At 63.5% G+C, this 55700-nt stretch carries 58 protein-coding genes, 1 other RNA gene and 2 pseudogenes (1 of these 61 running past the window's edge); 23 read left to right on the top strand and 38 right to left on the bottom strand.

Translation table 11 applies throughout. From position 1 onward, the window contains the following. Window positions 1-296, top strand: partial view of a dihydrofolate reductase gene (locus J3489_RS15795; RefSeq protein WP_206999529.1) — the 3' portion only. The gene continues 208 nt to the left of window position 1, outside the view; only the last 296 of its 504 coding nucleotides appear in the window; the start codon falls outside the window, past its left edge; the stop codon is at window positions 294-296. Between the two features lie 146 nt (window positions 297-442). On the opposite strand, the gene pmbA is transcribed toward J3489_RS15795, so the two are convergent. Next, on the bottom strand, window positions 443-1813 hold the full coding sequence (gene pmbA, locus J3489_RS15790; protein WP_206999527.1) for a metalloprotease PmbA: 1371 nt from the start codon (window positions 1811-1813) through the stop codon (window positions 443-445). A 277-nt stretch (window positions 1814-2090) separates the two neighbouring features. On the opposite strand from pmbA, the gene yjgA reads away from it, so the two are divergent. Together yjgA and mog are read left to right on the top strand one after the other, a co-directional pair. Further along, on the top strand, window positions 2091-2720 hold the full coding sequence (gene yjgA / locus J3489_RS15785; RefSeq protein ID WP_206999525.1) for a ribosome biogenesis factor YjgA: 630 nt from the start codon (window positions 2091-2093) through the stop codon (window positions 2718-2720). Further along, on the top strand, window positions 2692-3312 hold the full coding sequence (gene mog, locus J3489_RS15780; protein WP_206999523.1) for a molybdopterin adenylyltransferase: 621 nt from the start codon (window positions 2692-2694) through the stop codon (window positions 3310-3312). Before yjgA ends, mog begins: the two co-directional genes overlap by 29 nt. 58 nt (window positions 3313-3370) lie before the next feature. Here mog and orn read toward each other — a convergent pair whose 3' ends face one another. Beyond that, the gene (gene orn, locus J3489_RS15775; RefSeq protein WP_206999521.1) at window positions 3371-3988 is read right to left on the bottom strand and encodes an oligoribonuclease; all 618 of its coding nucleotides are present in this window, start codon (window positions 3986-3988) and stop codon (window positions 3371-3373) included. A gap of 165 nt (window positions 3989-4153) precedes the next feature. Here orn and J3489_RS15770 point away from each other — a divergent pair, with 165 nt between their 5' ends. The 3 genes from J3489_RS15770 to J3489_RS15760 all read left to right on the top strand — a co-directional run bounded on the left by J3489_RS15770 (window position 4154) and on the right by J3489_RS15760 (window position 6733). After that, window positions 4154-5413: a M48 family metallopeptidase gene (locus J3489_RS15770; protein WP_206999519.1), complete on the top strand. Its 1260-nt coding sequence runs from the start codon at window positions 4154-4156 to the stop codon at window positions 5411-5413. Then, a complete protein-coding gene (gene rsgA / locus J3489_RS15765; RefSeq protein WP_206999517.1) occupies window positions 5410-6348 on the top strand; it encodes a ribosome small subunit-dependent GTPase A in 939 nt (312 codons plus the stop codon). The genes J3489_RS15770 and rsgA overlap by 4 nt, the downstream gene beginning before the upstream one ends. A 61-nt stretch (window positions 6349-6409) precedes the next feature. Beyond that, a complete protein-coding gene (locus J3489_RS15760; protein WP_206999515.1) occupies window positions 6410-6733 on the top strand; it encodes a putative signal transducing protein in 324 nt (107 codons plus the stop codon). Window positions 6734-6790: 57 nt separating this feature from the next. Here J3489_RS15760 and J3489_RS15755 read toward each other — a convergent pair whose 3' ends face one another. The 6 genes from J3489_RS15755 to rpsP all read right to left on the bottom strand — a co-directional run bounded on the left by J3489_RS15755 (window position 6791) and on the right by rpsP (window position 11069). Further along, window positions 6791-7729, bottom strand: coding sequence for a CobD/CbiB family protein (locus J3489_RS15755; RefSeq protein WP_206999513.1), 939 nt, complete (start codon window positions 7727-7729; stop codon window positions 6791-6793). A gap of 117 nt (window positions 7730-7846) precedes the next feature. Then, the gene (locus tag J3489_RS15750; RefSeq protein WP_206999795.1) at window positions 7847-8533 is read right to left on the bottom strand and encodes a CoA pyrophosphatase; all 687 of its coding nucleotides are present in this window, start codon (window positions 8531-8533) and stop codon (window positions 7847-7849) included. A gap of 99 nt (window positions 8534-8632) precedes the next feature. Next, window positions 8633-9013: a 50S ribosomal protein L19 gene (gene rplS, locus J3489_RS15745; RefSeq protein WP_206999510.1), complete on the bottom strand. Its 381-nt coding sequence runs from the start codon at window positions 9011-9013 to the stop codon at window positions 8633-8635. A gap of 155 nt (window positions 9014-9168) precedes the next feature. Continuing rightward, entirely contained in the window at window positions 9169-9960 is a 792-nt protein-coding gene (trmD, locus tag J3489_RS15740) for a tRNA (guanosine(37)-N1)-methyltransferase TrmD (RefSeq protein WP_206999508.1), read from the bottom strand. Between the two features lie 2 nt (window positions 9961-9962). Further along, window positions 9963-10670, bottom strand: a complete 708-nt coding sequence (gene rimM, locus J3489_RS15735; RefSeq protein WP_206999506.1) for a ribosome maturation factor RimM — start codon at window positions 10668-10670, stop codon at window positions 9963-9965. A 144-nt stretch (window positions 10671-10814) separates the two neighbouring features. Next, window positions 10815-11069, bottom strand: a complete 255-nt coding sequence (gene rpsP, locus J3489_RS15730; RefSeq protein WP_206999504.1) for a 30S ribosomal protein S16 — start codon at window positions 11067-11069, stop codon at window positions 10815-10817. A 412-nt stretch (window positions 11070-11481) separates the two neighbouring features. Here rpsP and J3489_RS15725 point away from each other — a divergent pair, with 412 nt between their 5' ends. Next, a complete protein-coding gene (locus J3489_RS15725; RefSeq protein WP_206999502.1) occupies window positions 11482-11952 on the top strand; it encodes an NINE protein in 471 nt (156 codons plus the stop codon). A 33-nt stretch (window positions 11953-11985) separates the two neighbouring features. Here J3489_RS15725 and J3489_RS15720 read toward each other — a convergent pair whose 3' ends face one another. Both J3489_RS15720 and J3489_RS15715 read right to left on the bottom strand, forming a co-directional pair. Beyond that, window positions 11986-13116, bottom strand: a complete 1131-nt coding sequence (locus tag J3489_RS15720; RefSeq protein ID WP_206999500.1) for a PA0069 family radical SAM protein — start codon at window positions 13114-13116, stop codon at window positions 11986-11988. Between the two features lie 115 nt (window positions 13117-13231). Then, the gene (locus J3489_RS15715; protein ID WP_206999499.1) at window positions 13232-13720 is read right to left on the bottom strand and encodes an Lrp/AsnC ligand binding domain-containing protein; all 489 of its coding nucleotides are present in this window, start codon (window positions 13718-13720) and stop codon (window positions 13232-13234) included. A gap of 144 nt (window positions 13721-13864) precedes the next feature. Between J3489_RS15715 and J3489_RS15710 the strand changes: the two genes are divergently transcribed. Next, the gene (locus J3489_RS15710; protein WP_206999498.1) at window positions 13865-15151 is read left to right on the top strand and encodes a D-amino acid dehydrogenase; all 1287 of its coding nucleotides are present in this window, start codon (window positions 13865-13867) and stop codon (window positions 15149-15151) included. 126 nt (window positions 15152-15277) lie between these two features. Here the strand turns inward: J3489_RS15710 and J3489_RS15705 are convergent, their stop codons facing one another. The 5 genes from J3489_RS15705 to J3489_RS15685 all read right to left on the bottom strand — a co-directional run bounded on the left by J3489_RS15705 (window position 15278) and on the right by J3489_RS15685 (window position 20903). Further along, window positions 15278-17068: an acyl-CoA dehydrogenase gene (locus tag J3489_RS15705; RefSeq protein ID WP_206999497.1), complete on the bottom strand. Its 1791-nt coding sequence runs from the start codon at window positions 17066-17068 to the stop codon at window positions 15278-15280. Window positions 17069-17168: 100 nt separating this feature from the next. Then, window positions 17169-18104 carry an electron transfer flavoprotein subunit alpha/FixB family protein gene (locus J3489_RS15700; protein ID WP_206999496.1) on the bottom strand — a complete coding sequence of 312 codons (936 nt, stop codon included), beginning with the start codon at window positions 18102-18104 and terminating at the stop codon, window positions 17169-17171. Window positions 18105-18126: 22 nt separating this feature from the next. Beyond that, window positions 18127-18876: an electron transfer flavoprotein subunit beta/FixA family protein gene (locus J3489_RS15695; RefSeq protein ID WP_206999495.1), complete on the bottom strand. Its 750-nt coding sequence runs from the start codon at window positions 18874-18876 to the stop codon at window positions 18127-18129. 349 nt (window positions 18877-19225) lie between these two features. Further along, window positions 19226-19879 (bottom strand): methionine ABC transporter permease, encoded by a 654-nt coding sequence (locus J3489_RS15690; protein WP_206999494.1) that lies wholly within the window; start codon window positions 19877-19879, stop codon window positions 19226-19228. Beyond that, window positions 19869-20903 carry a methionine ABC transporter ATP-binding protein gene (locus tag J3489_RS15685; protein ID WP_206999492.1) on the bottom strand — a complete coding sequence of 345 codons (1035 nt, stop codon included), beginning with the start codon at window positions 20901-20903 and terminating at the stop codon, window positions 19869-19871. The genes J3489_RS15690 and J3489_RS15685 overlap by 11 nt, the downstream gene beginning before the upstream one ends. Window positions 20904-21098: 195 nt before the next feature. On the opposite strand from J3489_RS15685, the gene J3489_RS15680 reads away from it, so the two are divergent. Beyond that, window positions 21099-22037 carry an alpha/beta hydrolase gene (locus J3489_RS15680; RefSeq protein ID WP_242540055.1) on the top strand — a complete coding sequence of 313 codons (939 nt, stop codon included), beginning with the start codon at window positions 21099-21101 and terminating at the stop codon, window positions 22035-22037. 63 nt (window positions 22038-22100) lie between these two features. Here J3489_RS15680 and J3489_RS15675 read toward each other — a convergent pair whose 3' ends face one another. Then, window positions 22101-22919, bottom strand: a complete 819-nt coding sequence (locus J3489_RS15675; RefSeq protein ID WP_206999490.1) for an enoyl-CoA hydratase — start codon at window positions 22917-22919, stop codon at window positions 22101-22103. A gap of 25 nt (window positions 22920-22944) precedes the next feature. Further along, window positions 22945-23868 carry a histone deacetylase family protein gene (locus J3489_RS15670; protein WP_206999488.1) on the bottom strand — a complete coding sequence of 308 codons (924 nt, stop codon included), beginning with the start codon at window positions 23866-23868 and terminating at the stop codon, window positions 22945-22947. Window positions 23869-24108: 240 nt separating this feature from the next. On the opposite strand from J3489_RS15670, the gene mltB reads away from it, so the two are divergent. Next, a complete protein-coding gene (gene mltB, locus J3489_RS15665) occupies window positions 24109-25386 on the top strand; it encodes a lytic murein transglycosylase B (RefSeq protein WP_206999486.1) in 1278 nt (425 codons plus the stop codon). A gap of 97 nt (window positions 25387-25483) precedes the next feature. Here mltB and cysM read toward each other — a convergent pair whose 3' ends face one another. The 17 genes from cysM to gyrA all read right to left on the bottom strand — a co-directional run bounded on the left by cysM (window position 25484) and on the right by gyrA (window position 44865). Next, complete coding sequence (cysM, locus tag J3489_RS15660) at window positions 25484-26386, bottom strand: cysteine synthase CysM (protein WP_206999484.1); 903 nt, start codon at window positions 26384-26386, stop codon at window positions 25484-25486. Window positions 26387-26706: 320 nt separating this feature from the next. Next, the gene (locus J3489_RS15655; protein ID WP_206999482.1) at window positions 26707-27057 is read right to left on the bottom strand and encodes a ComEA family DNA-binding protein; all 351 of its coding nucleotides are present in this window, start codon (window positions 27055-27057) and stop codon (window positions 26707-26709) included. Window positions 27058-27131: 74 nt separating this feature from the next. Beyond that, window positions 27132-28124: an ADP-glyceromanno-heptose 6-epimerase gene (gene rfaD / locus J3489_RS15650; RefSeq protein ID WP_206999480.1), complete on the bottom strand. Its 993-nt coding sequence runs from the start codon at window positions 28122-28124 to the stop codon at window positions 27132-27134. Window positions 28125-28224: 100 nt separating this feature from the next. Continuing rightward, window positions 28225-29199 (bottom strand): D-glycero-beta-D-manno-heptose-7-phosphate kinase, encoded by a 975-nt coding sequence (rfaE1, locus tag J3489_RS15645; protein ID WP_206999478.1) that lies wholly within the window; start codon window positions 29197-29199, stop codon window positions 28225-28227. After that, a complete protein-coding gene (locus J3489_RS15640; RefSeq protein ID WP_206999475.1) occupies window positions 29186-30592 on the bottom strand; it encodes a UDP-glucose dehydrogenase family protein in 1407 nt (468 codons plus the stop codon). Before J3489_RS15640 ends, rfaE1 begins: the two co-directional genes overlap by 14 nt. A gap of 135 nt (window positions 30593-30727) precedes the next feature. Next, on the bottom strand, window positions 30728-31903 hold the full coding sequence (gene lapB, locus J3489_RS15635) for a lipopolysaccharide assembly protein LapB (protein WP_206999473.1): 1176 nt from the start codon (window positions 31901-31903) through the stop codon (window positions 30728-30730). A gap of 64 nt (window positions 31904-31967) precedes the next feature. Continuing rightward, window positions 31968-32261, bottom strand: coding sequence for a LapA family protein (locus J3489_RS15630; protein ID WP_206999471.1), 294 nt, complete (start codon window positions 32259-32261; stop codon window positions 31968-31970). 270 nt (window positions 32262-32531) lie between these two features. Next, the gene (locus J3489_RS15625; protein WP_137333375.1) at window positions 32532-32855 is read right to left on the bottom strand and encodes an integration host factor subunit beta; all 324 of its coding nucleotides are present in this window, start codon (window positions 32853-32855) and stop codon (window positions 32532-32534) included. 128 nt (window positions 32856-32983) lie between these two features. Further along, complete coding sequence (gene rpsA, locus J3489_RS15620) at window positions 32984-34714, bottom strand: 30S ribosomal protein S1 (protein WP_206999469.1); 1731 nt, start codon at window positions 34712-34714, stop codon at window positions 32984-32986. A gap of 142 nt (window positions 34715-34856) precedes the next feature. Then, window positions 34857-35543 (bottom strand): (d)CMP kinase, encoded by a 687-nt coding sequence (gene cmk, locus J3489_RS15615; RefSeq protein ID WP_206999467.1) that lies wholly within the window; start codon window positions 35541-35543, stop codon window positions 34857-34859. Window positions 35544-35558: 15 nt separating this feature from the next. Next, window positions 35559-36863, bottom strand: a complete 1305-nt coding sequence (gene aroA / locus J3489_RS15610) for a 3-phosphoshikimate 1-carboxyvinyltransferase (protein ID WP_206999464.1) — start codon at window positions 36861-36863, stop codon at window positions 35559-35561. Between the two features lie 11 nt (window positions 36864-36874). Next, window positions 36875-37807: a prephenate dehydrogenase gene (locus J3489_RS15605; protein WP_206999463.1), complete on the bottom strand. Its 933-nt coding sequence runs from the start codon at window positions 37805-37807 to the stop codon at window positions 36875-36877. Between the two features lie 77 nt (window positions 37808-37884). After that, a complete protein-coding gene (hisC, locus tag J3489_RS15600; RefSeq protein WP_206999461.1) occupies window positions 37885-39024 on the bottom strand; it encodes a histidinol-phosphate transaminase in 1140 nt (379 codons plus the stop codon). Between the two features lie 52 nt (window positions 39025-39076). Beyond that, window positions 39077-40159 carry a prephenate dehydratase gene (gene pheA / locus J3489_RS15595; protein WP_206999459.1) on the bottom strand — a complete coding sequence of 361 codons (1083 nt, stop codon included), beginning with the start codon at window positions 40157-40159 and terminating at the stop codon, window positions 39077-39079. A 51-nt stretch (window positions 40160-40210) separates the two neighbouring features. After that, complete coding sequence (serC, locus tag J3489_RS15590; protein WP_206999457.1) at window positions 40211-41293, bottom strand: 3-phosphoserine/phosphohydroxythreonine transaminase; 1083 nt, start codon at window positions 41291-41293, stop codon at window positions 40211-40213. Window positions 41294-41500: 207 nt separating this feature from the next. Continuing rightward, on the bottom strand, window positions 41501-42112 hold the full coding sequence (locus tag J3489_RS15585) for a DUF2059 domain-containing protein (protein ID WP_206999455.1): 612 nt from the start codon (window positions 42110-42112) through the stop codon (window positions 41501-41503). A 140-nt stretch (window positions 42113-42252) separates the two neighbouring features. Beyond that, window positions 42253-44865 carry a DNA gyrase subunit A gene (gene gyrA / locus J3489_RS15580; RefSeq protein WP_206999453.1) on the bottom strand — a complete coding sequence of 871 codons (2613 nt, stop codon included), beginning with the start codon at window positions 44863-44865 and terminating at the stop codon, window positions 42253-42255. 497 nt (window positions 44866-45362) lie between these two features. On the opposite strand from gyrA, the gene ompA reads away from it, so the two are divergent. The 9 genes and pseudogenes from ompA to J3489_RS15540 all read left to right on the top strand — a co-directional run bounded on the left by ompA (window position 45363) and on the right by J3489_RS15540 (window position 50253). Beyond that, the gene (gene ompA / locus J3489_RS15575) at window positions 45363-46013 is read left to right on the top strand and encodes an outer membrane protein OmpA (RefSeq protein ID WP_206999450.1); all 651 of its coding nucleotides are present in this window, start codon (window positions 45363-45365) and stop codon (window positions 46011-46013) included. Between the two features lie 175 nt (window positions 46014-46188). Next, a complete protein-coding gene (gene ubiG / locus J3489_RS15570; RefSeq protein ID WP_206999448.1) occupies window positions 46189-46887 on the top strand; it encodes a bifunctional 2-polyprenyl-6-hydroxyphenol methylase/3-demethylubiquinol 3-O-methyltransferase UbiG in 699 nt (232 codons plus the stop codon). Between the two features lie 42 nt (window positions 46888-46929). Further along, window positions 46930-47643: an HAD family hydrolase gene (locus J3489_RS15565; RefSeq protein ID WP_206999446.1), complete on the top strand. Its 714-nt coding sequence runs from the start codon at window positions 46930-46932 to the stop codon at window positions 47641-47643. A gap of 122 nt (window positions 47644-47765) precedes the next feature. After that, window positions 47766-48122, top strand: a transfer-messenger RNA (tmRNA) gene (gene ssrA / locus J3489_RS15560). Between the two features lie 203 nt (window positions 48123-48325). Continuing rightward, the gene (locus J3489_RS38570) at window positions 48326-48769 is read left to right on the top strand and encodes a tyrosine-type recombinase/integrase (RefSeq protein WP_309491377.1); all 444 of its coding nucleotides are present in this window, start codon (window positions 48326-48328) and stop codon (window positions 48767-48769) included. Next, the gene (locus tag J3489_RS15555) at window positions 48655-49287 is read left to right on the top strand and encodes a tyrosine-type recombinase/integrase (protein ID WP_309491380.1); all 633 of its coding nucleotides are present in this window, start codon (window positions 48655-48657) and stop codon (window positions 49285-49287) included. The genes J3489_RS38570 and J3489_RS15555 overlap by 115 nt, the downstream gene beginning before the upstream one ends. A gap of 218 nt (window positions 49288-49505) precedes the next feature. Next, window positions 49506-49724 (top strand): annotated as a pseudogene (locus J3489_RS38830) (type II toxin-antitoxin system RelE/ParE family toxin); the annotation flags it as partial. Then, the gene (locus J3489_RS15545) at window positions 49717-50037 is read left to right on the top strand and encodes a helix-turn-helix domain-containing protein (RefSeq protein ID WP_206999792.1); all 321 of its coding nucleotides are present in this window, start codon (window positions 49717-49719) and stop codon (window positions 50035-50037) included. The pseudogene J3489_RS38830 and the gene J3489_RS15545, both read left to right, overlap by 8 nt. A 39-nt stretch (window positions 50038-50076) precedes the next feature. Beyond that, window positions 50077-50253, top strand: a complete 177-nt coding sequence (locus J3489_RS15540; protein WP_309491376.1) for a hypothetical protein — start codon at window positions 50077-50079, stop codon at window positions 50251-50253. Between the two features lie 82 nt (window positions 50254-50335). Here the strand turns inward: J3489_RS15540 and J3489_RS15535 are convergent, their stop codons facing one another. Then, entirely contained in the window at window positions 50336-50920 is a 585-nt protein-coding gene (locus tag J3489_RS15535) for an SOS response-associated peptidase (RefSeq protein ID WP_309491375.1), read from the bottom strand. A 299-nt stretch (window positions 50921-51219) separates the two neighbouring features. Here J3489_RS15535 and J3489_RS15530 point away from each other — a divergent pair, with 299 nt between their 5' ends. Next, on the top strand, window positions 51220-51450 hold the full coding sequence (locus J3489_RS15530) for a hypothetical protein (RefSeq protein ID WP_206999442.1): 231 nt from the start codon (window positions 51220-51222) through the stop codon (window positions 51448-51450). A 290-nt stretch (window positions 51451-51740) separates the two neighbouring features. Here J3489_RS15530 and J3489_RS37670 read toward each other — a convergent pair whose 3' ends face one another. Beyond that, window positions 51741-52154 (bottom strand): hypothetical protein, encoded by a 414-nt coding sequence (locus J3489_RS37670; RefSeq protein ID WP_242540076.1) that lies wholly within the window; start codon window positions 52152-52154, stop codon window positions 51741-51743. On the opposite strand from J3489_RS37670, the gene J3489_RS39075 reads away from it, so the two are divergent. Then, window positions 52141-52749 (top strand): hypothetical protein, encoded by a 609-nt coding sequence (locus J3489_RS39075; RefSeq protein ID WP_445267839.1) that lies wholly within the window; start codon window positions 52141-52143, stop codon window positions 52747-52749. The genes J3489_RS37670 and J3489_RS39075 overlap by 14 nt on opposite strands. Window positions 52750-53456: 707 nt before the next feature. Further along, complete coding sequence (locus J3489_RS15520; protein ID WP_206999441.1) at window positions 53457-53810, top strand: hypothetical protein; 354 nt, start codon at window positions 53457-53459, stop codon at window positions 53808-53810. A 98-nt stretch (window positions 53811-53908) separates the two neighbouring features. On the opposite strand, the gene J3489_RS15515 is transcribed toward J3489_RS15520, so the two are convergent. Beyond that, window positions 53909-54175, bottom strand: coding sequence for a hypothetical protein (locus J3489_RS15515; protein WP_206999438.1), 267 nt, complete (start codon window positions 54173-54175; stop codon window positions 53909-53911). 146 nt (window positions 54176-54321) lie between these two features. Next, the gene (locus J3489_RS15510) at window positions 54322-55416 is read right to left on the bottom strand and encodes a substrate-binding domain-containing protein (protein ID WP_206999436.1); all 1095 of its coding nucleotides are present in this window, start codon (window positions 55414-55416) and stop codon (window positions 54322-54324) included. Between the two features lie 130 nt (window positions 55417-55546). Here J3489_RS15510 and J3489_RS37655 point away from each other — a divergent pair. Next, window positions 55547-55700 (top strand): annotated as a pseudogene (locus tag J3489_RS37655) (formate dehydrogenase); the annotation flags it as partial.

Genomic DNA, 55700 nt, shown 5'->3' with positions numbered 1-55700 from the left:
GGCGCTTCAACGGTTGCGATACGGTCACCGATTTGCCGGCGGCGCTCGCGCTCGCGGCCGGGGACCAGGCGCCCGAAGCGTTCCTGATCGGCGGCGCGCAGCTTTACGCCGAAGGCATGGCCTTGGCGGACAAGATGGTCGTCACCGAGATCATGGCGGACTTCGACGGCGACGCGACATTTCCGGAGCTGGACCGGAACGAGTGGGAAGAAGTGTCGCGCGAGGCGCATCACGCCAATGCGCCGAATGACTTCGATTACGCGTTCGTGGTCTATCAGCGTAAGAACAGCGCATAGCGTTGCATGGGACCCGAGTAAGCGCTGAAGCGCAAACTCGGGTCGACCGCTCTGCATGGGACCCGAGTAAGCGCTGAAGCGCAAACTCGGGTCGACAAAAAAAGACGGCTCGCAGCGAGCCGTCTTTGGCTTTCAGTGTGCCGCGCTTACTGCCCCGCCACGGTCATCCGCTCGATCAGCACCGACCCCGTCCGCTTGGTGCCGCGCACGATCGTATCGGCGCCGATCGCGACGATATGCCGGAACATCTCCTGCAGCGTGCTCGCGACCGTGATCTCCTCGACCGGATACTGGATCTTGCCGTTCTCGACCCAGAATCCCGACGCGCCGCGCGAATAGTCGCCCGTCACGTAGTTGACGCCCTGCCCCATCAGCTCGGTCAGCAACAGACCCGTGCCGAGCTTCTTGAGCATCGCTTCGAAATCGTCTTGGGGACGCGTTTGCGAGCTCGTCAGTGAAAGATTGTGCGAGCCGCCGGCGTTGCCCGTCGTCTGCATGCCGAGCTTGCGCGCCGAGTACGTCGACAGGAAATAGCCTTCGACCACCCCGTCCTTCACCACCGCGCGCTCTTTCGTGCGCACGCCTTCTTCGTCGAACGGCGCGCTGCCCATCGCGCGCGGCACATGCGGGTCTTCGATGACCTGCACGTGCGGCGCAAACACCGGCTTGCCGAGGCTGTCGACGAGAAACGACGTCTTGCGGTAGAGCGCGCCGCCGCTCGTCGCCTGCACGAACGCGCCGAGCAGCCCGGCCGCGAGCGGCGCCTCGAACAGCACCGGCACCTTGCGCGTATCGAGGCCCTTCGCGCCCATGCGAGCGAGCGCGCGCTCGGCCGCATAGCGCCCCACGGCCTCGGGCGCCGCGAGTTCGGCGGCGCTGCGCTTGGACGAGTACCAATCGTCGCGCTGCATGTTGCGCCCGCTGCCCGCAATCGGCGCACACGCCACGTAGTGACGCGAGTACGGATAGCCGTGCAGGAAACCGCGCGTCGTCGCGAGCACGAACTGCGAATGCTGCGCGGAGACGCTTGCGCCTTCCGAGTTGCGGATCTGCGGATCGGTTGCGAATGCGGCGTCTTCGGCGCGGCGGGCCAGCTCGACGGCGTCATCGGCGGACAAATGCCACGGATGATACAAATCGAGATCGCGCGGCGCCGTCTCCAACAGCTCGGTTTCGGCGAGCCCGGCGCAGTTGTCCTCGGCGGTGAAGCGCGCGATGTTGTAGGCCGCCGCGACCGTGTCGCGCAGCGCTTCCGGCGAAAAATCCGAAGTGCTCGCGTTGCCGCGCTTCGCGCCGATGAAGACGGTCACGCCGACCATCTTGTCGCGGTTGTGCTCGATCGTCTCGACCTCGCCCCGCCGCACCGACACCGACAAACCGTCGCCTTCGGAGATTTCGGTCGCGGCGTCCGTCGCGCCGAGCGACTTTGCGTGGCCGAGAATGTCTGACGCGATCGCTTTCAGTTCGTCCTGCGTGTGCGGAAAAAATCGCTGCTTGGCGTCCATGTCTGCTGCCATTTGTGTAGCCGTCCGGTATTGAGCTGCTTATTGAGCTATTGCTGGGCCGTGCGCCGGGCCCCATGGGGGGGCCGCTGCTGCGCCCATCGGTGCTGCGTTGTGCTGTACGTCACGCATCCCGCGATCATAGCAAGGTCCGGGCCGGTTCACTCGCGATTCCACAGCGCGGTAAACCCGGTTCGCTGCAGCGGGCACGGTCTCGGCCGAATCGCCAAAGCGGCGCTCCGCCCGCGTGCCGCCCGGCAAAAGACGTCTCGCGGCACGCTACAATGCGGGGATGACACGCAAAACCCGCATTCAACCCATGCAGTCCGGCGACGCCGACGCCGACGTCGCGGACGACAACGGCTACGACCGCCCCAGCAAATCCCAGCTCAAGCGCGACATGCACGCGCTACAGGAACTGGGCGTCGCGCTCGTCGAGCTGCCGAAAGACGCGCTCAAGCGCATGCCAATGCCCGAAGGCCTCGCCGACGCCGTGCTCGAAGCGCGCCGCATCACCGATCACGAAGGCAAGCGCCGGCAGATCCAGTACGTCGGCCGCGTCATGCGCGCGCTGACCGCAGACGAAACGGCCGCCTTGCGCCAGGCGCTCGATACCTACAACGGCGTCAACAAGGCCGAAACGGCAAAGCTGCACTGGATCGAGCGCACGCGCGACGCGCTCATCGAAAGCGACGAGGCCCTCACCGCGTTCCTGCGCCGGCACCCGGCCGCCGACGCCCAGGAAGGCCGCACGCTGATCCGCAACGCTCGCAAGGAAGCTCAGCAAGGCAAGCCGCCGCGCTATTTCCGCGAACTGTTCCAGTGGATCAAGACGGTCAGCGCCGCCGATGCCGCAGACGAAGACCTCGACGACGCCCCCACCGAAGACGACGATGACGATTCCGATGCGCAATCATCCTGACGAAATCCTGATCGGCCTCGTATCGATCAGCGACCGCGCGTCGAGCGGGGTCTACGAGGACAAGGGCATTCCGTCGCTGCAGGCGTGGCTGGGCACTGCGCTCAAGTCGCCGTGGCGCGCGGAAACGCGCCTGATCCAGGACGATGCCGCGACGATCACCGCCACCCTGATCGAACTCGTCGACGAGAAGGGGTGCGACCTCGTGCTCACGACGGGCGGCACCGGCCCCGCACGGCGCGACGTCACGCCGGAGGCCACCCTTGCAGCAGGTACGAAGGAAATGCCCGGCTTCGGCGAGCAGATGCGGCAGATCAGCCTCAATTTCGTGCCGACGGCGATCCTCTCGCGGCAAGTCGCGGTGATTCGCGAAACGCCCGCTCATGCGGCGCTCATCGTGAACCTGCCGGGTCAACCGAAATCGATTCAGGAAACGCTGGAAGGCTTGCGCGACACGTCGGGCGCGGTGAAAGTGCCGGGCATCTTCGCCGCGGTGCCGTATTGCGTCGATTTGATCGGCGGCCCGTATATCGAAACGAATGACGAGATCGTGGCCGCGTTCCGGCCGAAAAGCGCGCGGCGCGAAGCGAAGTGACGAGCGAGCCTCTGCTCCTTATCGAGAGCCGCCCGCCCTCTCAATCGAATGCTCCCGCTTACGCCCCTTCTGCCGGCGCGCTCGGCACGCTCGCTGCCGGGATCAGGAAGTGCTCGCGGTAATACTTGAGTTCGTCGATCGACTCGTGGATATCAGCGAGCGCCGTATGCATCGCACGTTTCTGGAAGCCCTTGTAAATCGCCGGCTGCCAGCGGCGGCACAGCTCCTTGAGCGTGCTCACGTCGAGATTGCGGTAGTGAAAGAAGCGCTCGAGTTCCGGCATCCAGCGCGCCATGAAGCGGCGGTCCTGGCAAATCGAGTTGCCGCACATCGGCGACTTGCCGGGTGGCACGTACGGGCCGAGAAACGCGCGGATCTGCTCGGCCGCATCGTCTTCGGTCACGGTGGACGCGCGCACGCGCTCGATCAGCCCCGAGCGGCCATGCGTGTTCTTGTTCCACTCGTCCATCTTGTCGAGCGTTTCGTCGCTCTGGTGAATGGCGAGCACCGGGCCTTCGACGGCCACCTCGAGCGTCGAATTGGTCACGACCACGGCGATCTCGATGATGCGGTCGGTGTCGGGCTCGAGACCCGTCATTTCCATGTCGAGCCAGACGAGGTTCATCTCGCTGCGCGCGAGCGTCGGCTCGCCGACGGATTCGAGAATGTCAGTCATGAATTGCAACCTTGGTTGATGAAGCGCTGTCGCGGCGACGGGTCAACGCGTGACCGGCGCCGGCCGATGTCCGCGAACCGCGGGCCTGCCGCGATTCGGGTGCAAAAGCGCTCGCCGGAACGGCAAGCCCCTATAATTCTCGCATAGATACAACAGGTTCCCTCGATGTCCACTCTTACCTTCACCGTCCTGTTCGCGGCCGCCGTGCTGGCAATGGTCGGCACGAAGCTCTGGCTTGCGTCGCGCCAGATCCGCTTCGTCGCGGCGCACCGCGGCCGGGTCCCCGAGCAATTTGCCGGCACGGTCGCACTTGCCGCGCACCAGCGCGCGGCCGACTACACGATCGAGCGCACGCGGCTCACGATGCTCGAAGTGATCGTCAGCGCCGCCGTGCTGATCGGGCTCACGCTGCTCGGCGGCGTCGAGGCGATCAACGGCCTGATTTCGAATTGGCTCGCCAACGGTTTCCTGGGGCAGATCGCGCTCGTCGCCGTCGTCGTGGCGATTACGAGCGCGATCGACCTGCCGTTCGACTACTACCGCCAGTTCGTCGTCGAGGAGCGCTTCGGCTTCAATCGGATGACAAAGCGCATTTTCTTCACCGATCTCGTCAAAGGCATCCTGCTGGGCGCCGCGCTCGGCCTGCCGCTCCTGTTCGTCGTGCTGTGGCTCATGAATCAGGCCGGCAGCCTGTGGTGGCTGTGGGCCTGGGTCGTGCTCGTCGCGTTCCAGATGCTCGTGCTCGTGCTGTATCCGACCTTCATCGCGCCGCTCTTCAACAAGTTCGAGCCGCTGACCGACGACGCTCTGAAAAGCCGCATCGAGGCGCTGATGAAGCGCTGCGGCTTCGCCGCGAAGGGGCTCTTCGTGATGGACGGAAGCCGCCGCTCGGCGCACGGCAACGCCTACTTCACCGGTTTTGGCGCGGCCAAGCGGATCGTCTTCTTCGATACGCTGCTCGCGCGCCTGTCGGGCAGCGAGATCGAAGCGGTGCTCGCGCACGAGCTTGGTCACTTCAAGCGCCGCCATGTCATCAAGCGCATGATCGTCACGTTTGCGATCAGCCTCGTGATGCTTGCGCTGCTCGGCTGGCTCACCCAGCGCGTGTGGTTCTACGAAGGGCTCGGTGTGCGGCCGTCGATGACGGGCAGCAACAGCGGCCTCGCCCTCGTGCTGTTCTTCCTCGCGCTGCCGGTGTTCATGTTCTTCGTGACGCCGCTCGGGAGCCTCAGCTCGCGCAAGCACGAATTCGAAGCGGACGCGTTCGCGGCAAGCCAGACCGGCGCGCAGGACCTCGTCAATGCGCTCGTCAAGCTATACGAAGACAACGCGTCGACACTCACGCCCGACCCGCTCTACACCGCGTTCTACTACTCGCATCCGCCGGCGTCGCAGCGGATCGACCGACTGCTGCGGCACGCATGAGCGGCCGCCCCGCGAAAACCGCGCGCCGCCCGAACGCGGCGACGCGCACCGAAGGACTCGTCATCGCCGCACACGGACGCCACTACGTGGTCGCACCCGCGGGCGCCGACGCGCTATTGCAATGCTTTCCGCGCGGCAAGAAAAGCGAGGTGGCGGTTGGCGATCGCGTCGTCTACGAAATGACTTCGGCCGATCAAGGCGTAATCGTCGAGATCGGCGAACGGCGCAACCTGCTGTATCGCTCGGATCAATACAAGTCGAAGCTCTTCGCCGCGAATCTCGATCAGTTGCTGATCGTGCTCGCGACCGAGCCGCACTTCAGCGAAGACCTGCTCGGCCGCGCGCTGATCGCCGCAGAGGCCAATGCGCTGAAGCCTCTGATCGTGCTCAACAAGACGGACGTCGAGGCCTCCCTGCCGGCTGCGCGCGCGCGCCTCGAGCCGTATTGCGCGCTCGGCTACGAAGTGCTGGAACTGTCGATCAAAACACGCCCCGACGCGGCTCGCGAGGCGCTCAGCGAGCATCTGCACGATCACGCGACACTGCTGCTCGGCCAATCGGGCATGGGCAAGTCGACGCTTGTGAACTTGATCGTGCCCCACGCCGATGCAGCCACGCGGGAAATCTCGACGGCGCTTAACAGCGGCCGCCACACGACGACCTTCACCCGCCTCTATCCCCTGCCCACGGGCGGCGCGCTGATCGATTCACCTGGCTTTCAGGAATTCGGCCTGCACCATCTGAGCGAAGGCCGTCTCGAGCGCGCGTTTCCCGAATTTCGGCCACTGTTGGCGCACTGCCGCTTCTACAACTGCCATCACCTGCACGAATCGGGTTGCGCGATACTGGATGCCATAGCGGACGGGCGCGTATCGCCTGAGCGGCATGCGCTTTACGCGCAACTGGTACACGAGGCGGACCAGATCGTCCGCTGAGCTCACCCGCAAACGACCACCCGTCCGCCTCTCGACCGTCTCGACAAGACCAAAACCAACCATGCTTCGATTGATGCACGCCCCCAATCCGATCATCGGCCAGCACTGGGTCAACGTGCTGGCGGCCGCTGGGATCTCGTGCGAACTGCACAATCGCTATTTGAACGGCGCCATGGGCGAGATCCCGCCGGATCAATGCGCGCCTGAATTGTGGCTCGTCGACGAACGCGACGAGGCACTGGCAAGGAGGTTGATCGATGCGGCGTCGAATGGTCCGCCGACGGGCGCCGCCAACTGGCGATGCCATTCGTGCGGAGAGACGCTCGAGGCGCAATTCACGCAATGCTGGCAGTGTGGAGCGACGCGCGATCCGCGCCACGAGTGAGCGGCGATGTGCCGCGCCGTCGTGTCCGGCACATCGTTCCGGAGCCTGCACGGCGGCTTACGACACCCAGACGGCGATCGTCAGCATCAGCAACAGAATCATCCACAGGATCACCGCGCGCCATACGAGGCCGACGGCCGATTGCAGCGTGCGCGGCGTGCAGTCGTCGCCGACCGACATCGGCCCCCCGTCGCCGACTGCCAGCGCATCGAGGCTCGACGGCTCCGCAAGCGGCCCGGCGAGCCGCGCGCCCAGCGCCCCGCTGCCGGCAGCGAGCAGTACGCCGTCGTTGACGTCCGGCCACTGGCGCGAATGATTGCGCCACGCGTAAATCGCATCTTCGAAATTGCCGACGATCGCAAAGCCGAGTGACGTCAGCCGCGCCGGCAGCCAATCGATCACGAAGAACGCACGCTGTGCAAAGTTCGAAAACGCCGCGGTACGTCCGTCGGCTGGCGCCGACCAGGAGCGCGCGAGGTATTCGGCAATCCGGTACAGCACGGCACCGGCCGGCCCGATCGGCACCAGAAACCAGAAGAACACGCCGAACACGTGCCGGTGCGACGCGACGACCGCGTGAATCAGCGTGTGCCGAACGATTTCGCCGACCGGCATATCGACGGTATCGATGCCGGTCCATTCATTGAGAATTTCGCGCGCGCGCGGCACATCGTCGTTATTTAATGCGAGGTGGATATCGGTGAAGTAATGACTGAATTGGCGAAATCCGAGCGTGAAATAAACGATCACGACATTCCAGAGAAACGCCAGTACGAAATTGATCCGATAAAGGACGTAATAGATGAGCGCAACGGCAAGCGTCCACGGCAGCACGACGACGAGCCACGCAAGGATCCCATGCTTTTTCTTGCCTGCGTCAAAGCCATGCGCCGCCGATTCCGCATGATATTGAAGCAGCGCAAACACCGGATTGTTCGGCGACAGCGCGCGCAGCTGTTCGATTATTAGAGCCAGCAATACGGAGAAAAAAGTCATGCGAAGCGCCGTGCCATTTCGGGTTTTTGCAGTTGTCGTGTAACGATATCACAGGGTCAGAGCATTGGAACGCCCGCTGCCGCACGGCCCCGGCGAGCACGACCGGCGCAAATGGCTTCAAGCTGCGAGGAACCGATAGAAATTGCGCAACATGCCGGCAGTTGCTCCCCAGATGAAATAATCGCCGCCTACTTCACCGCGCGGATAAGGCATTGCAAAAAAACGACGTTCGCCGCCGTCCCAGCGCACCACCCGCACTTGGTGATGAGCGGGGTTCATCAGGAACGCGAGCGGCACTTCGAAGATATCGGCAACTTCGAACGTATCGGCACGCACGGTAAAAGGCGTGTGCACGAGCCCGACGACAGGTGTCACGCTAAACCCGGTGCCCGTCAGGTAGTCGGGCAGCGCACCCAGCACTTCGACACGCTCCGGCGCAAGCCCCACTTCTTCCTGCGCTTCGCGCAACGCGGTCGCCGCCGCGCTCGGGTCGGCCGGCTCGCGCCGCCCGCCGGGAAAGCTCACCTGCCCGGCGTGATCGTTCAGATGATCGGCGCGCTGCGTGAGCAGCACGGTCAGCCCCGATTCGCGCAGGACGAGCGGCACGAGCACCGCCGCTGCTCGCGGGTCGCCGTCTTCCGGCTGCCAGCGCACTTCCCTCGGCTCCGGCTCCCAGTCGAGAGGTGCATGAAAGCGCGCACGCAGCCAGTCCGCGGTCAGGCGTTCGGGTGCAAGAGGCGGCAAATCGCCACCGGTGGATTCAATGGACTGGGCTTCGGGGTCGAAAATGGGGCGCGGGCGGATCAACGGCAGTCTCGTGACGATCGTGTGGGATAGCCGCTATTGTGACCCACCAACAAAAAAAGCACCCGGGAGGGGTGCTTTTTCTTACAGCTGTTACGCTCAGGACGCTTCGCGGTCTTTCGACACCAGCTTTTCCTTGATCCGAGCCGACTTGCCCGAACGCTCACGCAGGTAGTACAGCTTCGCGCGACGCACGTCGCCGCGGCGCTTCACGACGATGCTTGCCAACAGCGGCGAGTACGTCTGGAACGTACGCTCGACGCCTTCGCCCGACGAAATCTTGCGGACGATGAACGACGAGTTGAGGCCGCGGTTGCGCTTCGCGATCACGACGCCTTCGTAAGCCTGAACGCGCTTGCGGGTACCTTCAACCACGTTCACGTTCACGATCACCGTATCGCCGGGGGCGAATGCGGGGATGGACTTGCCTGCGAGCACGCGCTCGATTTCTTCCTGCTCGAGTTTTTCAATCAGATTCATCACTGACTCCTAATGCCATCTTGTCGGCGTTTGTACCTGCCTTGCGCCAAGTCCAGCCAGCGTTCGGCACGGCCCCGATAGAGGATGGGTTCACATCTGGCGCGGCACACGCATGTGCTGCACCGCCTATGTCTTGCGAACGAATGCCGAAGGGGTCAAGCCTTCGACGCCTCTTTCGCCAGACTTGCGAGCCATGCCTCATCGGCACGGCTCAACATCTTGTTGCGCCTCGCACGCTCGATCAAATCGGGCCGCTTGCCCAGCGTATTCCTGAGCGCCTCGCGCCGGCGCCACTGCTCGATCTCCGCATGATGGCCGCCGAGCAGCACATCCGGCACGCGCATGCCCTCGTATTCCTCGGGCCGCGTGTAATGCGGACAGTCGAGCAAGCCGTCGACGAAGCTGTCCTGCACCGCCGATTGCGCATCGTTGAGCACACCTGGCAACTGCCTGACGACGGCATCCATCAGCGCCATCGCGGGCAGCTCGCCGCCCGACAGCACGAAGTCGCCAAGGCTGACTTCCTCATCGACACAACGATCGAGCAACCGCTGATCGATCGCCTCATAGCGTCCGCACAGCAACACCAGACCGGGCTCTTGCGCAAAACGCATCACGCGATCGTGATCGAGCGTCGCGCCTTGCGGCGACATCATCACCACACACGTACCGGCAATGCCCTGCTCCGCCTGCGCCGCTTTCGCCGCGCCGATCGCCGCTTCGAGCGGCTTGGCCAGCATCACCATGCCTGGGCCGCCGCCGTATGGGCGATCGTCGACGGTACGGTAGTTGTCGGTCGTGAAATCGCGCGGATTCCACGTGCGCAACCCGAAACGCCCCTGCTTCGCCGCGCGGCTCGTGATGCCCCAGTCGGTCAGCGCGCGAAACATGTCGGGAAAGAGCGTGACGACATCGAACTGCACCGCTCTCTCCGTTGGTTCAATCATGTTCAGTAATCGGCTTCCCAGTCGACGACGATCTGCCTCGCCGCCCGATCCACCGTTTTGACGTACACGCCGACGAACGGAATCAGGCGTTCGCCCTTTACCGCGCGGCCATCTTTAGCCGTCGCCGGATACTCGATGCGCAATACCGAATGCGCACCGTTGTCGATCATGTCGACCACTTGGCCAAGCGCCACGCCCGCCTCGTTGACGACATCCAGGCCGAGCAAATCGACCCAGTAATACTCATCGGCACCGAGTGACGGAAAATCGCTGCGCCGTACGTGCACGCGGCAACCACGCAACGCGAGTGCGGCATCGCGATCCGCCGAATCGCCCAGATGGGCGACGATGCTGTCGCTGTGCGGCTTCGACTGCAGCACCGCGGCAGACTTGCGCTCGCGGCCCTTCATCAGCCACCAGCGCTTCGCGCTCAAGAGCGCGTCGCCGCCGTGCCCGGCGTCCGCATGCGCGGCCACCTTGACCCAGCCCTTCAGACCATACGCGTCGACGATTGCGCCGACTTCGACGGCGTCGTCAGGCCACGTTTCTGCCGATTCGACGTGAGTCAGCGCCGCTTCGGATTCCGCGCCGGGCGCAATGCTTGCGGCTGCCGCGCTGGCAGCCGGCTTGCGGACGAACGCACCAAATGAGGCTCGCGCGCGAGCCGCACCTTTCGCGCGGCTTGAACCGCCAGATTCACGATCGGACATCAGTCAACCTCGCCGCCGGCACAACGCCGACGCCCCGTTCAAACGAAAGCAGCGCATCTGGCATGCCGAGCGATTGACTCAGACGCATGGCAGATGCGCGCATCAACGGGCCGAACAACGTAGGCCTTGTGGCCTTAACCGCCATTAAGCAGCCGGTTGCGCCTTTTGCGCTTGCTTCACGAGACGCTCCACGGTCGGCGACAGTTGCGCGCCAACGCCTTGCCAGTACGTGAGGCGGTCTTGAGCGATACGCAGCGACTCACCCGTCGTAGCGACCGGGTTGTAGAAGCCGACGCGCTCGATGAAGCGGCCGTCACGACGGTTACGCGAATCGGTTGCGACGATGTTGTAGAACGGGCGCTTCTTTGAGCCGCCACGAGCCAAGCGGATGATGACCATACTAAAATCCTTGAAAACCGGGGTTCGGAACCACTGAAACAGGCGATTATAGCGGGAAACCGAAGCCATAACAAACACTTACCTGGAAAACCGGAAACACGGGTGGCGCAATACCGACATTCGCCCTGATAGGGGGCAGGGAAAGCGCCTGCAAATCGCGCCGAAAGGCATATAAAAGCTCGCTTTCCTCGCATCAAACTGCGCGGTTTGTCCGCGATCGAGCCGGACGCACGCCGCCCCCCTTCACCGAGGCCATGAAAGCCCGCGATAATGAGGCACCTCTCCCGAAGCAGCGGCTCGCCGCATGCTCTCGGACGCTGGCTCGGCGTAGAATGCGCGGTCGGCAACGGCGCACCTGCTTGTCGCCGACGCTCGCCGTTCGTTTCGCCGACCGCCTCTTTGCAAGACGTCTATGTCCGCCAACGTTTCATCCGCGTCGCCCCGCTTCCGCTCGAAGACCCTCACCGCCGCGCTCGCCTTCTTTTTCGGCAGCCTCGGCGCGCACCGCTTCTATCTGTACGGCTTTCGCGACGTGTTCGGCTGGGCGCACCTGGTTGGCACCCTCATCGGCATTCCCGGCGTCGTGCTGCTCGCCGCTACTCAGCGCGCCGCCTCGATCGGCTGGTGGCTCGCGGTTCCCGGCGCGGTTTCGCTCTTTGCGGCGTTCCTCGCGGCGATCGTCTACGGTTTGCGGCCCGACCAGAAATGGGACGCGCAATTCAATGCGCAGGCCGGCAAGCGCAGCCGATCGGGTTGGGCGGTCGTTTTCGTCGTCATCTTTTCGCTCTTTTTCGGCGCCTTCCTGCTGATGAGCGGACTCGCGCTGACGTTCCAAACCTATTTCGAATCGCAAGTCGAAGCGGCGAAATCGCTTGCGCAATAACCGCGAGCTAGTGCGGCCAAATGCGTCGGCCCATCAGAAGAGGCTTAACTGGGGACTGTCCGGCGGCGGCTCGGGCGGCCGCTTTGCAGATAATTGCGCTTGAAACTGCGAGATATCAAGAATTCCGCGCTTCCGGTCATTGAGGCCCAGGCGGCGAACGGCGTTGTGAAAGCGCTGCTTCAGCAGCTCGGCCCACAGGCCTTCGCCCTTCATACGCTGCGCAAACGACGAGTCATAGTCCTTGCCGCCCCGCATGTCGCGCACTCGCGCCATCACGCGCTCGGCCCGGTCGGGGAAATGCGCGGCAAGCCAATCCTTGAAGAGCGGCGCCACCTCCCACGGCAACCGCAAGATGATGTAGCTCGCGCTCGTCGCGCCCGCCTCGGCGCATGCCTCGAGCACGCGCTCCATGTCCGGCTCGGTGACGAACGGGATGACTGGCGCGATGCTCACCCCGACGGGAATGCCCGCCTCGCTCAAGGTGCGGATCGTGCGCAGCCGGCGCGACGGCGTGGCGGCGCGCGGCTCGAGCGTGCGTGCGATATCGGCGTCGAGCGTCGTGACGGTCACCGCCACCATCACTTGGGAACGCACCGCGATCGGCGCGAGCAGATCGATATCGCGCTCGATCAGCGACGATTTCGTGATGGCCGCAAACGGATGACGGTGCTCGTGCAGCACCTCGATCACGCGCCGCGTGATGCGCAATTCGCGCTCTGCGGGCTGATACGCATCAGTGTTGACGCCAAGCGCGATCGGCTCCGGCACATAGGTCTTCTTCGACAACTCGCGCTCGAGCAACTCCGCGGCATTCACTTTCGCGTAAATGCGGCTCTCGAAATCCAGCCCCGGCGACAGGCCGAGGTAGCTATGCGTCGGCCGAGCAAAACAGTAGATGCAGCCGTGTTCACAACCGCGATACGGATTCAGGGAGACGCTGAAAGGAATATCGGGCGAGGCGTTGCGCGTCAGGATGCTTTTCGCGCGCTCCTCGAATACCTGCGTGCGCAGCGCCGGCGCCTCGCACTCCTCGTCCTCTGGCCTCACCCAGCCGTCGTCCACCTTCTCGCGCTGATCGACTTCATAGCGGCCCTGCAAATTGGTGACAGCTCCTCGCCCTTTGCGAGGCACGGGCAAGGCAATAGGAAACTCGGAATCGTCCATGGCTCGAACAGGGCAGCGGCGTCGTACACTGTATAAATATACAGTATCGATTCGCATACTGCCAAGCGGCTCTCCGGGTTTGCGAGGCCGGGCTAATCGGCCCGTTGCCGTCCCGCTATTCGCCCACGGGGATCGTCAGCGACTCCTTGATTTCCTCCATCACGACGTAGCTCTTCGACTGCACCGCGCCCGGCAGCTGCAGCAGGATGTCGCCGAGCAGCTTCCGGTAATCGGCCATTTCGCCAATGCGCGCCTTGATCAGATAGTCGAAATCGCCCGACACAAGGTGGCATTCGAGGACCTCGGGAATCTTCTGCACTTCGCGGCGAAACTGGTCGAACATGTTGCCGCTCTTGTGATCGAGCGTGATCTCGACGAACACGAGAAGGGCCGCGCCGAGCTCCGCCGGATTGACCCGCGCGTAGTAGCCCGTGATCACGCCGTCGCGCTCCATGCGCTTCACCCGCTCGATACACGGCGTCACCGTCAGCCCGACCTGCTCCGCCAGGTCCTTCATGGCCATCCGGCCATCCGCCTGAAGCAATTTCAGGATCTTGTGATCCAGCTTATCGAGTGCGCGGACCGGCTGGCGTTGCGTTCTCATGTTCTTTTACCAGAAACGTAAAAAATACGATAACAAAAACTACATATTGCTAAATATTATAGCGGATAACACTAGACCTATCGGGCACATCAAGGTTATTGACCGCATTGGCCCGAACCGCAAAAAAACCTACTGGGAGTAGCTATGCGAGTCGTCGTTTTAGGCAGCGGGGTCGTCGGGACGACGACTGCTTATTATCTTGCACGTGCGGGACACGAAGTCACCGTGATCGACCGCGAGGCCGGCCCGGCGCTCGAAACCAGCTTTGCCAACGCCGGCCAGATCTCGCCGGGCTACGCCGCGCCGTGGGCGGCGCCGGGCGTGCCGCTCAAGGCCGTCAAATGGATGTTCCAGAAGCACGCGCCGCTCGCCATCCGGCTCGACGGCACACAATTTCAATTGCGCTGGATGTGGCAGATGCTGCAAAACTGCACGGCCGAGCGCTACGCCGTCAACAAGGGCCGCATGGTCCGGCTCGCCGAGTACAGCCGCGACTGCCTGCAAGCGCTGCGCGCCGACACCGGCATCGAGTACGAAGGGCGCACTGGCGGCACGCTCCAGCTTTTCCGCACGCAGCAGCAACTCGACGGCGCCGCGAAAGACATAGCGGTGCTCAAGGAAGCGAACGTGCCGTTCGAATTGCTGAGCCCGAGCGAGTTGGCCGAAGCCGAACCGGCCCTCGCGGCAACGTCGCACAAGCTGACCGGCGGCCTGCGCCTGCCCGGCGACGAAACCGGCGACTGCCAACTCTTCACGACACGCCTTGCAGCGCTCGCTGAGCAACTGGGCGTCAAGTTCCGCTTCAACACGCCGATCGACGCGCTGGCAATGTCCGGCGACCGCATCAGCGGCGTGCAGTGCGGCACGGAAATGATCCGCGCGGACACCTATGTCGTCGCGCTCGGATCGTACTCGACGCAGTTCCTGTCGAGCGTCGTGAAGATCCCGGTTTACCCGCTCAAGGGCTATTCGATCACCGCGCCCATCGTCAATGCCGCGAAAGCACCGGTATCGACGGTGCTCGACGAAACGTACAAGATCGCGATCACGCGCTTTGACGACCGGATTCGCGTCGGCGGCATGGCGGAGATCGTCGGCTTCGACAAGACGCTGCGCCAGGCGCGCCGCGAGACGCTCGAAATGTGCGTGAACGACCTGTTCCCGGGCGGCGGCGATACGTCGAAGGCCACGTCGTGGACCGGCCTGCGCCCGATGACGCCGGACGGCACGCCGATCGTCGGCCGCACGCCCGTGTCGAACCTGTTCACGAACACCGGTCATGGCACGCTCGGCTGGACGATGTCCTGCGGCTCCGGCCAACTGCTCGCCGACTTGATCTCGGGCAAGCAGCCGGCGATTCAATCGGGCGATCTGTCGGTGCATCGCTATCTCGGCGACACCGGCGGCACGGGTCGGCCGGCTTACGCTTAACAAGATCTCGGCCGGGGATATGCCGCCGCAAGGCCGCTGACTCGACAGCACAAAGGCAAAGGGCGTCTGATCCACGATCAGGCGCCCTTTGCTATTGCTCCTAAGAAAGCAACTGCGCTGCCGCCGTCAGAACTGGTCTTCTGACAACGCGAGCACACCCTCCCCGCCCTTCGCGCTAACGATCGACGCTTCGAGCGCCGCCGCCTGCGGCAACACATGCTCGGCATAGAAACGCGCAGTCGCGATCTTCGCGCCGTAGAACGACGGATCGCCGGCCTCGTTGGCGGCAGCCGCCAGGAGCGCGCGCGCCATTTGCCAGCCGCACAGCACGACGCCGGCGAGCTTCAGATACGGCACGCTGCCGGCAAACACCGCGTTCGGATCGCGCTTCGCGTTGGACAGCACGTAGTCGACGACCGCGGCAAACGCGCGATGCCCGTTCGCGAGCTGTTCGCGCATCGAAGCGAACGCGGCGCCTTCGCGGGCCGCGAGCGCGTCGACGGTCAGCGCGACGTCCGCGAGCAGCTGCTTCGCAACCGCGCCGCCGTCGCGCAGCGTTTTGCGGCCGATCAGGTCGTTGGCCTGAATCGCGGTCGTACCTTCGTAAATCGGCAGAATGCGCGCGTCGCGATAGAACTGCGCCGCGCCCGTCTCTTCGATGAAGCCCATCCCGCCGTGCACCTGCACGCCGAGACTCGCGACGTCGATCGACATCTCCGTGCTCCAGCCCTTCACGACCGGCACCAGATATTCGTAGATCGCTTGATGCTCCGCCCGCACCGCTTCGTCAGCGTGACGATGCGCGATATCGCAATGCGCGGCCGCCACGTACGCAAGCGCGCGAGCGCCTTCAGTCAGCGCGCGCATCGACGCCAACATGCGGCGCACGTCGGGATGATGGATGATCGTCACCGATTGCTTAGCCGTGCCGTCGACCGGGCGGCTCTGCACGCGCTCCTTCGCGTAGGCGACGGCCTTCTGATAAGCGCGATCCGCGACGCCAATACCCTGAATGCCGACCGCGAAACGCGCCGCATTCATCATGATGAACATGTATTCGAGGCCGCGATTTTCCTCGCCGACGAGATAGCCGATCGCGCCGCCGCGGTCGCCGAACTGCAGGACCGCGGTCGGGCTCGCCTTGATGCCGAGCTTGTGCTCGATCGACACGCAGTGCACGTCGTTGCGCGCGCCGAGCGAATCGTCGTCGTTGATCATGAACTTCGAGACGATGAAGAGCGAAATGCCCTTCACGCCTTCGGGCGCATCCGGCAGGCGGGCAAGAACGAGGTGGACGATGTTGTCCGTCATATCGTGCTCGCCCCACGTGATGAAGATCTTCGTGCCGAAGATGCGGTACGTGCCGTCGCCTTGCGGTTCGGCGCGCGTGCGCACCAAAGCGAGATCGGAACCGGCCTGCGGCTCGGTCAGGTTCATCGTGCCGGTCCACTCGCCGGAAATCAGCTTTGGCACGAAGCGTTGCTTCTGTTCTTCGCTGCCGGCCGTCAACAGCGCTTCGATCGCGCCGTCGGTCAAAAGCGGACAGACCGCAAACGACAGATTCGCCGCGTTGAGCATCTCGACACACGGCGTCCCGATGAGCTTCGGCAAGCCCTGCCCCTCATAGTCCGCCGGATGCTGCACGCCCTGCCAGCCGCCTTCGGCGAACTGCCGGAACGCGTCCTTGAAGCCGGGCGACGCCGTCACCACTCCGTCGCGCCAACTGCTCGGGTTGCGGTCGCCTTCGACATTCAGCGGCGCAAGCACCTCGCCGCACAGCTTTGCGGCTTCGTCCAGCACGGCCTGAGCCGTCTCCAACGTGGCGTCCTCGAAACCCGGCAACGCTGCAACGTCATCGAGGCCCGCCAGTTCCTTCATCACGAACAGCATGTCCTTGATGGGCGCGGTGTAGCTCATTGTGTCCTCCAGTGGATATGAAAAAGGGGCGCGTACTGCGCCCCTTCGCTTGCTTAGTCTTATTGTTGCCGGACGCCGCAGGACGCGGCCTTGACTTCGGTCAGCCGAGTTCGCTGACGAGTTCCGGCACGACCGTGAAAAGATCGCCGACGAGACCGTAGTCAGCCACGCTGAAGATCGGCGCTTCCGGGTCCTTGTTGATCGCGACGATCACCTTCGAGTCCTTCATGCCGGCCAAGTGCTGGATCGCCCCCGAAATGCCGACTGCGACGTACAGCTGCGGCGCGACGATCTTGCCCGTCTGCCCCACTTGGTAGTCGTTCGGCACATAGCCCGCATCGACCGCCGCGCGCGAGGCGCCGAGCGCCGCGTTCAGCTTGTCCGCCAACGGCTCGAGCACCTTCGTGTAGTTCTCGCCGCTGCCCAAGCCCCGGCCGCCCGACACGATGATCGTCGCGCTCGTCAATTCCGGGCGATCCAACTTCGTCACTTCGCGGTTCACGAACTGCGAAATGCCGGCGTCGGCTGCGGCTTCGATCTTCTCGACCGCGGCGCTGCCGCCTTCCGCTGCCACCGCATCAAATCCGGTCGCGCGCACCGTGATCACCTTGATCGGATCGATCGACTGCACCGTCGCGATCGCGTTGCCCGCGTAGATCGGGCGCTCGAACGTATCGGGCGAATCGACCGCGGTGATTTCGCTGATCTGCGCCACGTCGAGCTTCGCCGCGATGCGCGGCGCGATGTTCTTGCCGTAGGGTGTGGCCGGCGCGAGGATGTGCGAGTAATCCTTCGCGATGTTCAGCACCGTCGCTTCGACGTTTTCCGCCAGGCCTTCGGCCAGTTGCGGCGCGTCGGCGAGCAGCACCTTGCTCACACCGCCGATCTTCGCGGCTTGTTCTGCCGCGGCTTGCGCGTTGTGGCCCGCCACCAGCAGGTGAATGTCGCCGCCAATCTTCTGTGCAGCGGCGACCGTGTTCAGCGTGGCGCCCTTGATCGACGCGTTGTCGTGTTCGGCAATTACCAGAATCGTCATCTCTTTCGTCTCCGCGTCCGTCTTACAGTACCTTGGCTTCGGTCTTCAGCTTCTCGACCAGCGTCTTCACGTCCGGCACCATCACGCCAGCGCTGCGCTTCGGAGGCTCGGTGACCTTCAGCGTCTTCAGGCGCGGCGCGACGTTCACGCCAAGGTCTTCAGGCTTCAACGTTTCGAGCGGTTTCTTCTTCGCCTTCATGATGTTCGGCAGCGTCACGTAGCGCGGCTCGTTCAGGCGCAGATCGGTGGTGACCACCGCGGGGAGCTTGAGCGACAGCGTTTCAGCGCCGCCGTCCACTTCGCGCGTCACCGTCGCACGGCCGTCGGCGATCACGACCTTCGAGGCGAACGTCGCTTGCGGCAGGCTCGCGAGCGCCGCCAGCATCTGGCCCGTTTGGTTCGAGTCGTCGTCGATCGCTTGCTTGCCGAGGATCACCAGCTGCGGCTGTTCTTTATCGACCACTGCCTTGAGCAGCTTGGCCACAGCCAACGGCTGCAGGTCTTCGTTCGAGTCGATCAGGATCGCGCGGTCCGCGCCGATCGCGAGCGCCGTGCGCAGCGTCTCCTGGCATTGCGCCACACCGGCCGACACCGCGATCACTTCCGTCGCCACGCCGGCTTCCTTCAGGCGAACCGCCTCTTCCACCGCGATTTCGTCGAACGGGTTCATCGACATCTTCACATTCGCGATGTCCACACCCGTGTTGTCCGACTTCACGCGGACTTTCACGTTGTAGTCGACTACGCGCTTGACTGGCACCAAGATTTTCATGCACACGCTCCAAAGTTACGAATACGTCAACCCAGCGGCCATTATAGCGATAGCTAACGCGCCAGCCGCACCAGGGTTGCATGTATCGAGGATTTCGCTCCGGTCAGCGCCCGGATTTAACGAACGATCGTGCTATTTTAAGCGCAAAGAAACCCGGACGCCAAGTCCGGGTTTTCGATAGGCGTCCCTAACCGCGGCGGTTCATGTAAAAGACGCCCATAGGGAGCATGACCGTGTCCGCAACGCGGATGATCTTGCAGCCGCGGGCTTGAGAATGAAACGACGTTGCAGGGCGGGCCTTTTCCGTAGCTTGTGGAGCGGCAGACGTAAACCCTGCCGCGCGTGTCTATCATTTGTGACTGAGACGCCGCACCAGCCAGTCGCCGAATGATTGTGCAAGCTGCACGAACACGATCAGGATCGCGACGACCACCCACATCACCGTCGGCTCGTAGCGCTGGTAGCCGTAACGAATGCCGAGGTCGCCCAGCCCGCCGCCGCCGATCGCGCCGGCCATCGCCGAATAGCCGACCAGCGACACGAACGTGATCGTGAGCCCCGCGGCCACGCCCGGGAGCGCTTCCGGCAACAGCACCTTGAAGACGATCTGGCCCGTGGTCGCGCCCATCGCCTGCGCGGCTTCAATGAGACCGCGGTCGACTTCGCGCAGCGCCGTCTCGACGAGCCGCGCAATGAACGGCGCCGCGGCGATCGTGAGCGGCACGACGGCGGCTGCGGTCCCGATCGACGACCCCACGACGAGCCTCGTCACCGGAATCACGAGCACGAGCAGGATGATGAACGGCGTCGAGCGCACCGCATTGACGATGGTCCCGGCGACGCGATTCATGGCGACGTTCTGCAGGACGCCCTGGCGGTCGGTCAGATACAGCAGCACGCCGAGCGGCAGCCCGAAGAGCGCGCCGACTGCGCCGGAGATGCCCACCATGATGAGCGTCTCCCAGAACGACTGCACGAACATATCGAACATTTCACTCAACATACGACAGCTCCTCCACCACGACGCCTTGCGTACGCAGGTACGCCATGGCATCAGCAATCTTCGCGGGCTCGCCGCCCGCCAGCACCGCGAGCGAACCGAACGCCTGCCCTTGGATCTCGTCGATCTGGCCGTGCAGGATGTTGAAGTCCAGCTCGTAGCGGCGAATCGTCTCCGAGAGAATCGGCTGGTCGACGCCCGAGCCGGTGAACGCGAGCCGCAGCAGGTGGCCGCTACCCGTCTTCAGGCGCTCGGCAACGCGCGCCTTCATCGCGGGCGGCAGTTCCTGCGCAATCACGTCGCCGAGCAGCGCGCGCGTGACTTCGTGGTGCGGCTGCAGGAAGACGTCGACGACATTGCCCGTTTCGACGACGCGCCCCGCGTCGAGCACCGCGACCCGGTCGCACACCTGCTTGATGACTTCCATCTGGTGCGTGATCAGCACGATCGTGAGCCCGAGCTCGCGGTTGATGCGCTTGAGCAGATCGAGGATCGCGCGCGTGGTTTCGGGGTCGAGCGCGGACGTTGCTTCGTCGGAGAGCAGCACCTTCGGCTTGCTCGCGAGCGCACGCGCAATGCCGACGCGCTGCTTCTGCCCGCCGCTGATCTGCGCCGGATAGCGGTCCTTCTGCGCGGACAGCCCGACGAGATCCAGAAGCGGCAGCACGGTCGCTTCGATCTCGGCGCGCTTCATGCCCGCGAGTTCGAGCGGCAGCGCGACGTTGCCGAACACCGTGCGCGAGCTCAAGAGATTGAAGTGCTGAAAGATCATCCCGATCTCGCGGCGCGCTTCGCGCAGCGCCGGCGCGGGCAGCGTCGTGAGGTCCCGGGCGCCGACGACGACATTGCCTTCGGTCGGCCGCGTCAGCAGGTTGATCGCGCGCACGAGCGTGCTCTTGCCCGCGCCGCTGCGCCCGATGATGCCGAAGATTTCCCCCGCCGGAATCGTCAAATTGACGTTATGCAGCGCTTCGACCCAGCCCCGAGGCCCCTCGAAGCGCTGTGATAGGTTGCGCAGTTCGATCATGAAAACGAAAACGGCGGATGGCTGTTGAGGCGTGTGTCTCAACAGTTGCCCGCCGTTGCTCTTATGAATTAGGTCGCCGATTTTACCGCATCGTGCAATGGGGACCTAACAATCGATTTCGAACGCTTAATAACGAAATGGAATTAGAGGTCGGTGACGTTCGCGCGTGCTTATGAATGACCGGCGACTCCGACTATGATCGAGCGGATCGAATCGAACGACAAACATGGAGCCTGCGCGACGATGGCGATGAACGTACCCGTCCGGACAAACGAACCCCTATCGAAGCTGACGCGCCCGCCGTTCATCAACACCGTCGGCACCAGCGACGGCATCGACCTCGTGTCCTACCGTTGGCCCGCCGTCGGCGAGCCGCGCGCGACCGTCGCGCTGATCCATGGACTTGCCGAGCACGCGGGCCGCTATCAGGCGCTCGCCGCCTGCCTCAATGCCGCGGGGATCGAAGTCGTGGCGGTCGATCTGCGCGGACACGGCCGCTCGCCCGGCGAGCGTGCCTGGGTCGAACGTTTCGATCGCTATCTGCTCGATGCCGACGCGCTGCTCGAACTCGCCGCACGGGAGCACACCCCGCTGTTCCTGATGGGGCACAGCATGGGCGGCACGATTGCCGCGCTGCATGCGCTGGAGCGTCCGAGGCCGAGCGGGCATGCGCTCGCTGGTTTGATCTTGTCGAGCCCCGCGCTCGCTCCAGGCCGCGACGTGCCCCGCTGGATGATCGCCGCGAGCCGGCTCATCAGCCGCGTCTGGCCGCGCTTTCCCGCGATGAAGATCGACGCCGTGCTGCTCGCGCGCGACCCGGCCGTAGTCGCGGCCAATCGCGCGGATGCGCTGGTGCATCACGGGCCGGTTCCGGCACGCACCGGTGCGGAAATATTGGAGGCGATGGCGCGCATCGAGAACCGCCGGGCGACGCTCTCGCTCCCCGTGCTCGTCTTCCACGGCACCGTGGACAAGCTCACCGAGCCCGAAGGCAGCCGCGATTTCGCGGCGCGCGCCGGTTCGGCCGATCGCACGCTCACGCTTTACGAAGGCAGCTATCACGAAACGATGAACGATCTCGATCGCGAGCGCGTCATCGGGGCGCTGATTGAATGGATCGATGCGCACGTCTGACGCGGCGTGCGCAAACGAGGAGCGCGTCGTCCGTCACGGCGCGAATCGTGTTCCGCGGCTCGTTTAACGCGGCCAGTTCGGCGCGCGCTTCTCGATAAATGCCTGCACGCCTTCGAGCGCCGACTCCTCCATCATGTTGCAGGCCATCGTCTGGCCTGCGAGCTGGTAGGCCGCTTCGACACCCATCTCCAGTTGCCGGTAGAACAGCGCCTTGCCCGCGCTCACTGCTTGCACCGGTTTCGCGCAGATGCTCGACGCCAGCTCGGCGATCTCTTTGTCGAGCGCATCGAGCGGCGCGACGCGATTGACGAGCCCAAGCTGACGCGCCTTGGTCGCATCGATGAAATCGCCGGTCAGCAGCATTTCTAGCGCGGCCTTGCGCGACAGGTTGCGCGACAGCGGCACGCTCGGCGTCGCGCAGAAGAGACCGAGATTGACGCCCGACACCGCAAAGCGCGCGATATCGGCAGCCACCGCGAGATCGCACATCGCGACGAGCTGACAGCCGGCCGCCGTCGCCAAGCCATGCACGCGCGCGATCACCGGCTGTGGCATGTGCTGGATCGTCATCATCAATCGCGAGCAGCGCGCAAACAGCGTCTTGTAGTAATCGAGCGACGGCGCCGCGCGCATTTCCTTCAGGTCGTGTCCCGCGCAAAACGCGCGCCCCGCTCCGCCGATCACGACGACGCGCGCGTCCGATTGCGCGATCGCCGTCAGCGTCTTGTGCAGTTCGTCGAGCAGTCCCTCGGACAACGCGTTGAACGCGTCGGGCCGGTTCAGCGTGACACGCACGACGCCTCGCACGCCGTACGCGTCGCGTTCGATTTCGAGCAAACCCGCTCCGGCTTGCTCTGACTGAAGTGATGCGTTCGAATCCATGACAACTCCTGCAGGAATGTCGGCGTCAAAGCTCGGCGAGCACGCGCACGTGCGCGACGACGCTGCGTCCGAGCGCCGACAGGTTGTAGCCGCCCTCCAGGCAACTGACGATGCGCCCGCGCGCATAACGCCTGGCGACGTCGCGGATCTGCTCGGTCAGCCACGCGTAGTCGGCTTCGACGAGGCCCATGTTGCCGAGATCGTCCTCGCGATGCGCGTCGAAACCAGCCGACACGAAGATCATCTCCGGCTTGAATTCGTGCAGCCGCGGCAGCCAGATGGTGTCCACCAGTTCCCGGATCGCCATGCCTTTGGTGCGCGCGGCCACCGGCACGTTGACCATGTTCGGCGCCGGGCTGTCCGCGCCGCTGTAGGGATAGAACGGATGCTGGAAGAAGCTGCACATCAGCACGCGTTCGTCGCCGGCGAACGCCGCTTCGGTGCCGTTGCCATGGTGGACGTCGAAATCGACAATCGCCACGCGCGCGAGACCGTGCACTTCCAGCGCATGACGCGCGGCGATCGCGACATTATTGAAGAAGCAAAAGCCCATCGCGCGCGCGGGCTCCGCATGATGCCCCGGCGGACGCACGCTGCAAAACGCGTTGTCGTGGCGGCCCGCGATCACCGCGTCGGTGGCTGCGATCGCCGCGCCCGCCGCCCGCAGCGCCGCCTGCCAGGTGTGCGGGTTCATCGACGTGTCGGGATCGATCTGCGCGTAGCCTTCGCTCGGCGCCTTGCTTTTGATGTAGTCGATGTGGGCCTGCGTGTGCACGCGCGCCAGCGCGGAGATATCGGCGAGTGGCGCCGACTCGCGCTCGATCAGCGGATCGATGCGGCTCGCAATGAGCTGATCCTCGATTGCCTGCAGGCGCGCGGGACATTCCGGGTGCCACTGTCCCATCTCGTGCAGCAGACAATCGGCGTGCGAATAAAAGCCTGTCGCCATAGTGATTCGCTTCTGCCGCGCGACATCGGACGGCGCGCGGCAGGTCTCCTTCGGTATGTGCGCAAAGCGTGTTGCGCGGGGTTTGATCGGACTACGTTACCACACTGAATCGGTCCCCGAACTCGGGCGCCACACGCATGCGGCATGCTTTGCCGCATGGGTCGGATTGAACGGCGGTTGGGCTGGTAGCGTCGGTTATACTGCGCCGAATCCTTTTTGCACCGCCCTCTTTCGTCCGCCATGACCGTCCAAGTTGCTCCGTCCGCAGCAAACCCGCTTCGTGCCACTACCGTGGCAATCGCAGTGTCCTTCTCGCTCGGCGCCTCCTTCGGCACTTCGACGGCTGCAGCGCAAACCGCATCCGCCATGCGTCCTCCGGCCGTCGCGCAAGGTCAGCCGCAGCAGCCGACGCCCTCGGGCCAGACGTTCGAAGAAGAGATCATCCCGCAGCGCTACGCGAACAATCCGAACGTCGATGCGTTCATCAACGACTTGGTCGCGCGCTACGATTTCGACCCGGCAACGCTTCATACGCTCTTCGCCGGCGTGAACTATTCGGCGACCGCGGTGAAGCTCGTGACGCCGGCCCCGTCGCCGTCGATCAAGAACTGGCGCGTCTATCAGTCGCGTTTTCTGGACCCCGTGCGCATCAACGCGGGCGTGCGCTTCTGGAAGCAGAATCAGGCGACGCTGCAGCGCGCGTACGAAGAGTTCGGCGTGCCGCCGGAGATCATCGTCGGCATCATCGGCGTCGAGACGATCTACGGCCGCTATATGGGCAACTTCCGCGTCCTCGACGCGCTGACGACGCTCACGTTCGACTATCCGAATACGCCCAACCGCACCGACCGGATGGCGACGTTCCGCAAGAATCTCGAAGACTATCTGGTGTGGACCCGCGATACGCAGATCGACCCGACCTCGGTGCTCGGCTCCTATACCGGCGCGATCGGCATTCCGCAGTTCCTGCCGAGCAGCATCGTGCAATACGCGGTCGACTACGAAGGCAACAAGCACATCGACCTGCGCTCGAGCCAGGCCGATGCGATCGGCAGCGTTGCGAACTATCTGAAGGAAAACGGCTGGGAAAACGGCCGGCCGGTGATCTGGAAGATTGCGCAAGACCCGGGCAGCCTGGGCATCGCGCAAGCAGCCGCCGACGGCCAGCCGGAACCGCACTGGCCGCTTTCGCAACTGCTGCGCGCGGGAATGCTGCTGGACGAGCCGAGTCTCGACATGTCGACCGAGGGCGGCACGCCGGTCACGATCGTCGACCTGCCGAGCCCGGGGCTGCCGACCGAGTACGTGCTCGGCTTGAAGAATTTCTATGTGCTGACGCGCTATAACCGCAGCTTCTTCTACGCTCTCGCCGTGTATCAGCTCGGCGAGCGGGTCAAGGCGCAGATGGCGGCGGAGGATCTCAACGCGGGCGGTTCGGGTGCGGGCGGCTCAGGCGCGGTCAGCGCCGGCTCGGGCGGTTCAGGCGGCGCGGGCGTGCCGAGTGCCGCATCGCAATGACGTCATCGCGCCGTGAAGCTGTTGACGGGCGGCTAACGGCAATAAGCAAAAAAGCGCCAGTATGTGGCGCTTTTTTGTTTGGTTGACCTCCGGCCGCTCAGGCGGGGAACACGCCCGTCGACAGATACCGGTCGCCCCGGTCGCAAACCACGAACACGATCGTAGCGTTCTCGACTTGCCGGGCAATACGGAGCGCCACCTCACAGGCACCCGCCGACGAAATCCCGCAAAAAATACCCTCGACTGCGGCCATGCGCCGCGCCATCGCTTCGGCCGCGGCTTGCGAAACGTTCTCCGTGCGATCCACGCGGCTGCGATCGAAAATCTTCGGCATATACGCTTCCGGCCACTTGCGAATGCCGGGAATGCGCGAACCTTCTTCGGGCTGCGCACCGATGATCTCGATCGCGCTGTTCTGCTCTTTCAGGTATTGAGACACGCCCATGATCGTGCCCGTCGTGCCCATCGCCGACACGAAGTGCGTGATGCGGCCTTCGGTGTCGCGCCAGATTTCGGGACCGGTCGCCTCATAGTGGGCAAGCGGATTATCGGGGTTCGCGAACTGGTCGAGGATGATGCCCTTGCCGTCGCGCTGCATCTGGTCCGCGAGATCGCGCGCGTACTCCATGCCGCCCTTCACGGGCGTGAGCATGATTTCCGCGCCATAGGCGGCCATGCTCTGACGGCGCTCCACCGAAAGATCCTCCGGCATGATCAGCACCATCTTGTAGCCGCGAACCGCCGCGGCCATGGCGAGCGCGATGCCGGTATTGCCGCTCGTCGCCTCGATCAGCGTATCGCCGGGCTTGATGCGGCCGCGCGCTTCCGCCTTCTTGATCATCGACAACGCCGGCCGGTCCTTCACCGATCCCGCCGGGTTGTTGCCTTCCAGCTTGCCGAGAATCACATTGTTCCGGCTGCGGATTTCGTCGTCCGGCAGGCGGACGAGTTGCACGAGAGGCGTATTGCCGATCGTGTCTTCAATTGTCTTGTATGCCATGAGCGTTGCGTGATGAGAGGAAAGCACCCGACCTGCCGCGTCGCGACAGCCCCAAGAGGGACAATCCCCCACGGGCACTTCCTGTCGGGCGGGAAACCCCGGGGCGGCCCTGCGGTTTGATGTGTGCGATGCCAGGGATCCACCGATTGTAATGCACGCGGAATCAGACCGCTGGCCGACCCTGTTGGGCATTGGGCCCTGGGAAACGTGGGGCACGGCTTACGCTCGTCCACGCAAAAATCCCGCGGGGGGAAGGCCGCGGGGCAGCCAGTCATCTGATAGACGGCCGAAGGAGAGAAGCAGGCTTTATTTCGTCGCGTTCATTTCTTTACGACCACCGCGGCGCCGTTCTTCTGCGCACCTGCCGCCGCGGGCGCCGCCTTGGCCTGGGCGCTTCCCGCATCGGCCTTGGCAGGTCCGATCGCGAGCCCCTCGCCTTGCAGCTTTTCAACCGTATGACCGCCGAGGCCCTTGACGCGCTTCGAAAGATCCGCGGCATCCTTGAACGGACCATGCGCCGCGCGCTCGTCGAGAATCGCCTTGGCTTTTGCAGGGCCGATGCCCTTGATGCCGCGCAGTGCGTCCTCGTTGGCGGTGTTGACGTCGACAGCGGCGAATGCGTGGCCAAACACGGCAACGAGCGCAGCCGCAGCGAGAAATTTCTTGAACATAGGGGGTCTCCGTGAAAGTGGCCGGCAACGATCGCCGACCGGGAGACCCCAGTCTAAAGAGGCGTCCGAACGATTTATAGCTGGCCGAACAGCCAACGCACGTAGCGATCGACGCCTTCTTGCACCGTCAGGAACGGCGCGTCGTAGCCGGCCGCGCGCAGGCGCGTGAGATCGGCTTGCGTGTAGCACTGGTACTTGCCGCGCAGCGCGTCGGGGAACGGCACATACTCGATGAGCCCGCGCTGCACCTGCTCGGCGAGCGAGAGCGCCGGCTGGTTGTCGAGCGCGCGCAGCGTGTTGACGACGCTCGTCGCGATATCGTTGAACGGCTGGGCGCGGCCGGTGCCGAGATTGAAGATGCCCGACTTCTCCGGATGATCGAAGAAGAACAGGTTGACCTTCACGACATCTTCGACCGATACGAAATCGCGCGTCTGCTCGCCCGCCGCATAGCCGTTGTACTCGCCGAAGAGCTTGACCTTGCCCTCGGCGCGGAACTGATTGAAGTTGTGGAACGCCACGGACGCCATGCGCCCCTTGTGCGTTTCCCGCTCGCCGTAGACGTTGAAGTAGCGAAAGCCGGCGATCTGGCTCTTCGCAGCAGGCATCACGCGGCGAATCACCTGGTCGAACAGGAACTTCGAATAGCCGTACACGTTGAGCGGGCGCTCGACTTCGCGCTCTTCGACGAAGCGGCTCGACCCGCCGTAGATCGCCGCCGAGGACGCGTACAGGAACTGCGCGCCGTGCGCGAGACACGCGTCAAGCACCGCGCGGCTGTAGCGGAAATTGTTGTCCATCATGTAGCGCCCGTCGGTTTCCATCGTGTCCGAACAGGCCCCTTCGTGGAACACCGCGCGCACCTTGCCGAAATCGCCGCGCGCAAAGCGCTCGACGAATTCGGTCTTGTCGAGATAGTCGTCGATCTCGCAGTCGACGAGGTTCTTGAATTTGTCCGCGCGCGTCAGGTTGTCGACGGCGACGATGCGTGTTTCGCCGCGATCGTTGAGCGCCTTGACGAGATTGGCACCGACAAAGCCGGCGGCGCCGGTGACGATGATGGTCATGGTCGTCCTGCGATATGAGGTGAATGGCGGGAACCCGCGTGGGGCCAACGCGCGCCGCAAGGCGATGCGGCCAAAGCGGCACGTCCGGCGCGGATTCGATTCATTGAAAGAGTTCGTCGTAGTCGACGGTGGCCGTGCCGAGCTTGCCGACGACGATCCCGGCCGCGCGATTCGCCAGCGACACCGCTTCGATGAGCGGCAAACCCGCGCCCAGCATGACGGCGAGCGTCGCGATCACGGTGTCTCCCGCGCCCGACACATCATACACTTCGCGTGCGACGGCCGGCGCGTGGTGCACGCCGCCATCGGCCGTGAAGAGCGTCATGCCCTCCTCCGAGCGTGTGAGCAGCAGCGCGTCGATGTCGAGCGAGGTGCGCAGCGCCGTCACGCGTGCGAGCAGGTCATGTTCCGACTTCCATTGCCCAACCACCTCGCGCAGCTCCGCTCGATTCGGCGTGATCAACGTGGCGCCGCGATAGCGCTCCCAGTCGTCGCCCTTCGGATCGACGAGCACCGGTTTGCCCGACGCGCGCGCCTTCGTGATCATCTGCGTGACATGAGTCAGGCCGCCTTTCGCGTAGTCGGACATCAAGATCACGTCGTGCTTCGATAATTGGTCGTCGAAGCGCGCAAGGCCGGCGAGCAGCGCTTCATGCGCCGGCGTGTTCTCGAAATCGACGCGCAACAATTGTTGCTGGCGCGACAGCACGCGCAGCTTGATCGTCGTCAGCAGATCGGGATCGCGCTCGAGATGTGGCACGACACCGCTGTCCTTGAGCAACTCGACAATCCGCTCGCCGGGCTCGTCGTGTCCGACCACGCACAAGAGCCCCGCCTGCGCTCCCAGCGCCGCCGCGTTGCGCGCGACGTTCGCCGCACCGCCGAGGCGATCCTCTTGCTTCTGCACATGCACGACCGGCACCGGCGCTTCCGGCGAAATGCGGTTCACGTCGCCAAACCAGTAACGGTCGAGCATCACGTCGCCGACCACGAGGACGCGCGCCGCGGCGAGCCGCGCACGCGGCACGAGGCCCGCTTCCGGCACGAGCGTGACGTTGGATTCAGGCGCGTGCATTGGCGTCGGCGGTGAGTTCGACACGAGGACGTCCGATCGCGTAGTAGTCGATGCCGAGTTCGGCCATCGCGTCCGGTTCATATAGGTTGCGGCCGTCGAAAATGACGGGCGACTTGAGCACCGACTTCAGGTGGTTGAAGTCCGGGCTCTTGAACTCCTTCCACTCGGTCACGATCACGAGTGCGTCGGCCCCGGCAAGCGTCTCGTCCTGCGTATTCGTGAAGTGCAGACGCGCATGCTGCTCGGCAACGTCTTTCAGGTCCATCGCGAACACCCGCCGCGCTTCGTGCAGTGCGACCGGATCGTAGGCGCGCACGCTCGCGCCGCGCGCGAGCAGCGCGGCGATCAGGCGGCGGCTCGGCGCCTCGCGCATGTCGTCGGTGTTCGGCTTGAATGCAAGCCCCCAGACGGCAAACGTGCGGCCGGTCAGGTCTTCGCCGAGCGTACTCGTGATCTTGCGCACGAGCACCGCTTTCTGCTCATGATTCACCTCTTCGACCGCCTCGAGAATGCGCAGACGCTGCTCGTTCTCGCCGCCCGTGCGGATCAGCGCCTGCACGTCCTTCGGAAAGCACGAGCCGCCGTAGCCGACGCCCGCATACAGGAAGTGATAGCCGATGCGCGGATCGGAACCGATGCCGCGCCGCACCGCCTCGATATCCGCGCCGACGCGGTCAGCGAGATTCGACATCTCGTTCATGAATGATATGCGCGTGGCGAGCATCGCATTGGCCGCGTACTTCGTGAATTCGGCGGAGCGCACGTCCATGTAGAGCGTGCGCTCGTGATTGCGGTTGAACGGCATGTAGAGCCGCTTCATCTTCTCGCGCGCGAGTTGTCCGGCTTCGTCGTCGTCGATGCCGATCACGATGCGGTCGGGCCGCATGCAGTCTTCGACCGCGGCGCCTTCTTTCAGGAACTCGGGATTCGACACGACCGAAAACCGGTGCTGCGCGCTACCCGCCAATCCACGCGCGGCGAGTTCCGCTTCCACGACCCCGTGCACCTTCTGCGCCGTACCGACCGGCACTGTCGACTTATCGACGATCACTTTGAAGCCGTTCGAATAGCGGCCGATGTTGCGTGCCGCTTCGAGCACGTATTGCAGGTCGGCGGAACCGTCTTCGTCGGGCGGCGTGCCGACCGCGATGAACTGGATTTCCCCGTGCGCCACGCTCGCCTCGACATCGGTCGAGAACGTGATGCGGCCGGCGGCGCGAGTGCGCGTGATGATCTCGAGCAAGCCCGGCTCGTGGATCGGCACGCCGCCGTTGTTGAGGATTTCTATCTTGCGCGGGTCGACGTCGAGGCAAAAAACGTCATGGCCGATTTCAGCGAGACACGCGCCCGTGACGAGGCCAACGTAACCTGTGCCGATGATGGTGATTTTCATACGCGTTCTGGTGGTTGATCCCGGTCATTAACTGGCTGCCGATGTGCCGCCGAGAGTCGGCAACGTTCGTACAGCCGCTTCCACTACTGTCGAATCGCTCGCCCTAAGGGGCCCCTTCGCGCCACAGGGGCGATCTCAATTCGATGCCGCCATCGGCTCGACGCGGCGCGGCGCATAGGTTTCCCAGCCGCTGCATCCCGGGCACTGCCAATAGAACAGGCGCGCTCGGAAACCGCAATTTTGACACGTGTACCGTGGCAGATTTTTGGTGCGCTGCTTGATCAGCGTGCGCATCAGCTCCAGCTCGCTGCGCCGCGGTTCGTCAGCCGCCGCGATTTGCGCTTCGAGCAAGCGCGTCATGCCGGCCAGATTCGGCGACTTCTGCATCTGCGTGCGGGCAAGCGTATGCGCGGCGTCGCTGCCGCGCAGATCGGCGACATGCTGATAGGCGACGTCGAGCAAGTCGTTCGACGGATAGCGGTCGACGTAGCTCGTCAGCAGGTCCGCCCCCTCCGCGGCGCGGCCCAGCGCGGCATACGCCGTCATCAGCTTTTCGGCGACGAGCGGCAGGTAGGACGGATTCTGGTCCTCGACACGCCGCCACGCAGCGATCGCCGCGGCGTGGTCGCCGCCGGCCGCCTGCACGTCGCCGGCGAGGATCGTCGCGCGCACATTCTGCGGATTCGCTTTCAGCGCCAGCTTGAGCTGCTCGTCCGCGTCGGCCGGCTTCTTCTGCTGCAGCGCCTCCTGCGCAAGTTCGCAGTGAAATTGGGCGATGTCCTTGTCGAGCGGGTCTGCACCCATCGTTTCGAGCCGTCGAGCGGTCTCGATCGACTTGCTCCAGTCCTTCTCGATTTCATAAATGGTGCGCAGCGCGCGCTGCGCGCCGAGCGCGTAGTCGCCGCTATCGAGCCTGCCGAACGTCTCTTCGGCACGGTCCAGCAAGCCGGCTTTCAGAAAGTCCTGACCGAGTTCGAAGAGCGCGTGATCCCGCTCGCTGACCGGCAGATCGGCGCGGCCGAGCAGGTTTTGGTGTACGCGGATGGCACGGTCCGTTTCGCCCCGGCGCCTGAACAGATTGCCAAGCGCGAAGTGCAATTCGATCGTCTCCGGGTCGAGCTTGACGACTTCGATGAACGCGTCGATTGCCTGATCGGGCTGTTCGTTCAGCAGGAAATTGAGGCCGCGGAAATACGAGCGAGGAAGATTGGAGCTTTCGGAAAGCAGCGTCTTCAGGTCATAGCGCGCCGCCATCCAGCCGAGGGCGAACGCGACCGGGATGATGAGCAGCCACCAGAAATCGAGATCCATGCGAATGATCGGAAGTGCGAAACACAAAATCCGCGCACCGGGCGGGGCGCGGCACAAAGGCGGCTCAGATCAGCGGCGGCAGCGGCGGCTCTTCGACCACCGGAGGCGTTTCGCGCGCGACGCGCAAGTCGCGCTTCAGGCGGCCGTTTTCGAGCCTCAAACGAATCATCGCCGGAAACGACGATACGAGCCCCGCAAGCAAACCCACACCGAAAAAAGCGAGCCCGATCAGGATGAGCGGAGCCTGCCACGCGTATCCGGCCAGGAAATTCAGCGTTGCAGATTGCGTGTTGGCGAGCGCAAGCACGAGCAGCAACACGAACACCAGCACACGGATCAACCAGACGATAAATCTCATAAAGGCTCTCTAGACTGCGGTTGCATAATCGACACGGGCCCGGCCGAGCGCCGCACCGCTTTGCCGCCGCGCAAAAGTGACCCGTATTGTAAAGGAAGCCTTACGCGGCGGGCGAAACCGGCCATGCGCGGTGTGATACGCGCCAAATGGGCGCACGCGACCCGTCCCTTGCGCGCCACGACGATCGACGGGCGAAAAAAAAGCGCCCGAAGGCGCTTTTTTACGGTCTTTACCGATCCGGCTAGAGCCGACGACGGCAATCCGCGGAAGTCACAGATCGTCGTCGGGCTCTTCGGCTTTCATCGGCTCGCCGGCGCGGCCATCCACTCGCTCGCGCAATTCCTTGCCAGGCTTGAAGTGCGGCACGTGCTTCTCAGGCACCAGCACTTTTTCACCCGACTTCGGATTGCGCCCGACTCGGGAGGGACGCCGGTTCAGGCCGAAGCTGCCAAAGCCACGAATTTCGATGCGATGGCCGTTGGCCAGCGCCTCCGACATCGCATCGAGCATCGTCTTCACCGCGAAATCCGCATCCTTGAGGACAAGTTGCGGAAATCGCGTTGCCAGCTGGGCGACCAATTCCGATTTGGTCATACTGCGGCAGACCCCTTAAGAAAACGCCGAGCCGCCCCCAAGTTTTCCGCCCGACTGGAACTCCCTTTGGGGGATTGCCCCCTCGGGGGGCTTGGCGCAAACCGCCAAGGTTGGGGGCGCTCCTCAGCTTACTGGTTCTGGCCGTCGAGCTTGGCCTTAAGTAACGCGCCGAGGTTCGTCGTGCCGCTCGCTGCCGAGCTCGTATCGGCTTGCAGGCCGCGGATGGCTTCCTGCTGCTCAGCCGAATCCTTCGCCTTGATCGACAGGTTGATTCCACGCGACTTGCGGTCGATGTTGATGATCATCGTATTGACCTTGTCGCCTTCCTTCAGCACGTTGCGAGCATCTTCCACGCGGTCTTGTGCGATTTCCGAAGCACGCAGGTAGCCTTCGACGTCCGCGCTCAGCGCAACGACGGCGCCCTTCGCGTCCACCGACTTCACCGTGCCATCGACGATCGAACCCTTGTCGTTCATCGCAACGAAGTTGCTGAACGGGTCGCCTTCGAGCTGCTTGATACCGAGCGAAATGCGTTCCTTCTCGACGTCGATGCCGAGCACGACCGCTTCCACTTCGTCGCCCTTCTTGTACTTGCGAACGGCTTCTTCGCCGGTTTCGCTCCAAGACAGGTCCGACAGGTGAACCAGACCGTCGATGCCGCCGGGCAGGCCGATGAACACGCCGAAGTCGGTGATCGACTTGATCGCGCCTTGCAGCTTGTCGCCCTTCTTGAAGTTGCGGCTGAAGTCATCCCACGGATTCGGCTTGCACTGCTTCATGCCGAGGCTGATACGGCGGCGGTCTTCGTCGATTTCCAGAACCATGACTTCGACTTCGTCGCCCAGCTGGACGACCTTCGACGGCGCAACGTTCTTGTTGGTCCAGTCCATTTCCGACACGTGGACGAGGCCTTCGATGCCCGATTCGACTTCGACGAACGCGCCGTAGTCGGTGATGTTCGTGACCTTGCCGAACAGACGCGTGCCCGACGGGTAGCGGCGCGAGATGCCTTCCCACGGATCATCGCCCAGCTGCTTGATGCCGAGCGAAACGCGGTTCTTTTCTTGGTCGAACTTGAGAATCTTCGCGGTGACTTCCTGGCCGACCGACAGAACTTCGCTCGGGTGACGCACACGGCGCCATGCGATGTCGGTGATGTGCAGCAGGCCGTCGATGCCGCCGAGGTCGACGAACGCGCCGTAGTCGGTGATGTTCTTGACCACGCCTTCGACGATCGCGCCTTCCTTCAGCGTTTCGAGCAGCTTCGCGCGCTCTTCGCCTTGGGTCGCTTCGATCACGGCGCGGCGCGACAGCACGACGTTGTTACGCTTGCGGTCGAGCTTGATGACGCGGAATTCGAGGGTCTTGCCTTCGTACGGGGTCGTGTCCTTGACCGGACGCGTGTCGACGAGCGAACCCGGCAGGAACGCGCGGATGCCGTTGACCATGACGGTCATGCCGCCCTTGACCTTGCCCGTGATCGTGCCGGTCACGAGTTCGTTGTTGTCGAGGGCCTTTTCCAGCGACAGCCACGAAGCCAGACGCTTCGCCTTGTCGCGCGACAGGATGGTGTCGCCGTAGCCGTTTTCCAGCGCATCGATCGCGACGGAAACGAAGTCGCCCGCCTGCACTTCTACCTCGCCCGCGTCATTCAGGAACTCTTCGAGCGGGATGTAGGCTTCGGACTTGAGACCAGCGTTGACGACCACGAAGTTGTGGTCGACGCGCACGACTTCGGCGGAGATCACTTCACCGGCGCGCATGTCTTGCTTGGTCAGCGACTCTTCGAACAGAGCCGCAAAGGATTCGGTATTCGGGGTGGAAGTTTGCAGGTCGGACATAAAAATCGAAATTTGCATGGTGTTCGCATTGCCTGCCCGGCGCTTGAAAGACCGGGAACCGCGGCGTCACAGCGAAAGCCATACGGGGTTAAGGGTTAACACACGCTCCGCGCCCATCGCGGAGCACCTACTGCCAGCCGCAGCGCGCTATCTTTCTCGATCACGCGCGCGGTTGAAGCGCCTGATACCACTGCACCACTTGTTCGACCGCCTGGTCGATCGAGAGCGCCGAAGTATCGAGCAGCTTCGCATCTGCTGCGGGCTTGAGCGGCGCGGCGGCACGATTGCTGTCGCGCTCGTCGCGTTCACGCAAATCCCGAAGCAAGTCATCTATCTTAGCAGAAAATCCTTTTTGGATCAATTGCTTATGCCGTCTCGCAGCGCGCGCCTCGACGCTGGCCGTCAGGAACACCTTCAGCACGGCATCCGGAAAGATCACCGTGCCCATGTCGCGCCCATCCGCCACCAGCCCCGGCTCCTTGCGGAACGCCCGCTGACGCGCCACCAGCGCGGCTCGCACCGGCGCGTGCACGGCAATGGCCGACGCCCGGTTGCCGATTGCCTCCGCGCGGATTTCGGTCGAAACGTCGACGCCATCGAGCTGCGCCAGGCCCTCGCGGAACGTGATATGGAGATCGCCGACCAGCTTCGCAAGCTCGTCCGCCGCGTCGGGCGGCACGTCGTAGCGTACGCTCGCCAGCGCCGCCAGCCGGTACAGCGCGCCGCTATCGAGCAGGTGAAAGCCCAGGTGGGCGGCGACCAGCGCAGCGACCGTGCCCTTGCCGGAGGCGGTTGGGCCGTCGATCGTGATGACGGGCGTCTGGTGAAAGGGGCGAGTCGATTTCATCGATAACAACGTCGGTCAGGTCGCGGCGAGCGTCTCGAAGCGCTCGAAATAATCGGGGAAGGTCTTGCCGACGCACTTCGGATCGTTGATCCGCACAGGCACGCCGCCCAGCGCGACGAGCGAGAAGCACATCGCCATGCGGTGGTCGTCGTAGGTGTCGATGGCGGCGTTCGGGGTGAGCTGCGCGGGCGGCGTCACGACCAGGTAGTCGGCGCCCTCTTCGACCGTCGCGCCGACCTTGCGCAATTCGGTCGCCATCGCGGCGATGCGGTCGGTCTCCTTCACGCGCCAGCTCGCGATGTTGCGCAGCGTCGACGTGCCGTCGGCGAACAGCGCGGCGACCGCAATCGTCATGGCCGCGTCGGGAATCAGGTTGAAGTCCATGTCGATCGCTTCGAGCTTGCCGTGGTCGTGGCCCACGCCGCGCACCTCGATCCAGTCGTCGCCCATCGTCACGTTTGCGCCCATGCGCATCAGCGCGTTGGCAAAGCCGACGTCGCCCTGGATGCTCGCGCGTCCGACGCCTTCGACCCGGATCGGCCCGCCGCCCAGCGCGCCTGCCGCGAGGAAATAGGACGCGGACGACGCGTCGCCCTCGACCATGATCGAGCCCGGCGACTGGTAGCGCACGCCGGCGGGCACGGTAAAGCGCTGCCAGCCCTCGCGCACGACGGTCACGCCGAAGCGCGCCATCAGCTTGATCGTGATCTCGATGTACGGCTTCGAGATCAGTTCGCCTTCGACTTCGATCACAATCGAGCCGCTCTGCGAGCGCACGATCGGCAGCGTCATCAGCAGCGCGGTCAGGAACTGGCTCGATACGTCGCCGCGCACGCGGATCGGCGTGTCGACCGAAACCGGAGCCGCGTGGATCTTGAGCGGCGGATAGCCCTCGTTCAGCTCGTAGTCGATCCTCGCGCCGATCTGCCGCAGCCCGTCGACGAGGTCGCCGATCGGCCGCTCGTGCATGCGCGGCACGCCGTGCACACGATATTCGCCGCCGTTCACAGCCAGCGCCGCAGTCAGCGGGCGAATCGCCGTGCCTGCATTGCCGAGGAACAGATCCGCCGTTTTCGCGACGAACGCGCCGCGCGTGCCCGTCACGACGCACACGTCGCCGTTGCGCGTGAACTGCACGCCGAGCTTTTCAAGCGCGTCGAGCATGACGCGCGTGTCGTCCGAGTCGAGCAGGTTCGTGATCGTCGTCTCGCCTTCCGCGAGCGCCGCGAGCAACAGCACGCGGTTCGAAATGCTCTTCGAGCCGGGCAGCCGGACGGTGCCGGACGCACGGGAGAACGGTCCGAGGTCGAGATATTCCATGGTCATTCCTGTTATTTCGCGGGACTGGCGCCGGCAGCGACCTTGCCGCCGCGCTCCTGCCATTCGGTACGCGCCTTGCGCGAACGTGCGAACGCGGCTTCGAGCGTCGCGCCGTCGCCTGCGTCGATCGCCGCGCGCAAGCGCGCGAGCACGGCGGTGTACGCGTCGAGTTCTTCCAGCAGCGCTGCCCGGTTCGCCACGCAGATGTCGCGCCACATTTCCGGGCTCGACGCGGCGATCCGCGTGAAATCGCGGAAGCCGCCGGCGGCAAACGAGAATTTCAGATCGGCGTCCGGCCCTTCGAGAATCTGCTCGACGAGCGCAAACGACAGCACGTGCGGCAAGTGGCTCACGGATGCCAGAACGCGGTCATGCTGCTCCACGCTCATCTGGCGGACTTCGGCCCCCGTCGCTTTCCACATCGCCTCGATGCGCGCGACGGCAGCCGGCGAGTTCTCGGGCAACCCGCAAAGCACGACATTGCGTCCGACGTACAGATCAGGAAGCGCCGCCTCGACGCCGCTCGATTCGCGGCCGGCAATCGGATGCCCAGGCACGAACTGGCCGATGCACGGACCAAGGGCCGCGCGTGCGGCGGCGACGACATCGGATTTGGTGCTGCCCGCGTCGGTCACGATGGTCGCGTCGTCCAGAAACGGCGCAATGCGTGTGAGCAACGGCTGAGTTTGCGCGACCGGCGCCGCGAGCAGGACGATATCGGCGCCTGCCAGCGCGTCGCGCAACTGCGCGTCGTCGCCCAGCGCGGCGACACCGTCGATGACGCCCAGCTCGCGCGCGCGCTCAACCGAAGCCGCCGAGCGCCCGACACCGATCACCGTGCCGCGCGGCCCCGGCGCACCGCGCTCGCGCAGCGCGCGCGCGAGCGATCCGCCGATCAGCCCGACACCGAAAATCACCAGTTTGTTGAATGAGAACGCGGTCACGACGGACAGACTAAAAAAGCGCGCGATGAGCCCAGGCTCTCGCGCGCGGGATGGACATCAACCGCCCGGCCTGCCGCTCAGGCAGGCGCGAGCGCCTTTTCGAGCGCGGCGATGAACGTCTCGTTTTCTTCCGGCAAGCCGATCGTCACACGCAGCCACTGCGGCAGCCCGTAGTTGCCGACCGGACGCACGATCACGCCTTGCTTCAAAAGCGCCAGATTCACACGCGCACCGGCGCCGTCGTCATTGCCGACGCGCACCAGCACGAAATTACCGTACGACGGCACATATTCGAGATCGAGCTTGTCGAACGCCGCGGTCAGCCGACGATAGCCCGCCGCATTGAGCGCCGCGCTCTTTTCGAGGAACGCGCGATCGTTCAGCGCCGCGACGGCTGCCGCTTGTGCGAGCGTGTTCACGTTGAACGGCTGGCGCAGACGGTTCAGCAAATCGGTCAGCTCCGGCTGCGCAATCGCAAAGCCGACGCGCAGCCCGGCCAGGCCAAATGCCTTCGAGAACGTGCGCGACACGAGCAGGTTCGGATAACGGCGCGTCCAGGCGATCGAGTCGTAGCGCTTGTCCGCGGCGAGATACTCGGTGTACGCCTCGTCGAGCACCACGACCACATTGCGTGGCACCTTCTCGAGAAACGCTTCGAGCACCGGGCCGTCAATGAACGTGCCGGTCGGGTTGTTCGGGTTGGCGACGAACATGAGGCGCGTGTCGGAATCGATGGCCTTGAGCATCGCGTCGAGGTCGTGGCCATACTTCGCCGCGGGCGCCCCGGAGGCAGTCCCCTTGGGGGAGACGACGATCGCACGCGCGCCGATGCCTTGCGTCGCGAGCGCATACACGACGAACGAGTATTGCGCGTAGACGATCGCCTGATTCTTCTCGACCAGCGCATGCGCGGCGAGCTCCAGAATGTCGTTGCTGCCGTTGCCGAGCGTGATCCAATCCGCCGGCACGCCGTAGTGCTCGCCCAATACGGCCTTCAGCTCGAACGCGTTCGCATCCGGATAGCGGCCCAGATCGGCGGCGGCCTGCGCCATCGCTGCCTTCGCCGACTCCGGCATGCCGAGCGGATTTTCGTTCGATGCAAGCTTCACGATGTGCGCTTCATCGAGACCAAACTCGCGGGCAACTTCCGAAACCGGCTTGCCGGCGACGTAAGGCGCGATCGCGCGCACATAGGAGGGGCCGTATTGCGTTGTCATATATGTCTCCAAGTAGGCGGTTGGGCGAGAGCCGGGGACGGCGCGCGGCGCATCAGCGCGCGCGCGGATACGAGCCGAGAATCTTCAGGAACGCAGCCATCTTCTCGAGATCGCCCAATGCCGCGGCGACGGGCGGATCTTCGCGATGGCCCTCGAGATCGATATAGAAGTAGTACTCCCACGTGCCGACGCGCGCCGGACGCGACTCGAAGCGCGTCATCGACACGCCGTGCCGTGCGAGCGGTTCGAGCAGCTTGAACATCGCGCCGGCCTCGTTCCTCACCGACACGATCAGCGACGTCTGGTCGCGCCCGCTCACGCCCGCCGGCTCCTTGCCGATCATCACGAAGCGCGTGCGGTTGTGCGGATCGTCCTGAATCAGCGCGTAGGCGACCTGCAAGCCGTAGTGGGCCGCGGCGCGATCGCCGGCAATCGCGGCAACGGTCGGATCGCTTGCGGCAAGACGCGCGGCTTCCGCGTTGCTCGATACGGCCTGGCGCTCCAGATGCGGCGCGTTCGTCGCGAGCCAGCGCTGGCACTGCGCGAGCGCCTGCGCATGCGCGCAGACGCGCGTCGCGCCGGTCAGCCCGCCGCTTAGCGTCAGAAGATTGTGGTGAATCGGCAGCGCGAGCTCGCCGCCGATCACGAGCTGCGTCTGCAACAGCAGATCGAGCGTGCGCGAAACGGCGCCTTCGCTCGAATTCTCGACCGGTACGACGCCGAAATCCGCGGCGCCCGCCTCGACCGAGCGGAACACCTCGTCGATCGACGGGCACGCGAGACCTTCGATCGCGTGACCGAAGTATTCGTACATCGCCTGTTCGCTATAGGTGCCGACGGGCCCGAGATAGGCGGCGCGCACCTGCTGCTCGAGCGCGCGGCTCGCCGCCATGATCTCGCGCCAGATCGCGCTGATGTGATCGCCCGCGAGCGGCCCGGCGCTCATGTCCTGCAAGCGCGCGATCACCTGCTGCTCGCGCTCCGGTCTGAACACCGGCGCGTTGTAGTGCTTCTTGACCTCGCCTACTTCGAGAGCGATCGCCGCGCGCTGGTTGAGCAGCGCGATCAGCTGCGCATCGATCGCGTCGATGCGATCGCGCAGCGGTTTGAGCTTGGTATTGAGTTCGTCGTCCATGCGTAATACGGCCGTATGAAAGTAAGCGCGCCGCCTGTCAAGTCGGAGCGATCAGGCTTGGCGCTGTTCGAATTCCTTCATGTACTCGACCAGCGCCTTGACGCCTTCGAGCGGCACCGCGTTGTAAATCGACGCCCGCATTCCGCCGACGGACTTGTGGCCCTTCAGCTGCAACAGCCCGCGCGCCTTCGCGCCGGCGAGGAAATCTTCATTGCGCGACTCGTCCGCGAGGAAGAACGGCACGTTCATCCGCGAACGCGAAGCGCGTTCAACCTTGTTGGTATAGAAAGCGCTGGCGTCGATCGCGCCGTACAGCAGCTTCGATTTCTCGATGTTGCGCGCTTCGATCGCCCGCAAGCCGCCCAGCTTCTTCAGCCACTTGAACACCAGGCCCGCGATGTAGATCGCGTAGGTGGGCGGTGTGTTGTACATCGAATTGTTCTCGGCGACGGTCTTCCACTCGAACGCCGACGGGCAGATTGGGAGCGCCCGGTCGAGCAGGTCCTCGCGCACGATCACGACCGTGACGCCCGCCATGCCGATGTTCTTCTGCGCGCCGCCGTAAATGGCGCCGAACTTCGCGACGTCGAGCGGGCGCGAGAGGATGTGCGACGACACGTCCGCCACGAGCGGGATGTCGCCGAGATCGGGAATATCGAAGGTTTCGACGCCGTGGATCGTCTCGTTCGTACACAAATGCACGTACGCCGGGTCGTCGGAGAGCTGCCATTCGGCGCGAGCCGGCGAGCGCGTGAAGCCATCGGCCGTCTGGCCGCTTGCGGCCAAGTGCGGCGCGCAATATTTGTGCGCTTCCTTGAACGTCTTTTGCGACCACGAGCCCGTCAGGACGAAATCGGCCGTCTTCTTCGTACCGAGCAGGTTCATCGGCACGATCGCGTTTTCGCCGAGGCCGCCACCCTGCAGAAACAGAATACGGTGGCTGGCCGGCACGTCGAGCAGCTCGCGCAGGTCCGTGAGCGCCTCTTCGTGGATCGAGATGAATTCCTTGCCGCGATGGCTCATTTCCATCACGCTCATGCCGCTACCACGCCAATCGAGCATCTCGTCGGCAGCTTGGCGCAGCACTTCCTCAGGCAGCGCCGCAGGTCCGGCGGCGAAGTTAAAGACGCGCATTGTGGGAACCCCGAAAGAAGGTGCGGTGGCAAAAGGAAATACCGAAAAACAGCGCCCGAATAGATAATGGCCGTCTGCGCTCCCGCGCAAACGGCCATTATCGCACTGTCACCGGCAAGCCGCCAAACCCAGGCGCCTTGTCAGCCCGGCCGATCCGCAGCGAAAGGGCCCGGTATAGCGCCCCCGGCGAACCTTATAGCCAGCTGATTACTTGCCCGGCTTGACCGCCGCGACTTCCTTGTCGGCTTGGTCGCGCGTTGCCTTGATCGATTGCGGCATGTACTTCTGCATCAGGCCGTTCACGACATCGCGGCCCACTTGGTCTTGCACCTGGATGAACTTGCGGCCCGTCGGGCTCTTGTAGAACGCCGTCAGGTCCTTGATTTCCGACGTGCTGTAGTACTTTGCGTACGCTTCATACTGAGCCTGCATCGCGTCCTGGCGGAACGAATCGGTCGCGAAAACCTGGCCTGCCGTGTCAACCAGTTTCGGCACCGCGTTCTTTTGAAGCGTCGGCACAGAGGCTTGCTTTTGCTTGTCCGTCAGCGTCTTGTTTTCCGACAGCGCGTCCGACAGGATCGCCGGAACCAGCTGCTTAGCTTGCATTTGCGCGCTGTTGCCGATTGCGCCAACCAGCTTCTGCGCGTCGATGGCGTCGAGCAGGTCCTTGATTGCGGCTTGCTTGGCCGGATCGACCGGAGCTGCTGCCGGTGCCGCTGCGGTCGTGTCGGCCGGCGCTTGATTCTGGAGCGCCTGCGCCATCGCGAAGGTCGGCACGAAAGCAGCCAGCAGCATCCATTGCTTGAATCGTTGTTGCATCATTACTCCCTAAAAGAAATAGTCGAATAGCTTGACGCACGAAGCGTATCGCAACACCGTGTTGCGGGATCATTCGCTTCGTACGGTTCTCCATGCGGTTACTTTCTCGCGACGCCTGTCATGCACGACTTGTGTGCAGATCAGCCCTCGCCGTTTTCGTCATCCGCCGCCGTACTTTCGGCATCCGCTTCGCCATCCGCCTCGGCGATTTGCTGCAGGCCGGAGAGCTTGGTGCCGTCATCAAGGCTGATGAGTGTAACACCTTGCGTTGCGCGGCCCATTTCACGAATTTCCGAAACACGCGTGCGAATCAGCACACCGGTTGTCGTGATCAGCATGATCTGATCTTCGGGGTCGACAAGCGTGGCGGCCACGACCTTGCCGTTGCGCTCCGATGTCTGGATCGCGATCATCCCCTTCGTGCCGCGCCCATGACGCGTGTACTCGGTGATCGGGGTGCGCTTGCCGTAGCCGTTTTCGGTCGCGGTCAGCACCGACTGCTGCTCGCTGCCCGCCACCAGAAGCGCGATCACCTGCTGCCCTTCGTCCAGCTGCATGCCGCGCACGCCGCGCGCTTCGCGACCCATCGGTCGCACGTCGTTTTCATCGAAACGCACCGCCTTGCCCGAATCCGAGAAGAGCATCACGTCATGCGCGCCGTCCGTGATTGCGGCGCCGATCAGGTAATCGCCGTCATCGAGGCCGACCGCAATAATGCCCTTGCGCAAAGGCCTGCTGAAAGCCTCGAGCGGCGTCTTCTTGACCGTGCCCAACGCGGTTGCCATGAAGACGAACTTGTCTGCCGAGAACTCCTTGATCGGCAGCACGACGTTGATCTTCTCGCCTTCCTGCAGCGGGAACATGTTGACGATCGGACGGCCGCGGGAGTTGCGCGAGCCTTGCGGTACCTCGTAGACCTTCACCCAGTAGACGCGGCCGCGATTCGAGAAGCAGAGGATGTGGTCGTGAGTGTTCGCGATGAAGAGCGTGTCGATCCAGTCGTCTTCCTTCATCTGCGTCGCCTGCTTGCCACGGCCTCCGCGCTTCTGGGCGCGATATTCGGACAACGGCTGCGATTTCACGTAGCCGGCGTGCGACATCGTCACGACCATGTCCTGCGGCGTGATCAGGTCTTCGGTGTTCAGTTCGGTCGCATTCATCTCGATCTTCGAGCGGCGCGCGTCGCCGAACTCGGCCTTCACCGCCGTCAGCTCGTCGGTGATGATCGTCGTGATGCGCTCCGGGCGCGCGAGGATGTCGAGCAGATCGGCGATCTGCGCCATCACTTCACGGTATTCGCCGATGATCTTGTCCTGCTCGAGACCCGTCAGGCGTTGCAAACGCATCTGCAGGATTTCCTGCGCCTGCGTATCCGACAGCTTGTAGAGACCGTCGCCCTGCATCCCGAACGCCGGGTTCAGGCCTTCCGGGCGATACGCTTCCCGGCCGCCGGCCGCGGCGTTCTCGGTTTCCGCGCGCGACAGCATGTCGCGCACGAGCGACGAATCCCACGCGCGCGCCATGAGTTCCTGCTTGGCGATCGGCGGGGTCGGCGCGGCCTTGATGATTGCGATGAATTCGTCGATGTTCGCGAGCGCGACGGCTAGGCCCTCGAGCACGTGGCCGCGTTCGCGCGCCTTGCGCAGTTCGTATACAGTGCGCCGCGTCAGCACTTCCCGTCGATGCGACAGGAACGCGCTAAGCATTTCCTTAAGATTCAGCAGCTTAGGCTGGCCGTCGACGAGCGCGACCATGTTCATGCCGAACGTGTCCTGGAGCTGGGTCGCCTTATATAAATTGTTGAGGACGACCTCTGGCACCTCGCCGCGCTTCAGCTCGATCACGACGCGCATGCCGCTCTTGTCCGACTCGTCTCGGATATCCGAAATGCCTTCCAGCTTCTTCTCGTTGACGAGCTCGGCGATCCGCTCGAGCAGCGAACGCTTGTTAACCTGATACGGCAACTCGTCGACGATGATCGCCATGCGCTGGCCGCGATCGATTTCCTCGAAGTGCGTCGCCGCGCGCATCACGACGCGGCCGCGCCCGGTGCGATAGCCGTCGCGCACGCCCGTGACGCCGTAGATGATGCCCGCGGTCGGGAAATCCGGAGCGGGAACGATCTCGATCAGCTCATCGATGCTCGCCTCCGGGCTCTTCAGCAGGTGGTGGCAGGCGTCGACGACTTCATTCAGGTTGTGCGGCGGGATATTGGTCGCCATGCCGACCGCGATCCCCGACGAGCCATTGATCAGCAGATTGGGGATGCGCGCCGGAAGAATCAGCGGCTCGCTCTCGCTGCCGTCGTAGTTCGGACCGAAATCGACGGTTTCCTTATCTATATCAGCAAGGAGCTCATGGCCGATCTTCGCCATACGGATTTCGGTGTAACGCATCGCGGCGGCGTTGTCGCCGTCGATCGATCCGAAATTGCCCTGCCCGTCCACCAGCATGTAGCGCAGCGAGAAATCCTGCGCCATCCGGACGATCGTGTCGTATACAGCGGTGTCGCCGTGCGGATGGTATTTACCGATCACGTCGCCGACGATACGCGCGGATTTTTTATAGGCACGGTTCCAGTCGTTGTTGAGTTCGTGCATCGCGTACAGGACGCGCCGGTGCACTGGCTTCAAGCCGTCACGGACATCGGGAAGCGCACGCCCCACGATCACGCTCATCGCGTAATCGAGATACGAACGGCGCATTTCCTCCTCGAGGGAGATTGGCAGAGTCTCTTTGGCGAATTGATCCATTATCCGTATCTTTTCCAAGCGAAAATGAACACCAAAATCAAGAACTTTGGCCCACCTTCGCATTGGCGCCGCAAAAGCAGCGCATCACGCGATTCTATCATGCGGCGCAACCGCGCCCGCCGCGGGTACGTACTCCCCATTGCACAGAGACCGCGAAGCCGCTGTGAACCGCTCTCGCCACGCTGTTGACGAGACGATTTTTCTTCGCTCCAGGCACGCCTCATGCGGTCGCCGCGCGACCGCAGAAGCCCGCCAGGCTTACTGTTGCGCATGCACCACAATTGTGTTGGGGGATCGGAACGCTCGGGAATTTTTTTTCGTGGGTCGGGAACTGTATGGCAAAATGCCAACGCACTTGGTTAGACATTGCTCGAAGTGTCTTCAGGGCCCGGCCTTTTTTGTGCCGCACCAATGTTATACTTCGAGCAATGTATGACTTGTCTTCGTCAACAAGCTCGCAGTAAACCTGCGGTAATCTCAATTTCGAGAGGAGAAATATGAATAAACTTTCAAAGCTCGCGTTCATTGCAGCTACCGTAGTTATGGCTGCATCCGCTTCGGCACAGTCAGTGCCGGCCTCGCGACAACAAACGAATGACAACTGGGTGAACGGCACCGGCGAATACGTGTGGATGAACGGCACGAACGAGCTTTGCTGGCGCGATGCGTTCTGGACGCCCGCAACGGCCAACGCAAAATGCGACGGCGCACTGGTCGCGCAAGCTCCGACGCCGCCCGCTCCGGCTGCTCCGGCTGCTCCGGTCATCAGCAGCCAGAAGATCACGTACCAAGCTGACACGCTGTTCGACTTCGACAAGGCTGTCCTGAAGCCGGCTGGCAAGGAAAAGATGGACGATCTGGCTACGAAGATCCAAGGCGTGAACCTGGAAGTCGTCGTTGCAACGGGCTACACCGACCGCATCGGTTCGGACAAGTACAACGACCGTCTGTCGCTGCGCCGCGCTCAAGCTGTGAAGGCATACCTGGTCAGCAAGGGCATCGAAGCCAACCGAATCTACACGGAAGGCAAGGGCAAGCGCAATCCGGTTACGACGGGCTGCAACCAGAAGAACCACAAGCAACTCATCTCCTGCCTGGCACCGGATCGCCGCGTGGAAGTCGAAGTTGTCGGTACTTCGAAGCAGTAAGCTGCACGATACCGCAGCATCAAAGCCCCGCTTCGGCGGGGTTTTTTTATGTCGGCCCGAATTGGCGCTTCAGCTGTCGGCTTGCCCACCTCGTTTTGCCCCTGTTCGCAGGCCCCTATATACTCGGGGCTAACCCGCAGCCCCCATCCACGCTCTTCGCAAAGCCGCATCCGCCATGACCAACGCCGATCCCCATGAGCTGCAGAAATTCAGCGATCTCGCGCATCGCTGGTGGGACCCGAACGCCGAATTCAAGCCGCTGCATGAGCTGAACCCCGTCCGGCTCGGCTGGATCGACTCCCATGCGCACCTGGCCGGCAAACGCGTGCTGGATATTGGCTGCGGAGGCGGCATCCTGTCGGAATCGATGGCGGGATTGGGCGCACAGGTCAAGGGCATCGACTTGTCGACGCAGGCGCTTGGCGTTGCCGACCTGCACAGTCTGGAGAGCGGCGTAAGCGTCGACTATGAAGAGATCGCAGCAGAGGCGCTCGCGTCACGCGAACCAGGCACCTACGACGCTGTCACCTGCATGGAAATGCTCGAGCACGTGCCTGATCCCAGCGCCATCGTGGCGGCATGCGCAACGCTCGTGAAACCCGGCGGCTGGGTCTTTTTCTCTACGCTCAATCGCAACGTCAAATCGTATTTGTTTGCCGTGATCGGCGCCGAGTACATCGCGCAAATGCTGCCCAAGGGCACGCACGACTATGCGCGCTTTATCCGTCCGTCTGAGCTGGCGGGGTTCGTGCGCTCGGCCGGCCTGCACAGCACGGATATCAAGGGCATCACGTACAACCCGCTTGCCAAGCGCTTCGGATTGTCCGACGACACCAGCGTCAACTACCTATTCGCGTGCCGGCGCAGCGCCTGATCCGCGCGCCGGTCCAAACTCTTTCCGTTCCCGATTGACCTCATGAGCGACCCCACCCCCCTGCCGCAACGCGAAAGCGACGAGGCGTCGATCGGCCTGTGCCAAGCCGTCTTATTCGACCTCGACGGCACGCTTGCGGACACCGCACCCGATCTTGCCGCTGCCGTCAACAAAATGCGCCACGACCGCGGTCTCGACATGCTGCCGCTCGACGATCTGCGCCCGCTCGCGTCGGCCGGCGCGCGCGGCCTGATCGGCGGCGCATTTGGCATCGGCCCCGAGCACCAGGGGTTCGCGTCGATGCGCGAGGAGTTTCTGGCCAACTACGAAGCCGATTTGTGCATCGAAACGACGCTCTTCCCGGGCATCGGCCAAATACTCGACGAGTTGGACGAGCGCGGCGTGCGCTGGGGCATCGTCACGAACAAGGTTTCGCGGTTGACCGATCCGCTCGTCGAGCTGCTTGGCCTCGACCTGCGCGCGGGTTGCGTCGTCAGCGGGGATACGACACCGCATTCGAAGCCGCATCCGGCGCCGCTCTTGCATGCGGCGAAGGAACTCGACGTGCAGCCGGAGCGAGTCGTCTACGTCGGCGACGATCTGCGCGACGTGCAAGCGGGGTTCGCGGCAGGCATGGTCACCGTCGCCGCTGCTTACGGATACTGCGGAACGGACCTGCCCCCGACTCAATGGCACGCGCAGCATGTCGTGCAATCGACCGGTGAACTGCAGCGACTGCTGCGCGAGATTGGCTGACGCGGCGCTCAATCCTGCGGCGAACGGCCCGCCGCAGAAGCTGAATTTCGCCTCCAGCCGCGTCTTTAGCCCGCAAGGCTGCGCCAAGGTCGTAGTTCTATGGGATAATTAACGACTCCACAGGGGCCGACCTGGTTTCGACGTGGGTAACGAAGCAGCTCAGGGCATACCGAGGACCCGTCACCTCGTAAATCAATGGGACTTAAGTAACTGCGAACGACGAAACGTACGCATTGGCGGCTTAACCCCGCCAACCTCGCACTAGCTCTCTGACGGGCTAGGGTCGCAAGACCAGCGAGGTCATTCACGTCAGATAATCCTTGGTGGTGTCACGACGCCGGGGCCGAAAATCTAGTGACTCGCCGTAACGAAGCGTGTTCGTCCGCGTCGGTGCGGTTAAATCAAATGACAGAACTAAGTATGTAGAACTGGTTGTGGACTATTTGCGGACGCGGGTTCGATTCCCGCCGGCTCCACCAACACATCATTCAGTATCATTCGTCCCCTTTCACAAAAGCCTCGTGGACCTATAATCCGCGGGGCTTTCTTCATTCGGCATCGTTCAGGATCATTCGCCATCTAACACCCCATTCCGGGGGTATCGATGACGGCACCCAGACATGCGTCGGATGCCGATACCCTCAAAGGCCGTAAACCCGCGCCACATAAGGAAGGGAATGACATGGCACTCACGGATATCGCAATCAAAAAAGCCGCCCCGCGAGAGAAACAGTACCGGCTCGCCGACGGCGGCGGCATGTACCTCGAAGTCAAGCCGACCGGGGCGAAATACTGGCGGCTGAAGTACCGCTACGGCGGGAAAGAGAAGGTCCTCGCCCTGGGCATTTACCCGACCGTCACCCTGAAAGAGGCGCGCGAGCGGCGCGAGGCGGCGAAGAAGCATCTCGACGCCGACATCGATCCCGGCGCGGCAAAGGTTGCCGAGAAGCTGACGCGCCAGGCGAACGCCGAGAACACGTTCGAAGCCGTCGCCCGCAAGTGGCACCGCAAATTCTCGAAAGAGCTGAACGATTCGCACGCCGAGCGCCAGCTACGCCGGGTCGAGGTCCACGTCTTCCCGAAGGCCATGCGTACAAGGGCTCGCCGATCGTCTCCGCGGCCCTGAAGCTGGCCCCGCTCGTCTTTCAGCGGCCGGGCGAGCTACGCCTTGCCGAATGGCCCGAATTCGACCTCGACGGCGCGACGTGGGAAATCCCGGCGGGCCGCATGCAGCGGAAGAAGGCCGGCAAGCTCAACGGCGCCGATCACTTCGTTCCGCTGTCGACGCAGGCCGTGGCGATCCTCCGCGAGCTCTACGCGCTGACGGGCGCCGGCAAGCACGTGTTCCCCTCCGTCCGCGGCGACGTCCGGCCAATGAGCGACGGCACGCTCGCGGCGGCCTACAAGCTCATGGGCGTCGTCAGTGAGACGGCCACGCCGCACGGCTGGCGCGCGACGGCCCGCACCCTGGCTGTCGAAAAGCTCGGAATCCCCGTGGAAATCGTCGAGATGCAACTCGCGCACGACGCGCGAGACGTCCACGGCCGCGCGTATTACCGGACGCAATGGCTCGACCAGCGGCGAGACCTCATGCAGCGATGGGCAGACTGCCTCGACGAGCTCAGAGCCAAACCAGAGAGTTGAAATGTGTTGCACCTGGTGCTATATTACGTTCGCAATATGAGCGGAAAAACCAATGAAAAAAGAAGATCGTAGCCGAACCGGCGATACGGGTGTTCAAGACGAATGGATTCAATAAGCAAGCGAAGAAGGCAGAGATTTCAGACGGCGAACTGTAGGATGCCGCTGCGGCCCTCGCCAAAGGTCAGGGCGACGACCTCGGGGGCAACGTCTGGAAGAAGCGGCTGAACAAGAACATGCACCGGAGCATCGTCGTCGAAAAGGTTGGAAACTTGTGGATCTTCGTTTTCCTGTACGCCAAGAAGGATCGCGAGAACATTGAAGATGACGAGTTGGCGGCGTTCAAAGAACTCGCGGATATGTACGCCAAATTAACCGAAGACGTTATCGAGAAGGCGATCAAGTCTGGCAAACTGTTGGAGATTGAAAATCATGGCTAAAACCAAATTCAAGAGCGATGCCTTTGAGTCTATTCACAGCGCCGTTTCGGACCTTCGCGAAGCAGGCATCGTTGACAAGCGCACCATGCGCAAATTCGACGGTCTGTGCATCGCCGAAACGCCCGCTTTCGACGCGAAGGCCGTCGCGAGCATCCGCAAGGCTGCAAAGGTCAGTCAGCCGGTATTCGCTCTCTACCTGAACACAAGCGTGTCCACCGTCCAGAAGTGGGAGACCGGCGCCAAGCATCCGAGCGGCATGGCCGCAAAGCTGCTGCAGGTCATTCAGAAGCACGGGCTACAGGTTCTCGCTTAAAGGCCCATGTACCACTTCATCGAAAGCGGGCTGCGAAACGTGTGGCTGGCGAATGGCTTTCACGTCCGCGAGACGTCATACGGTAACGCCGTTTCCTTCGAGGACGGCGACGGCCTGCATCAGGCCATTGAGCGCGCGGCAGACCTCGACCGCAACGCCGTGCGGAAGCTCGTTTTCGAATACACGGCGACGGGCTGGCTCTCAAAAGCGGCTTAACAAGTCGCGAGACTGACACCAAGGGCAGGCAGAGATATCTCTCCTGCCCTTTTTCTATGGCCGAGGCTCGTAGCGCACCGAGTCATTTCGCCTTCGGGGACTCTGCGGCGGCCATCAGTTGTTCGGCCGGAAACAGATTCAGGAACGAGCGCGCCTCGTCGACGTCCCGACAGTCGAGCCAGTCGTCATAGTCATCCGGCCGCACGATCACAACAGAGCGCTTCTCATCTCCAGGCTTGTAAAAACGTCGCATGAGCGGACGCGCGTGCGAATTGACCGTCAGCATCGTGAACCACAGCGCTGGCCCTTCCGGTTCGTCCCAGGCCCGCCACAGGCCCGCGATCGCAAACGGATCGCAGGACGCCATGCCGATTCGCCAGCGCACCGCCTTACCCGTCTCATAGTTCGGCTCATAGAACGCATCGCACGGGATCAGGCAAAGCTGCTGCTTTTTCCAGGCGCCGCTAAAGCTGCGCTTCTCGCCGACGGTCTCGGCGCGCGCATTCATCGTATCGAAGACCTTCACACCTGGCGGAATGTGCTTGCGCGGCACCATGCCGAACGTTGCCGGGGCAACGCGGCGCCCTCCCTCCTCGTCGCGACGCAGGATCGGTGCGCCATAGTCTTTGTAGACGTCATCTCGCCATTCGTCGGCCGGCGGCTGCACGCCGTCGTACTCTTTCGAAGGTTCGCCGACGTGCGGCGGCGTAGTTCGTGCACATGGCGCCCTCCTATGATCGGCCAATGATAGTGCCAGATTCACCGGTTTTTCGGCAAAGCTATGTCACGGGAGGAACGTCCGACACCGGACACCCTCGTGCGACATTTGCGCTGCCTGTCGGCTCGAATGCGATGGTTTCCGTCAGACGATAAAATCGGGCTGCGCTTGCCAAAGCCAATTCCCATTGGCGCGGCGCGTGGAATCGATTTGCGCGGTCTAGTTACCCCGCGCCGTAGGAAAAAGGCATGGAAGAATATTTTGTGACGAGATCCAGCGCCATCGCATGGGTGGTCTCGGAACATCAGGCCTTGATCGAGCAGGAAGGCAATCGCGTTCCAGACCAGAACGGCGTTGGTCGGCGTGCCCGGATCGAGGAGCTGGCACAGCTGCTATTCGATGTACGGGCAGGTCGTACACTGGAATTTCTGCTACCCACTTCGCGCGGTAGGGTTCGGGTCTTCGTCACCCCTGACTAGCCCCCTTGATCTTTACCGGATTCGGCGCTTAGGACACGAGCCCCTGCTCAGAGTCCCAGAACTCAATGGATGTCGTGGACCGCAGACAGATGCGCGGGGCTCAGAACGGCCCAGGCTGTGTCAAAACGTGCGCCGCTGCCGCTCAGCGAAGAAGTCGACCTGCCAGAACGCTCGCTATGGGCTTTGCAGCACCTCGCGAGGGGTAAAGCGCCCTCAAACCGTGGAATTTCGAGTTTTGACACAGCCTCGGCCACAACTGGCCATTTGCAACGGGGGTATCTCTCGTCATACTATTTCGCAGCAAGACCTTCCCGCCTATCCAGCCGATCCACCGAATCCTCACCATGCCCGCCGGCAAGACGCACTTTCAGGATCTGCCTGTCGCCCTCGACGCGGACCAGCGGCTCGAAATCGCGCACCAGCATTTCGACGTTTGCGCGCTGCCCATCCAGCAGCAGCTCCTGGCGTGGTGCGACCGTATGATCGGCGTGGTCGACCTCCTGACGACGCGCGATGAACGCAGGCAGCCGTTTCGCGGCTGGATCGACCGCTACGCCGTGGGCGAATTCCTGTTCGCCGACTGCTACACCGACCGCATCACGCAAGATCGGACGATCGCGCGGATCTCCCAGGACAACTCGCGCAGCATCCTTCCACGTATTTTTCGACACCGCGCCCGACAGCGAGCTCGTGTATCCCGGCAAACGGCGCACGGACACGGTGCTCGAAGGCGGTATCTTCGCCGTCGATCTCGACCAGCCCGTGCAGTTCAAACGCGCGCCCTGCCGGCACGTCACAATTTTTCTGCCGGGCGCGTTGCTGCGCGAGATCGTGCTGCTGATCGCGGACGCGTTCGGCGAGCAGGCGGGGCTGAAGGGCAGCAAGCCTGCGCTCGCGCGGGCCATGGCGTTCGATCAGGCGCGCCGCTACGTGCACGCGAACCTGCACGACGACGGTCTTTCGCCCGATCGCGTCGTGGAATCGCTGGGCCTCTCGCGACCCACGGTCTATCGCCTCTTTCAGCACGAAGGGGGGCTTGGTGCCTACATCCGGCCGGCATGTGCGCCTGCGCGCCGCCGCCGACGAGCTCGTCGCATGGCCCGGCGTTCCGGTGCGGGACATCGCCTATGCTCACGGCTTCAGCAGCGCGTCGGACTTCACGCGGGCGTTTCGGCGAGCTTACGGCCTCGCACCGCAGGACATCCGGCAGTATCACGACGGCGTGCGCGCAGCGCCAAAGCGGTCGTGACCGGGCCAGCCGGCCGCCGGATCAGCCGTTTCCACCCTGAAAGAGCGTGAGCTTGTTGACAGGGTCGAGCAGCGGCATCCGCGTCCGGCAGTGCTCGGCCTAAGCGGACAGTCGACCCGAGTGCAATATGCAGCGCAATCGACCACCGAAAGTCTAGACTGCGGGCTATCCGCTTCGAAACAATAATCGGGAGGGGAATGGACCGGACCGAGCGACGGGCAGAGTACATCCGCCAAATACGTGCCGCCCAGTTATTAGATGCGGTGTTCCTGCTCTTCTACTACAACGAGTGGACGCGTCGTTGGGGACCACTATCGGAGCGCGCCCCGGCGCTTGACTTGTCGGAAGTTTTGCCTGCATTGAGCCAACCCACTTATGAGCACGCTTTGGCTTTGGTGAAGCGGATGTGGAAAGACGCGGCAGCAGTAGGCCTAGCATTCTTTAAGTATCCTCAGGCCAAGCGGACATTCGAAGAAGAACTAATCGTTTTCAAAACGGAGAACCCGGGATTCAGTGAAGAGTCGTACGAGCATGGCTATGCATGCTGCCTTCGTTGCGCTCCGGTAATCTCCATGCCTAGCACGAAGCGAGGAGGCATACAGCCGTCTCAAATGGCCGCTTCGTGGTGCGACGACTGTCTCTTATGCGTCGCCTGCACGCATTTCGGCAAAACCCGCCCCGTATCGCCACCGGTTGAACCCCGGTCGACACAACGACTACATTGAAATCGCACTGCCCTCGCCCCAAAGGCAAAACCATGAACACACTTCCCCTCCTCGCCGCAGTGCCCGCAGCCCTCGCGATTGCGGCTTGCAGCTCGCCTAACGTCCAGGACGTCCGCTCGTCCGAGCCGCTCGTCTTCGTGCAGTCGCAACGCGCTCCGAGCGACATCTCGAACTGTTTGCGAAGCAGAATCGACGGCCTTCGAATGAGTACCGGCAACGGATCGACCGAGCTGACGGTCGGCCACGGCTCGGAGAACTATGCGTGGCTCATTACGTTGATGCCTTCCGGCTACGGCTCGGTGGTCAAGGTGCAGAAATCGCCCGGCGACGACGGTTCGGTGCCGGAGCCTGAAATGCGCTTCGATATCGCGCGCTGCACGACGTGAGCGGCGCTTTTTGCGCGCGCTCGCATCAATGGAACAGCGATCGCCCGCGCGACTCGGCGCGAGCGATCAAGCGTCAGATGACTAGCAATGCCTCTCGATCAGTTGTCGTTCGGGCATTGCAGATTGCACCCGTCCGGGTTGCCGAGATCGCCCTGCTTGCGCAGCTTCGATACGGGCCCATGCTGGTACTTTTTCGACGGTGCCGACGCCGCGAACTCCAATTGCGGGTGCTGTTGAAGCTGGAACTGCTCTTGCAGGATGCCGCCCGGCACCCCCGGCGAGTTCTGTGCGAATGCGAGCGACGTCACAGCGAGCAATGCGCCTGCCGCAGCCGCGGCAGCGCAGGCGTTGATAAGCAATTTCATAGCGATTCGATGCCGCTTGAGGCGGACTGAAGAACAAAAGGAACGTCCAACGGATAGAGCGTAACGCAGATCGGCATCGCTATGCAGCGAAGTGTTACCTGTGTAACGCAAAGCCCTTCCGATGGAACCCATCGCGCACTTTAGCGCTAAGCGCTCTCCGGCACCGCCGCTCCGAGCAATCCGCTCGCCACATCGACAATCGTCCCGCAATGCGCCGGGTCGTATCCGGCGAGATGCGCGACCGTCGCTCGGAACGCGTCGCTTTGCAGCACCTGCACGACCGGTGCGAGCGGCGACGAAGCGAGCGGCGCGCGCTCACACGCGAAATAATAGTCTTCGTCGACGATCGGGATGAAGTCGAGGCCGAAATGGTGAGCGGCCGGCTCGACGCCGAAGCCGAGGTCGGCCATGCCGCTCGCGACAAACGCCGCAATCGCCGAATGCGTCAGCTCCGCCGACGCATAGCCGTTGATGCGCTCGGGATCGATGCCGATGCTGCGCAGCGCCAGGTCGAGCAGCATCCGCGTGCCGGAGCCCGGCTGCCGGTTGACGAAGCGCACGTCGTCCCTGGCCAGGTCTTTCAAGCCGCGAATTCCCTTCGGGTTGCCTTTCGGCAAGAAGAGCCCCTGCTTGCGTTGCGTCAGATGAATCAGCACGTGCCGCTGCGGATCGAGCCAGCGGCCGTAGACACCCGCGCATTTCTCGCGGAACGCCCCGCGCGGCAAGTGAAACCCGGCGAGGTCGCACTCGCCGCGCGCGAGCGCGGTCACGGCCTCGGCGCTGTCGCGGTACTTGATGTCGACCGACTCCGCGTCGCGAGCCACCAGCGCCGTCACGAGCGCCGCAACCGCGTAGCCATGCGACGCCTGGATGCGCACCGCGCCGCCATGCTGCCCGAGCCGGCGATTCAGTTCGCTCGCCACTTCGCTCGCGAGTGCCTGCATATTGCCGTCGAGCCGCTCGGCGCATAGGCGTTGCGCCCGCACCACGGCCTGCCCCAGTTCCGACAGCGCGGACCCTTTGCCGCGCTCCTTCGTGATCAGCGCGCCGCCCAGACGTTCCTCGATCGCGCGCAACATGCCCCAAGCGTGCCGATACGACAAGCTCTTTTGCGCAGCCGCCTGGGCGATGCTGCCCGTTTCGCCGACGAGCGCGAGCAGCGGCACGACGTCGGTCAGGCTGGCTTCGCGGCCCGCGCTATCGACGACAACCAGCTGCGCCTTACAATCGATCTGGATCATTTATGCAGTGCTTCTTCCTATTGCGAAAGGTTTATGGTCCGCCTATCGTTGTGGGGCAAACCACAAACCAAAGCATATATGCGCTTTATATGAACAACAAGTGCATATTTGATCTTGGAGGAGCCCCACCTTGGATAACCCCGCAGTCGTTGCGCCGGAAGAACTCGTTCGCCGGCATGTGAAGCCCGGCGCGTCGCTGCTCGCGGTGCTCCACGCGATTCAGGACGAAGCCGGCTTCATTCCGCCGGAAGCCGTTGCGCCGTTGGCGCGCGCGCTGAACCTCT

Origin of the sequence: Trinickia mobilis, assembly GCF_017315705.1 — a bacterium.
In the GTDB taxonomy this organism is placed as follows: Bacteria; Pseudomonadota; Gammaproteobacteria; order Burkholderiales; family Burkholderiaceae; genus Trinickia_A; species Trinickia_A mobilis.
This window is presented reverse-complemented; position numbering and strand designations above follow the sequence as displayed.

Bases quoted from the DNA above. Each gene is read 5' to 3' on its own strand.
- pmbA (WP_206999527.1), bottom strand. From the start codon at position 1,813: ATGGCAGCAGACATGGACGCCAAGCAGCGATTTTTTCCGCACACGCAG.
- yjgA (WP_206999525.1), top strand. From the start codon at position 2,091: ATGACACGCAAAACCCGCATTCAACCCATGCAGTCCGGCGACGCCGAC.
- mog (WP_206999523.1), top strand. From the start codon at position 2,692: ATGACGATTCCGATGCGCAATCATCCTGACGAAATCCTGATCGGCCTC.
- orn (WP_206999521.1), bottom strand. From the start codon at position 3,988: ATGACTGACATTCTCGAATCCGTCGGCGAGCCGACGCTCGCGCGCAGC.
- J3489_RS15770 (WP_206999519.1), top strand. From the start codon at position 4,154: ATGTCCACTCTTACCTTCACCGTCCTGTTCGCGGCCGCCGTGCTGGCA.
- rsgA (WP_206999517.1), top strand. From the start codon at position 5,410: ATGAGCGGCCGCCCCGCGAAAACCGCGCGCCGCCCGAACGCGGCGACG.
- J3489_RS15760 (WP_206999515.1), top strand. From the start codon at position 6,410: ATGCTTCGATTGATGCACGCCCCCAATCCGATCATCGGCCAGCACTGG.
- J3489_RS15755 (WP_206999513.1), bottom strand. From the start codon at position 7,729: ATGACTTTTTTCTCCGTATTGCTGGCTCTAATAATCGAACAGCTGCGC.
- rplS (WP_206999510.1), bottom strand. From the start codon at position 9,013: ATGAATCTGATTGAAAAACTCGAGCAGGAAGAAATCGAGCGCGTGCTC.
- trmD (WP_206999508.1), bottom strand. From the start codon at position 9,960: ATGATTGAACCAACGGAGAGAGCGGTGCAGTTCGATGTCGTCACGCTC.
- rimM (WP_206999506.1), bottom strand. From the start codon at position 10,670: ATGTCCGATCGTGAATCTGGCGGTTCAAGCCGCGCGAAAGGTGCGGCT.
- rpsP (WP_206999504.1), bottom strand. From the start codon at position 11,069: ATGGTCATCATCCGCTTGGCTCGTGGCGGCTCAAAGAAGCGCCCGTTC.
- J3489_RS15725 (WP_206999502.1), top strand. From the start codon at position 11,482: ATGTCCGCCAACGTTTCATCCGCGTCGCCCCGCTTCCGCTCGAAGACC.
- J3489_RS15720 (WP_206999500.1), bottom strand. From the start codon at position 13,116: ATGGACGATTCCGAGTTTCCTATTGCCTTGCCCGTGCCTCGCAAAGGG.
- J3489_RS15715 (WP_206999499.1), bottom strand. From the start codon at position 13,720: ATGAGAACGCAACGCCAGCCGGTCCGCGCACTCGATAAGCTGGATCAC.
- J3489_RS15710 (WP_206999498.1), top strand. From the start codon at position 13,865: ATGCGAGTCGTCGTTTTAGGCAGCGGGGTCGTCGGGACGACGACTGCT.
- J3489_RS15705 (WP_206999497.1), bottom strand. From the start codon at position 17,068: ATGAGCTACACCGCGCCCATCAAGGACATGCTGTTCGTGATGAAGGAA.
- J3489_RS15700 (WP_206999496.1), bottom strand. From the start codon at position 18,104: ATGACGATTCTGGTAATTGCCGAACACGACAACGCGTCGATCAAGGGC.
- J3489_RS15695 (WP_206999495.1), bottom strand. From the start codon at position 18,876: ATGAAAATCTTGGTGCCAGTCAAGCGCGTAGTCGACTACAACGTGAAA.
- J3489_RS15690 (WP_206999494.1), bottom strand. From the start codon at position 19,879: ATGTTGAGTGAAATGTTCGATATGTTCGTGCAGTCGTTCTGGGAGACG.
- J3489_RS15685 (WP_206999492.1), bottom strand. From the start codon at position 20,903: ATGATCGAACTGCGCAACCTATCACAGCGCTTCGAGGGGCCTCGGGGC.
- J3489_RS15680 (WP_242540055.1), top strand. From the start codon at position 21,099: ATGATCGAGCGGATCGAATCGAACGACAAACATGGAGCCTGCGCGACG.
- J3489_RS15675 (WP_206999490.1), bottom strand. From the start codon at position 22,919: ATGGATTCGAACGCATCACTTCAGTCAGAGCAAGCCGGAGCGGGTTTG.
- J3489_RS15670 (WP_206999488.1), bottom strand. From the start codon at position 23,868: ATGGCGACAGGCTTTTATTCGCACGCCGATTGTCTGCTGCACGAGATG.
- mltB (WP_206999486.1), top strand. From the start codon at position 24,109: ATGACCGTCCAAGTTGCTCCGTCCGCAGCAAACCCGCTTCGTGCCACT.
- cysM (WP_206999484.1), bottom strand. From the start codon at position 26,386: ATGGCATACAAGACAATTGAAGACACGATCGGCAATACGCCTCTCGTG.
- J3489_RS15655 (WP_206999482.1), bottom strand. From the start codon at position 27,057: ATGTTCAAGAAATTTCTCGCTGCGGCTGCGCTCGTTGCCGTGTTTGGC.
- rfaD (WP_206999480.1), bottom strand. From the start codon at position 28,124: ATGACCATCATCGTCACCGGCGCCGCCGGCTTTGTCGGTGCCAATCTC.
- rfaE1 (WP_206999478.1), bottom strand. From the start codon at position 29,199: ATGCACGCGCCTGAATCCAACGTCACGCTCGTGCCGGAAGCGGGCCTC.
- J3489_RS15640 (WP_206999475.1), bottom strand. From the start codon at position 30,592: ATGAAAATCACCATCATCGGCACAGGTTACGTTGGCCTCGTCACGGGC.
- lapB (WP_206999473.1), bottom strand. From the start codon at position 31,903: ATGGATCTCGATTTCTGGTGGCTGCTCATCATCCCGGTCGCGTTCGCC.
- J3489_RS15630 (WP_206999471.1), bottom strand. From the start codon at position 32,261: ATGAGATTTATCGTCTGGTTGATCCGTGTGCTGGTGTTCGTGTTGCTG.
- J3489_RS15625 (WP_137333375.1), bottom strand. From the start codon at position 32,855: ATGACCAAATCGGAATTGGTCGCCCAGCTGGCAACGCGATTTCCGCAA.
- rpsA (WP_206999469.1), bottom strand. From the start codon at position 34,714: ATGCAAATTTCGATTTTTATGTCCGACCTGCAAACTTCCACCCCGAAT.
- cmk (WP_206999467.1), bottom strand. From the start codon at position 35,543: ATGAAATCGACTCGCCCCTTTCACCAGACGCCCGTCATCACGATCGAC.
- aroA (WP_206999464.1), bottom strand. From the start codon at position 36,863: ATGGAATATCTCGACCTCGGACCGTTCTCCCGTGCGTCCGGCACCGTC.
- hisC (WP_206999461.1), bottom strand. From the start codon at position 39,024: ATGACAACGCAATACGGCCCCTCCTATGTGCGCGCGATCGCGCCTTAC.
- pheA (WP_206999459.1), bottom strand. From the start codon at position 40,159: ATGGACGACGAACTCAATACCAAGCTCAAACCGCTGCGCGATCGCATC.
- serC (WP_206999457.1), bottom strand. From the start codon at position 41,293: ATGCGCGTCTTTAACTTCGCCGCCGGACCTGCGGCGCTGCCTGAGGAA.
- J3489_RS15585 (WP_206999455.1), bottom strand. From the start codon at position 42,112: ATGCAACAACGATTCAAGCAATGGATGCTGCTGGCTGCTTTCGTGCCG.
- gyrA (WP_206999453.1), bottom strand. From the start codon at position 44,865: ATGGATCAATTCGCCAAAGAGACTCTGCCAATCTCCCTCGAGGAGGAA.
- ompA (WP_206999450.1), top strand. From the start codon at position 45,363: ATGAATAAACTTTCAAAGCTCGCGTTCATTGCAGCTACCGTAGTTATG.
- ubiG (WP_206999448.1), top strand. From the start codon at position 46,189: ATGACCAACGCCGATCCCCATGAGCTGCAGAAATTCAGCGATCTCGCG.
- J3489_RS15565 (WP_206999446.1), top strand. From the start codon at position 46,930: ATGAGCGACCCCACCCCCCTGCCGCAACGCGAAAGCGACGAGGCGTCG.
- J3489_RS38570 (WP_309491377.1), top strand. From the start codon at position 48,326: ATGGCACTCACGGATATCGCAATCAAAAAAGCCGCCCCGCGAGAGAAA.
- J3489_RS15545 (WP_206999792.1), top strand. From the start codon at position 49,717: ATGGCTAAAACCAAATTCAAGAGCGATGCCTTTGAGTCTATTCACAGC.
- J3489_RS15530 (WP_206999442.1), top strand. From the start codon at position 51,220: ATGGAAGAATATTTTGTGACGAGATCCAGCGCCATCGCATGGGTGGTC.
- J3489_RS15520 (WP_206999441.1), top strand. From the start codon at position 53,457: ATGAACACACTTCCCCTCCTCGCCGCAGTGCCCGCAGCCCTCGCGATT.
- J3489_RS15515 (WP_206999438.1), bottom strand. From the start codon at position 54,175: ATGAAATTGCTTATCAACGCCTGCGCTGCCGCGGCTGCGGCAGGCGCA.
- J3489_RS15510 (WP_206999436.1), bottom strand. From the start codon at position 55,416: ATGATCCAGATCGATTGTAAGGCGCAGCTGGTTGTCGTCGATAGCGCG.